General features: G+C 73.1%; 41 protein-coding genes. 19 read left to right on the top strand and 22 right to left on the bottom strand.

Annotated features, from left to right (window positions below; all coding sequences use genetic code 11):
* Positions 1 to 198 precede the first annotated feature (198 nt).
* On the top strand, positions 199 to 1,665 hold the full coding sequence (locus ACZ7GX_RS37595) for a glycoside hydrolase family 62 protein (RefSeq protein ID WP_498784119.1): 1,467 nt from the start codon (positions 199 to 201) through the stop codon (positions 1,663 to 1,665).
* Between the two features lie 93 nt (positions 1,666 to 1,758).
* Here ACZ7GX_RS37595 and ACZ7GX_RS37590 read toward each other — a convergent pair whose 3' ends face one another.
* Positions 1,759 to 2,109 (bottom strand): DUF1036 domain-containing protein, encoded by a 351-nt coding sequence (locus tag ACZ7GX_RS37590; protein ID WP_498784117.1) that lies wholly within the window; start codon positions 2,107 to 2,109, stop codon positions 1,759 to 1,761.
* A gap of 1 nt (position 2,110) precedes the next feature.
* Positions 2,111 to 2,353, bottom strand: a complete 243-nt coding sequence (locus tag ACZ7GX_RS37585) for a hypothetical protein (protein WP_498784115.1) — start codon at positions 2,351 to 2,353, stop codon at positions 2,111 to 2,113.
* Between the two features lie 338 nt (positions 2,354 to 2,691).
* On the opposite strand from ACZ7GX_RS37585, the gene ACZ7GX_RS37580 reads away from it, so the two are divergent.
* Positions 2,692 to 5,001: a M4 family metallopeptidase gene (locus ACZ7GX_RS37580; RefSeq protein WP_498784113.1), complete on the top strand. Its 2,310-nt coding sequence runs from the start codon at positions 2,692 to 2,694 to the stop codon at positions 4,999 to 5,001.
* 33 nt (positions 5,002 to 5,034) lie between these two features.
* On the opposite strand, the gene ACZ7GX_RS37575 is transcribed toward ACZ7GX_RS37580, so the two are convergent.
* On the bottom strand, positions 5,035 to 6,192 hold the full coding sequence (locus tag ACZ7GX_RS37575) for a trans-sulfuration enzyme family protein (RefSeq protein ID WP_498784111.1): 1,158 nt from the start codon (positions 6,190 to 6,192) through the stop codon (positions 5,035 to 5,037).
* A gap of 63 nt (positions 6,193 to 6,255) precedes the next feature.
* On the opposite strand from ACZ7GX_RS37575, the gene ACZ7GX_RS37570 reads away from it, so the two are divergent.
* Positions 6,256 to 7,653 (top strand): aminotransferase-like domain-containing protein, encoded by a 1,398-nt coding sequence (locus ACZ7GX_RS37570; protein WP_498784109.1) that lies wholly within the window; start codon positions 6,256 to 6,258, stop codon positions 7,651 to 7,653.
* Positions 7,654 to 7,881: 228 nt separating this feature from the next.
* Here the strand turns inward: ACZ7GX_RS37570 and ACZ7GX_RS37565 are convergent, their stop codons facing one another.
* The 4 genes from ACZ7GX_RS37565 to ACZ7GX_RS37550 form a co-directional block, all read right to left on the bottom strand.
* Positions 7,882 to 9,114: a sialidase family protein gene (locus ACZ7GX_RS37565; RefSeq protein WP_498784108.1), complete on the bottom strand. Its 1,233-nt coding sequence runs from the start codon at positions 9,112 to 9,114 to the stop codon at positions 7,882 to 7,884.
* Between the two features lie 191 nt (positions 9,115 to 9,305).
* Positions 9,306 to 10,559: an SGNH/GDSL hydrolase family protein gene (locus ACZ7GX_RS37560; protein WP_498784107.1), complete on the bottom strand. Its 1,254-nt coding sequence runs from the start codon at positions 10,557 to 10,559 to the stop codon at positions 9,306 to 9,308.
* Between the two features lie 11 nt (positions 10,560 to 10,570).
* The gene (locus tag ACZ7GX_RS37555; RefSeq protein WP_498784105.1) at positions 10,571 to 11,239 is read right to left on the bottom strand and encodes a polysaccharide deacetylase family protein; all 669 of its coding nucleotides are present in this window, start codon (positions 11,237 to 11,239) and stop codon (positions 10,571 to 10,573) included.
* 121 nt (positions 11,240 to 11,360) lie between these two features.
* Positions 11,361 to 12,038: a GNAT family N-acetyltransferase gene (locus tag ACZ7GX_RS37550; RefSeq protein WP_498784103.1), complete on the bottom strand. Its 678-nt coding sequence runs from the start codon at positions 12,036 to 12,038 to the stop codon at positions 11,361 to 11,363.
* A gap of 148 nt (positions 12,039 to 12,186) precedes the next feature.
* On the opposite strand from ACZ7GX_RS37550, the gene ACZ7GX_RS37545 reads away from it, so the two are divergent.
* Both ACZ7GX_RS37545 and ACZ7GX_RS37540 read left to right on the top strand, forming a co-directional pair.
* Positions 12,187 to 14,865 (top strand): RICIN domain-containing protein, encoded by a 2,679-nt coding sequence (locus ACZ7GX_RS37545; RefSeq protein ID WP_498784101.1) that lies wholly within the window; start codon positions 12,187 to 12,189, stop codon positions 14,863 to 14,865.
* A 12-nt stretch (positions 14,866 to 14,877) separates the two neighbouring features.
* Complete coding sequence (locus ACZ7GX_RS37540) at positions 14,878 to 15,369, top strand: hypothetical protein (RefSeq protein ID WP_498784099.1); 492 nt, start codon at positions 14,878 to 14,880, stop codon at positions 15,367 to 15,369.
* A 10-nt stretch (positions 15,370 to 15,379) separates the two neighbouring features.
* Here ACZ7GX_RS37540 and ACZ7GX_RS37535 read toward each other — a convergent pair whose 3' ends face one another.
* Positions 15,380 to 16,159 carry an endonuclease/exonuclease/phosphatase family protein gene (locus tag ACZ7GX_RS37535; RefSeq protein ID WP_498784097.1) on the bottom strand — a complete coding sequence of 260 codons (780 nt, stop codon included), beginning with the start codon at positions 16,157 to 16,159 and terminating at the stop codon, positions 15,380 to 15,382.
* A 55-nt stretch (positions 16,160 to 16,214) separates the two neighbouring features.
* On the opposite strand from ACZ7GX_RS37535, the gene ACZ7GX_RS37530 reads away from it, so the two are divergent.
* The 4 genes from ACZ7GX_RS37530 (at position 16,215) to ACZ7GX_RS37515 (ending at position 20,196) form a co-directional block, all read left to right on the top strand.
* A complete protein-coding gene (locus ACZ7GX_RS37530; protein ID WP_498784095.1) occupies positions 16,215 to 17,108 on the top strand; it encodes a LysR substrate-binding domain-containing protein in 894 nt (297 codons plus the stop codon).
* A gap of 71 nt (positions 17,109 to 17,179) precedes the next feature.
* Positions 17,180 to 18,088 (top strand): 5-dehydro-4-deoxyglucarate dehydratase, encoded by a 909-nt coding sequence (gene kdgD, locus ACZ7GX_RS37525; protein WP_498784093.1) that lies wholly within the window; start codon positions 17,180 to 17,182, stop codon positions 18,086 to 18,088.
* 28 nt (positions 18,089 to 18,116) lie between these two features.
* Positions 18,117 to 19,253: an L-talarate/galactarate dehydratase gene (locus ACZ7GX_RS37520; RefSeq protein ID WP_498784091.1), complete on the top strand. Its 1,137-nt coding sequence runs from the start codon at positions 18,117 to 18,119 to the stop codon at positions 19,251 to 19,253.
* A gap of 13 nt (positions 19,254 to 19,266) precedes the next feature.
* Positions 19,267 to 20,196: an AEC family transporter gene (locus ACZ7GX_RS37515; protein ID WP_498784089.1), complete on the top strand. Its 930-nt coding sequence runs from the start codon at positions 19,267 to 19,269 to the stop codon at positions 20,194 to 20,196.
* Positions 20,197 to 20,199: 3 nt separating this feature from the next.
* Here ACZ7GX_RS37515 and ACZ7GX_RS37510 read toward each other — a convergent pair whose 3' ends face one another.
* The 3 genes from ACZ7GX_RS37510 to ACZ7GX_RS37500 all read right to left on the bottom strand — a co-directional run bounded on the left by ACZ7GX_RS37510 (position 20,200) and on the right by ACZ7GX_RS37500 (position 25,256).
* Complete coding sequence (locus ACZ7GX_RS37510; RefSeq protein WP_498784087.1) at positions 20,200 to 22,779, bottom strand: carbohydrate-binding protein; 2,580 nt, start codon at positions 22,777 to 22,779, stop codon at positions 20,200 to 20,202.
* Positions 22,780 to 22,894: 115 nt separating this feature from the next.
* Positions 22,895 to 23,059, bottom strand: a complete 165-nt coding sequence (locus ACZ7GX_RS37505) for a hypothetical protein (RefSeq protein ID WP_498784084.1) — start codon at positions 23,057 to 23,059, stop codon at positions 22,895 to 22,897.
* A 46-nt stretch (positions 23,060 to 23,105) separates the two neighbouring features.
* Positions 23,106 to 25,256, bottom strand: a complete 2,151-nt coding sequence (locus tag ACZ7GX_RS37500; RefSeq protein WP_498784082.1) for a glycoside hydrolase family 36 protein — start codon at positions 25,254 to 25,256, stop codon at positions 23,106 to 23,108.
* Between the two features lie 62 nt (positions 25,257 to 25,318).
* On the opposite strand from ACZ7GX_RS37500, the gene ACZ7GX_RS37495 reads away from it, so the two are divergent.
* Positions 25,319 to 25,528 (top strand): hypothetical protein, encoded by a 210-nt coding sequence (locus ACZ7GX_RS37495; protein ID WP_498784080.1) that lies wholly within the window; start codon positions 25,319 to 25,321, stop codon positions 25,526 to 25,528.
* Positions 25,529 to 25,636: 108 nt separating this feature from the next.
* Here ACZ7GX_RS37495 and ACZ7GX_RS37490 read toward each other — a convergent pair whose 3' ends face one another.
* From ACZ7GX_RS37490 to ACZ7GX_RS37480, 3 genes are all read right to left on the bottom strand, one after another.
* Positions 25,637 to 26,689 (bottom strand): LacI family DNA-binding transcriptional regulator, encoded by a 1,053-nt coding sequence (locus ACZ7GX_RS37490; RefSeq protein WP_498784079.1) that lies wholly within the window; start codon positions 26,687 to 26,689, stop codon positions 25,637 to 25,639.
* A gap of 73 nt (positions 26,690 to 26,762) precedes the next feature.
* On the bottom strand, positions 26,763 to 27,638 hold the full coding sequence (locus ACZ7GX_RS37485; protein WP_498784077.1) for an alpha/beta fold hydrolase: 876 nt from the start codon (positions 27,636 to 27,638) through the stop codon (positions 26,763 to 26,765).
* 10 nt (positions 27,639 to 27,648) lie between these two features.
* Complete coding sequence (locus ACZ7GX_RS37480; RefSeq protein WP_498784075.1) at positions 27,649 to 29,139, bottom strand: alpha/beta fold hydrolase; 1,491 nt, start codon at positions 29,137 to 29,139, stop codon at positions 27,649 to 27,651.
* A 220-nt stretch (positions 29,140 to 29,359) separates the two neighbouring features.
* On the opposite strand from ACZ7GX_RS37480, the gene ACZ7GX_RS37475 reads away from it, so the two are divergent.
* From ACZ7GX_RS37475 to ACZ7GX_RS37465, 3 genes are all read left to right on the top strand, one after another.
* Positions 29,360 to 30,079 (top strand): alpha/beta fold hydrolase, encoded by a 720-nt coding sequence (locus ACZ7GX_RS37475; protein WP_498784073.1) that lies wholly within the window; start codon positions 29,360 to 29,362, stop codon positions 30,077 to 30,079.
* Positions 30,080 to 30,244: 165 nt separating this feature from the next.
* Positions 30,245 to 30,916: a response regulator transcription factor gene (locus ACZ7GX_RS37470; protein ID WP_498784071.1), complete on the top strand. Its 672-nt coding sequence runs from the start codon at positions 30,245 to 30,247 to the stop codon at positions 30,914 to 30,916.
* Positions 30,913 to 32,271 carry an ATP-binding protein gene (locus tag ACZ7GX_RS37465; protein WP_498784069.1) on the top strand — a complete coding sequence of 453 codons (1,359 nt, stop codon included), beginning with the start codon at positions 30,913 to 30,915 and terminating at the stop codon, positions 32,269 to 32,271. The genes ACZ7GX_RS37470 and ACZ7GX_RS37465 overlap by 4 nt, the downstream gene beginning before the upstream one ends.
* Before the next feature lie 41 nt (positions 32,272 to 32,312).
* Here the strand turns inward: ACZ7GX_RS37465 and ACZ7GX_RS37460 are convergent, their stop codons facing one another.
* The 3 genes from ACZ7GX_RS37460 to ACZ7GX_RS37450 all read right to left on the bottom strand — a co-directional run bounded on the left by ACZ7GX_RS37460 (position 32,313) and on the right by ACZ7GX_RS37450 (position 35,675).
* The gene (locus ACZ7GX_RS37460) at positions 32,313 to 32,819 is read right to left on the bottom strand and encodes an SgcJ/EcaC family oxidoreductase (protein ID WP_498784067.1); all 507 of its coding nucleotides are present in this window, start codon (positions 32,817 to 32,819) and stop codon (positions 32,313 to 32,315) included.
* A gap of 144 nt (positions 32,820 to 32,963) precedes the next feature.
* On the bottom strand, positions 32,964 to 34,559 hold the full coding sequence (locus ACZ7GX_RS37455) for a pectate lyase family protein (protein ID WP_498784065.1): 1,596 nt from the start codon (positions 34,557 to 34,559) through the stop codon (positions 32,964 to 32,966).
* 267 nt (positions 34,560 to 34,826) lie between these two features.
* Positions 34,827 to 35,675, bottom strand: a complete 849-nt coding sequence (locus tag ACZ7GX_RS37450) for a PaaX family transcriptional regulator (protein WP_498784063.1) — start codon at positions 35,673 to 35,675, stop codon at positions 34,827 to 34,829.
* Between the two features lie 103 nt (positions 35,676 to 35,778).
* Between ACZ7GX_RS37450 and ACZ7GX_RS37445 the strand changes: the two genes are divergently transcribed.
* Both ACZ7GX_RS37445 and ACZ7GX_RS37440 read left to right on the top strand, forming a co-directional pair.
* A complete protein-coding gene (locus ACZ7GX_RS37445) occupies positions 35,779 to 37,620 on the top strand; it encodes a cellulase family glycosylhydrolase (RefSeq protein ID WP_498784061.1) in 1,842 nt (613 codons plus the stop codon).
* 374 nt (positions 37,621 to 37,994) lie between these two features.
* Positions 37,995 to 39,149 (top strand): hypothetical protein, encoded by a 1,155-nt coding sequence (locus ACZ7GX_RS37440; RefSeq protein WP_498784059.1) that lies wholly within the window; start codon positions 37,995 to 37,997, stop codon positions 39,147 to 39,149.
* Here ACZ7GX_RS37440 and ACZ7GX_RS37435 read toward each other — a convergent pair.
* From ACZ7GX_RS37435 to ACZ7GX_RS37425, 3 genes are read right to left on the bottom strand one after another with little or no spacing between them, the layout of a single operon-like run.
* Positions 39,125 to 40,033 (bottom strand): bifunctional methylenetetrahydrofolate dehydrogenase/methenyltetrahydrofolate cyclohydrolase, encoded by a 909-nt coding sequence (locus ACZ7GX_RS37435; protein ID WP_498784057.1) that lies wholly within the window; start codon positions 40,031 to 40,033, stop codon positions 39,125 to 39,127. The genes ACZ7GX_RS37440 and ACZ7GX_RS37435 overlap by 25 nt on opposite strands.
* Positions 40,030 to 40,638 carry a cyclodeaminase/cyclohydrolase family protein gene (locus ACZ7GX_RS37430; RefSeq protein ID WP_498784055.1) on the bottom strand — a complete coding sequence of 203 codons (609 nt, stop codon included), beginning with the start codon at positions 40,636 to 40,638 and terminating at the stop codon, positions 40,030 to 40,032. The genes ACZ7GX_RS37435 and ACZ7GX_RS37430 overlap by 4 nt, the downstream gene beginning before the upstream one ends.
* 46 nt (positions 40,639 to 40,684) lie before the next feature.
* Complete coding sequence (locus tag ACZ7GX_RS37425; protein ID WP_498784053.1) at positions 40,685 to 42,112, bottom strand: serine hydrolase domain-containing protein; 1,428 nt, start codon at positions 42,110 to 42,112, stop codon at positions 40,685 to 40,687.
* 85 nt (positions 42,113 to 42,197) lie between these two features.
* Here ACZ7GX_RS37425 and ACZ7GX_RS37420 point away from each other — a divergent pair, with 85 nt between their 5' ends.
* Positions 42,198 to 43,322, top strand: coding sequence for a sensor histidine kinase (locus tag ACZ7GX_RS37420; protein WP_498784051.1), 1,125 nt, complete (start codon positions 42,198 to 42,200; stop codon positions 43,320 to 43,322).
* On the top strand, positions 43,315 to 43,971 hold the full coding sequence (locus ACZ7GX_RS37415; RefSeq protein WP_498784049.1) for a response regulator: 657 nt from the start codon (positions 43,315 to 43,317) through the stop codon (positions 43,969 to 43,971). The genes ACZ7GX_RS37420 and ACZ7GX_RS37415 overlap by 8 nt, the downstream gene beginning before the upstream one ends.
* A 10-nt stretch (positions 43,972 to 43,981) precedes the next feature.
* On the opposite strand, the gene ACZ7GX_RS37410 is transcribed toward ACZ7GX_RS37415, so the two are convergent.
* Positions 43,982 to 45,142, bottom strand: coding sequence for an MFS transporter (locus ACZ7GX_RS37410; protein ID WP_498784047.1), 1,161 nt, complete (start codon positions 45,140 to 45,142; stop codon positions 43,982 to 43,984).
* Between the two features lie 139 nt (positions 45,143 to 45,281).
* Positions 45,282 to 46,496 (bottom strand): YncE family protein, encoded by a 1,215-nt coding sequence (locus ACZ7GX_RS37405; RefSeq protein WP_498784121.1) that lies wholly within the window; start codon positions 46,494 to 46,496, stop codon positions 45,282 to 45,284.
* Positions 46,497 to 46,790: 294 nt separating this feature from the next.
* Between ACZ7GX_RS37405 and ACZ7GX_RS37400 the strand changes: the two genes are divergently transcribed.
* Together ACZ7GX_RS37400 and ACZ7GX_RS37395 are read left to right on the top strand one after the other, a co-directional pair.
* Complete coding sequence (locus ACZ7GX_RS37400) at positions 46,791 to 47,957, top strand: PucR family transcriptional regulator (RefSeq protein ID WP_498784046.1); 1,167 nt, start codon at positions 46,791 to 46,793, stop codon at positions 47,955 to 47,957.
* 69 nt (positions 47,958 to 48,026) lie between these two features.
* On the top strand, positions 48,027 to 48,740 hold the full coding sequence (locus ACZ7GX_RS37395) for a TetR/AcrR family transcriptional regulator (RefSeq protein WP_498784044.1): 714 nt from the start codon (positions 48,027 to 48,029) through the stop codon (positions 48,738 to 48,740).
* The last annotated feature ends 167 nt before the right edge of the window (positions 48,741 to 48,907 follow it).

Genomic DNA, 48,907 nt, shown 5'->3' with positions numbered 1-48,907 from the left:
CATCGCCCGCGAGGTCTACTCGGTCCTCTGCCCCGCTACGCCTACCCCAACCGATCTTGAAACCGCAGCTTGACATCCATAGGAGCATCCCCCGCCTGAGCCCGTGCCCCGCGATCCGAGGGCCGGCGGTTCGGCGTGGCTTCGATTGTTAGCGCTAACACGACGCGCAGCCCCTCACTCACTGGAGAGGAGTCCGGGATGCGGCATCCCGCACGACTTCGCACCCACCTGTCCGCCCTCGCCATCGCCGGCTTGGCCCTGACCGGAACGACCGTCGCGCTGTCCGCGCAAGCCGCCGAGGCGGCGGGCTGCTCGGTCGAGTACTCGGTGACCTCGCAGTGGTCCGGCGGGTTCGGCGCGAACGTCTCCGTCACCAACCTCGGAGACCCCGTCTCCGGGTGGACGCTGACCTGGTCCTACCCGGCCGGCCAGACCGTCACGCAGGCGTGGAACGCCACCGTGTCGCAGAGCGGCGCCCAGGTCAGCGCCAGGAACGTGAGCTACAACGGCGGCATCGCCACCGGCGCGAGCGTCGCGTTCGGGTTCAACGGCTCGTGGACCGGCAGCAACCCCGCGCCGACCGCGTTCTCCTTGAACGGCACCGCCTGCACCGGGAACGTCGGCCCCACGACGACCACGCCCACGAGCACGACCACCGGCACCACGACCACCGGTCCCACCACGACGACCACGGCTCCCACCGGCAGCCTGCCGTCGAGCTTCCGCTGGTCCTCCAGCGGGATCCTGATCAGCCCGAAGCCGGACGCGACGCACGCCAACGTGGCGGTCAAGGACCCGAGCGTGGTCTACCACGACGGCAAGTGGCACGTGTTCGCCTCGACCTACACCACCGGCTACAACCTGATGTACACCAGCTTCACCGACTGGTCGCAGGCGTCCTCGGCGCCGCACACCTACCTGGACCGGACCGCGATCGGCACCGGGTACAAGGCGGCGCCGCACGTGTTCTTCTTCGCGCCGCAGAAGCTGTGGTACCTCGTCTACCAGACCGGCGACAACGCGTCGTACTCCACCACGACCGACATCGCCGACCCGCAGTCTTGGAGCGCGCCCAAGAAGTTCTACGCCAACGGGATGCCGCAGATCATCCGGGACAACATCGGCAACGGCTACTGGGTCGACTTCTGGGTCATCTGCGACACCGCCAAGTGCTACCTGTTCTCCTCCGACGACAACGGCCACCTGTACCGGTCGGAGACCACGGTCGCCAACTACCCCAACGGGTTCACCAACACCGTGATCGCCCTGCAGGACTCGGACCGGAACCGGCTGTTCGAGGCGGCCAACGTCTACAAGGTCGCGGGCAGGAACCAGTACCTGTTGGTGCACGAGGCGATCGGCTCGGACGGCAGGCGCTACTTCCGCTCCTGGACCGCGCCCGCCATCACCGGGCCGTGGACGTCGCTGGCCGACACCGAGGCCAACCCGTTCGCCCGCGCCAACAACGTCACCTTCCCGAACGGCGCCTGGACCCGTGACATCAGCCACGGCGAGATGCTGCGCTCCGGCTCCGACCAGATCATGGAGATCAGCCCGTGCGACCTGCGCTACCTGTACCAGGGCATGGATCCCAACGCCGGCGGTGACTACAACCGGCTGCCCTGGCGGCTCGGCCTGCTGACCCAGACCAACTCCACCTGCTGATCCCGAGCGGGGGGCGCGGGACGTCGACCCGGCGTTCCGCGCCCGGTCGGCGTGACCGCGCCGGCCGTGACGACGAGCGGCGGACGAGGACTGTCAGCCGAGTCCGATCGTGTAGTCCATGAACTCCCAGGAGATCTCCAGCTTGCGCATGCCCAGCGTCCGCCCGTCGGTGCTGGCCGTGGTCCAGCACCAGTCGAACGAGTTCCAGGGCAGGTGGGTGAAGAACTGCTGACTGGACCACCGCGGACTGAGGTCGTCGGCCTCGGCGAACCAGAAGAACTTCTCCCCGCCGACCCAGCCGGTGTAGACCTTGACGGTGCCGCCGGGATCGACCTGGTACCACCCCTTCTTCGCCCAGTCGACGCCGCCCTCGCACCCGGGGGCGTGGTAGGCGTACGCCACCCAGAGCCGCTCGTTGCTCCGGTTCTTGAAGTACAGGCCCATGTCACACCGCCTCCGGCGAATCGGGCCGCGACGGCGGATCCGGCCGCGCGGGGCGCTCCGGGCTGAGGCGGTCCTCCTGGTAGTCCTCGTCGCCGGGTCGGTGCTCGGCCCCGCCCGCCGCGCGACCGGAGACCAAGGGTCTGCGGTGGGTCGTCCGGGCCTCGGGGAGGTCCTCGACGGAGTCCTTCGCCTCCGTCGCCACTTCTTCCGGCGTCCACTCCCGGGAAAGTCGTTCGAATGCCATGGATACCTCCGCAAACGACGCCCGCGCTCGCGCCCCGCACCGCGCGGAATGGCGCACTTGGGCGGTTCAGGACGCTCAGTATCCCGCCGGGACCCGTGCGGGTGAAGCCGCACGATGTCACTCGATGGAGTTAATCCCGGTGCTCGCCAACGGTCGTTCGACCGCGCGGACGGCGGCATAGCGAAAAAGGGATGGCGGAAACGTTATGACGCAAGCGGATCAGCCGAATTCCCCTGGCAACGGTCAAGCCTCGAAGGAAATGCCACCGAGGCGCTAGACACTGTGTTGTCCATCGAGGCCGCCACTCGGGATCTCCCTGCATTGCCTGAGGAGTTGGCGTGAAACGCAGAATCGGCGCATACCTCGCCGTGTGCCTGACAGCCCTGTCCGTCGAGGCGGCCACCGCACGAGCGACGCCGGCGGCACCGCCGAGCCCGCTGACGCTCGCGGTGCGATCGGCCGACCAGGCCGCCGCGTCCGGGCTCGACGCGCTGGCCAAGGGGCCGCACGAGCAGTTCCGGCGGCGGGCGGTCTACCAGGGCGGCGTACCCGGCCGGAAGGACCTGTTCTACGTCTCCTACGACCGCACCTACGACGGGTTGCCGGTCATCGGCGGCGACGCCGTGGTGGCCACCGACGCGGCGGGCCACGTGCTGGAGACCGTCGCCGCTCCCCTGGGCGGCCTCGCGGTCGACACCACACCGACCATCACCCCCGCACGAGCGGCGGAGGTCGCCGGAGCTCAACTGTCCACGGTGGACGATATCGGGAGCACCACGCTGTCGGTGCTCGCCGGAGGGCACGGCACGCTTGTCTACGAGACCGTCGTCTCCGGCCGCAAGGACGGCGTGCCGAGCCGCCTGCACGTCTACGTCGACGCCCGCACCGGCGCTGTCGCGGGCAGTCAGGACGACGCCAGGGCGGGCACCGGCACGAGCCAGTGGAACGGCCCCAACCCGTTGTCCATCGACACGAGCAACAACAGCACGGTGGACGACACGCGACCCGGCGTGCGCTGCGTGGACTACGCGACCAACGCGCCGTTCAGCAAGGCAAGCGACTCCTTCGGCAACGGCAACGCGACCAGCAAGGAGACCGGCTGCGTCGACGTGCTGTGGTCGACCCAGAAGCAGTGGGAGATGATGCGGACCTGGTTGGGCCGCAACGGGATCGACGGCAACGGCCGCGGGGTCACGGTCAAGGTCGGCCTCAACGCGGTCAACGCGTACTGGACCGGGCAGCACATCGAGATCGGCCGCAACAACGCCAACCAGTGGATCGCCTCGATGGACGTGGTCGCGCACGAGCACGGGCACGCCATCGACCAGCACACGCCCGGCGGCGCGGCCCGCGAGGCCGGTCTCGGCGAGGCCACCGGCGACATCTTCGGCGCGCTGACCGAGGCCTACGCCGCGGAGCCCGCGCCGTTCGACACGCCGGACTACCTGGTCGGCGAGTCGGTGAACCTGGTCGGCCGCGGTCCCATCCGGAACATGGCGAACCCGTCGGCCGTCGGCGGTCACCCGAACTGCTGGTCCAGCGCCATCCCCGGCACCGAGGTGCACGCCGCGGCCGGTCCGCTCAACCACTGGTTCCACCTGCTGGCCGAGGGTTCCGCGGCCAGTCCGACGTGCGACGGCTCGACCGTGACCGGCATCGGCATCCAGGCCGCGGGCCGGGTGTTCTACAACGCCATGCTGCTCAAGACCTCCGGCATGACGCACTTCCGCTACCGCGTCGCGACGCTCACCGCGGCGAAGAACCTCGACCCGACCTGCCGGCAGTTCCAGGCCGTCAAGGCGGCCTGGAACGCGATCAACCTGCCCGCCCAGCCCGGCGAGCCGACGTGCGCGACCGTGCCGGACGACGACTTCACGCTCGCGCTCGACCCCGCGTCGGGCACCGTGGAGCCGGGAGAGAAGACGCAGTCGACCATCCGCACGACCACCACGTCCGGCGACCCGCAGACCGTGGCGTTCAGCGCCACCGGCCAGCCTGCCGGCGTGACGGTGCACTTCGCACCGTCCTCGGTGACCTCGGGCGAGTCCTCGACCCTCACCGCGGCCACGACGGCGGACGTCGCGCCCGGCACGTACCCGATCACCGTGCGGGCCGCGGGTTCCACCAGCCACACCGTGACCTACCACCTCACGGTCGGCGGCGAGCCGCCCGCGGACGACTTCGCCATCGCGCTCGATCCCACCGGCGGCAGCGCCGAACCCGGCGGCGCGGTGAGCACCACGGTCGGCACCACGACCACGTCGGGCGAGTCCCAGAAGGTGGGGCTGTCCGCGTCGGGCCTGCCGGCCGGCGCCACGGCGACGTTCGACCCGGCCACGGTCGCGTCCGGCGAGTCGTCCCGGCTGACGATCGCCACGTCGCCGGGCACCCCGGCGGGCACTCACCAGGTGACGGTCACCGGCGCGGGACCGGCGGTGTCGCACTCCGTCACGTTCACGTTGACCGTCGAGGAGGGCACGCCGGGCGGCTGCGCCGGACTGCCGGCGTGGAGCGCGACCCGGGCCTACGTGCCGGACGACGTGGTCTCGCACAACGCGCACAAGTGGACGTCGACCTGGTACTCCACCGGCGCCGAGCCCGGGGCGCCCGGCTCGTGGGCCGTGTGGCGGGACACGGGCGCCTGCTGAACCCACGCTGACGGGGTGGCCCCGGCCGCCCCGTCAGCGGTCCAGCGCCCGGGCGATGTCCCGCCACAGGTCGTCGGCGTCCTCGATGCCCACCGACAGCCGGATCGTGCCGCCGGTGATGCCGCTCGCCTTCAGCCGGTCCTCGTCCAACTGGCGGTGCGAGGTGCTCGCGGGGTGCAGCACCAACGTCTCCGTGCCGCCGAGCGACGGCGCGAGCCGGACCAGCTCGACGCCGGTGACGAACTTCCGGCCCGCCTCCACGTCGGCCACGTCGAACGAGAACGAGCTGCCGAAGCCATCCAGGAACCGGGTCGCGACGGCGTGGCTGGGGTGCGCGTCGAGGCCGGGCCAGTGCACCACGCGCACCGCCGGGTGCTCGGCCAGGCGGCGGGCCAGGACGGCGGCGTTCTCCTCGTGCTTGCGGACGCGCAGCGCCAGGGTCCGCAGGCCGCGGATGGTGAGCCAGGCCGCGAACGGGTCCGGGGTCACGCCCAGCTCGACCGAGTGCCGCCAGGTCGAGCGGTAGCGGGCGTCGTCGGCGAACACCGCCACGCCGCCGGTCACGTCGCTGTGCCCGCCGAGGTACTTGGTGGTCGAGTGGACGACCACGTCCGCGCCGTGCTCGATCGGGCGGCACAGCAGCGGTGAGGCGAACGTGTTGTCCACGACCACGAGGACGTCGTCCGGCACGGCGACGGCGAGCGCGGGCAGGTCGCTGACGTGACCGGTGGGGTTGGCGATGGTCTCCAGGTAGAGCACCTTGGTCTCGGGCCGGACCGCCGCGCGCACCTCGTCCGGGTCGTGGCCGCCGACGTAGGTGACCGCGACGCCCCAGCGCTCCTCCAGGTCGCGCAGCAGGGCGAGCGTGCCGCCGTAGAGCGCGTGCTGGGCGATCAGGTGGTCGCCGGACCGGAGGTTCGCGAGCAGCACCGCGTTGATCGCGCCCATCCCCGACGCGGTGGCCAGCGCCGCCGTGCCGCCTTCGAGCGAGGCCACGGCGCCCTCCAGGGCCCGGACGGTCGGGTTGCCGAACCTCGTGTAGACGAACGCGCCGTCCGGCCTGGTCATCGCGTCGGCGAGGGCGTCGAGGTCGTCGAACGCGAAGCTGGAGGTCTGGTAGAGCGGCACGGACAGGGGCGTGCTGGTCAACGCGGGGACCGAGGTGCGGGCAACGCGGGTGTCGGCATGCATGGGACGAGCATGGTTCAGGAAGTGGTATGTCTTTAGAGCCAATTCGCCTAGATTGGTCTCATCATGAAGCCAATCTCCGTGGACGACCTGGCGGGCCGGCTCGGGCGCTGGTCCGCCGGCCGGGGCTCGCTGTACCTGCTGCTGGCGGCGCGCCTGCGCGAGCTGGTCGACGAGGGCCTGCTGCCGCCGGGGACCGTGCTGCCGCCGGACCGGTCGCTGGCGTCGGGTCTCGCGGTCGGGCGGACGACCGTGATCGCGGCGTACGACCTGCTGCGGGAGGAAGGCCGGTTGACCCGGCGGCGCGGCAGCGGCACGTGGGTGTCGTCGGGTGGTCGTGCGGCGGCCCGCGAGGAGACCGCGAACCCGATGTTCGTGAACCTGCTGGAGCCGCCCGACGGCGTGCTCCAGTTCGCCTGCGCCGGGCCGATGGCGCCGCCCGACCGGCTGGTGCGGGCCCAGCGGCGGGCGGTGGAGCGGTTGGCCGGCGAGGACCTGGGCTACCACCCGTCCGGGCTCCCGGCGCTGCGCGCGGCGCTGGCCGACCGGTACCGCGACCTCGGCGTGCCGACGACCGCGGGTCAGATCCTGGTGACGACGGGGGCGCAGCAGGCGTTGGCGCTGCTGACGCGCGCTCTCGTGCGGCCGGGTGACGAGGTGCTGGTGGAGGCGCCGACCTACCCCGGCGCGCTGGACCTGTTCCGGGAGGTCGGCGCGGTCGTCCGCGCGGACGACGACCTCGCGGGCGCGCTCGCGCGTTTCACACCGGCGTTGGTGTACGCGATGCCCGCGTTCCGCAATCCCACCGGCTCGTCCCTGAGCCCGTTGGCACGCGCGCGCCTCACGAGGGCGGCCGGCGACGTGCCGCTGGTGTTCGACGAGGTGCTGGCCGACCTGGACCTGAGCGGCGCGCCGGCGTCGCCGCCCACTCCCGGCGCGATCACGGTGGGGTCGCTGAGCAAGGTGGTGTGGGGCGGGTTGCGGGTCGGCTGGGTGCGGGCCGACGCGGCGCTCGTCGCCCGGCTGGCCCGGTTCAAGGCGGTGCACGACCTGGGCAGCGCGGTGCTGGACCAGTGGGCGGCGGTGGAGCTGCTGGCGGACTTCGCGGCGGTGCGGTCGGAGCGCGTCACGGCGTTGCGGCGGCAGCACGACCACCTGTGCGCGCGGGTGCGCGAGGAGCTGCCGGAGTGGGAGTTCACGCCCGCCGAGGGCGGCCAGACGCTGTGGGTGCGGCTGCCCGACGCGGACGCCGCCTCGTACGCCCAGGTGGCGTTGCGGCACGGGGTCGCCGTGCTGCCCGGGGGTTCGCTGGACCCGACGGGCGGCAGCGCCGACCGGCTGCGGCTGCCGTTCACCGCCGAACCGCCGGTGATCAGCGCCGCCGTCGCCGCGTTGGCCGCCGCGTGGCGCGCCTTCGCCGCCGAGTCGACCCGCCGGCCGCTCGTGCCGTCCATGTCGGTGTAGGAACGGCCGGCGCCACCGTGGCCGCGGCGGCGCCGGCCAAGCCTCGTCGGACCTCGTCGGACGTGCGGCTCGAGCCTACGGCCGGCGCCCCGGCCGGGACCTCTCGCGGATTGCCCGTTCGGTCAGGACCCCGCGTCGAGGCGGTTGCGCCCCCCCCCGACCTCGCCGACGCGTGGTGGACCGGGTGCTCGTCGCCGCGCGACGAGCGCTGTCGGGCGCTCCCCGTCGTCAGGAGATGCCGCCGTCGCAGCCCTCGTCCCGGACACCGCCCTGGATCCAGGGCAGGTTCACCTTCCGGAACGCGATCGAGCGGTGCGAGGACGCGCTCGCCGAGGTGTTCTCGTTGACCTCGATCAACGCGCCGACGTGGTAGTCGGCGGTCTTGACGATGCTGGAGTAGCCGCCCTCGCGGTAGCTGCCGCCCTCGTCGGGCAGCGGCGCGTCGGAGAACGGTCGGCTGTAGGCCCACGTGCGGCCCTCGTCCTCGCTCATCCGGATCCGCATCTTGGTGCGGGTCTCGGTGCTGGCGGAGTTCACGAACGCGAGCCGGGCGGGCGCGTCGGCGTTGTAGCGCATGGTCGAGCCCTCGTTCACCGGGTCGAGCAGGCAGCTCGCCGCGGCGAACGGCCGGAAGCCGTTCTCGATCGTCCCTCGGGTGACCCAGCGCCGTTCCTGGATCTCCGCGGTCGCGGAGGTCGGCCGGTCGTTGCGGTACAGCTCGCCGTTGGCCAGCTCCAGCACGGTGGACTCGCCGGTCTGCTCCATCGACGCGCCCACCGTGGTGCGCAGCGGCGCGGACTTCCACGTCACACCGTGGTCGTCGCTGTAGAAGTTGCGGTGCTGCGCGGGGATCACCAGGCGGCCGGCGTCGCGGTAGGTGGTCTGGATGCCGACGCCGGGGCCGACCGCGTCCCAGTTCCAGCTCCGGCCGTCGGCCAGGGTCCGGGGCTTGAGGGTGGCGGACATGTTCGTCGGTGACGCCCAGGTGTTGCCGTTGTCGGTGCTGGAGGTCAGCCACACCTGCCGGTCGTCCCACGAGTCGACGGGCGAGTGTCCCTCGGGCTGGTGGTTGAGGAACAGCCAGATCCTGTTGTTGCCGCGGTCGACCACGGCGGTCGGGTTGCCCCACGTGCCCTGGCCGGCGCCCACCACCTCGCGCAGGTTCGACCAGGTCGCGCCGTTGTCGTCGGACACCTTGTAGACCAGGTTGATGTTGCCGAAGTCGGCGTTGCCCGCCGCACGCCCCTCGACGAACGCGATGAGCCGGTTGGTGTTCGTGCGGATCAACGACGGGATGCGGAACGAGTGGTACCTGATCCCGTTGAGCACGTCGTCGCCACCGCCGTCGAAGATGACCTTCTCGGAGTGCGACTGCGCGGCCGCGGCCTGGTGGCCCGACACGGGCGCCGCGGTGGCGACCAGCAAGGCGACGACGACACCGCAGATCCGCAACAGCGACACCCTGGCACTCCCCCGGCTCGGACGAAACTTCCGACCCAACATAGCCACGGTTACGAAAAATCGTAACCACGCGAGGTTGGCCACGACGTGAACGGCGCGTGACGACGCCGGCCGCCCGCCACGGGTGGGCGAGCGGCCGGCGTCGGACGCGGGGTGCGGGGCCGCCCGGTGTCGTAGGCGGCCCCGCGGCATCACCGGAACAGGCGCAGTGGCACGGCCTCCGCCATCGCGGCCATGCCGGCGTCGTTCGGGTGGAGGTGGTCGCCGCTGTCGTAGGCGGGCAGCAGGCGGTCGGGTTGCCCGGGGTCGCGCAGGGCCCGGTCGAAGTCGATCACGCCGTCGTACTCGCCGCCGGTGCGGATCCAGTGGTTGACGGTCTGCCGCGCGGCCTCGTTCTCCGGGCTGAAGAAGCCGAACGTGTCGTCGCGGAACGGCGTGATGGTGCCGCCGTGGATGCGCAGGCCCTGCGCGTGGGCACGGGCGATGAGCTGTCGGTGCGCGCCGATGATGTCCTGCGCGGTCACCTTCTCCGACAGCGGCGCGCTCGTGCCGGGGTGGCCGAGGTCGTTGACGCCGAGCAGCACGACGACGTGCCCGACACCGGGCTGGGCCAGCACGTCCCGGTCGAAGCGGCGCAGCGCTGCCTGCCCGAAGTACGCCGCGTAGCCCTCCGCCGGGTGCCCGACCGGCGGGTTGGGGTCGTGCAGCAGCCGGTTGCCGCTGATGCCCGCGTTCACCACGCCGAGGTGCCGCAGGCTTCGCTCGGCGGAGAACCGGCGGGCGAGGACGTCGGGCCAACGGCGGTTCGCGCCACGCGTGGTCTCCGCGCCGTCGGTGATCGAGTCGCCGAAGGCCACCACGGTCGAGCCGCGCTTGCCGCCCGTGACGCTGACGCCGGTGAGGAAGTGCCACTTGCCGAGCACGGCGGTCGGCGTGATCTCCGTGCGGCCGGTGACGTTGCCCGCCGCGACGTACCCGTCCTGGTACGGGAACGCGTGCACGGTGTTGCCCGCCGTGCGCCGCGGCAGGTGGATGCTGACCACGAGGTCGGAGTCGGCCGCGACGGGCAGCGCCACCGGGTCGCTGAGCAGCGGCGTGCCGGGCGGCAGGGTCGCGGACGGGCGCCCGCCGAACGTCAGCCGCCGGTCGCTGCCGGGCTCGATCGCCGAACCCCCGCCGGCCCGCCGTGCGACGTGCGCCTCGCCGATCACCAGCGGTTCGGCGCCGAACTCGTTGGACAGCCGCACGCGGACCGTGCCGCCGCCGACGCTCAGGTGCACGACCTGGCGCAGCGTCTGGTCCTCGAACGACGTCGTGTCGGAGGCGGGCACGGTGGTGGGCGAGGTCGCCCACGCCCCGACCCAGGTCGGCCGCGGTGACGCGGCGGCCGCGGTCGGCAGCAGGAGCAGCAGGGCGGTCAACGCCGCCGTCGTGGTGCGCTTCACGGTCGACCCCTTCAGCGGCGCGCGGGCCGGTCGAAGCGCCAGCCGTCGGCGCGCAGTTCGGGGATCAGCCTGGCCACCGCGTCCACGGTCTGGCCGCGCTCGTTCGGGCCGTCGTGCATCAGGACGACGGCGCCGTCGGTGAGGCCGTCCTTCACCCGGCGCACCAGCTCGTCCACGCCCGGCGGCTCCCAGTCGCCGATGGCGAGCTTCCAGCCGAGCGAGGTCATGCCGAGCTTGGCCGCGACCTGCGGGCTCTGCCCCCAGCTGCCGTAGGGCGCGCGGAAGTAGCGGATGGGCGCGCCCGGCGCGGCGCGGTGGATCGCGGCGCTGGTCTGCCTCAGGTCGGCCTCGATCTGCTCGGGCGTCCACTCGCCCATGTTGTCGTGGTGCATGCTGTGGTTGCAGAGGATGTGCCCGCCCGCGACGATCTTGCGCACCAGCTGCGGGTTCGCCTCGACGTAGTCGCCCCAGAGGCAGAACACGGCCTTGACGTGGTGGCGGCGCAGCACTTCCAGCAGGCGCGGCGTGTCGGCCGGGTTGGGGCCGTCGTCGAAGGTGAACGCGACCGTGCGGCCACCGTGCTTGGTGGAGTCGACGATCACCGGTTCGGCCGCGCTCGCCGGCGCCGAGCTCAGGCCGAGCACCAGGCCAGTGGTCAACAGCACCGTTCTCCACCGCATCGCGAAACCCCTTCCGTCGGACGAGCGCTGTCACTATCAGGTCGGGATCAACCCACCTACCAGACGTTTCGCGGAAGTTTCGAGTCTCAACTGGCTTGCGCCGCAACGGGAATCCGGCGGCTCAGCCGGGCTGGTTGGTGGCGATCACCACCGCGGCCCGCGTGTCCCAACCCAGGGACGCGTAGAGCGCCTGCCCCGCCACGCCGGCGAGCAGGATGCCGTGGTGCGCGCCGCGGGCGACCGCCTCCTCGGCCAGGGTGGCCATCACCACGCTGCCCAGGCCCCGGCGGCGGTGGGCCGAGGCGGTCTCGATCCGGTCGAAGACGGCGTCCCGGTCGGTGACGGCCACCTGACCGCTCGCGGCCTGCTCGTCGGACTCGTGCCGGACGTCGGCCACGACGACTTCCGCCTCCGACGTGGCGATCCGGTAGTGCGCCGGGACCGTGCGGCGCGGGTGGTCGGCCAGCGAACGGGTCATCAGCCACTCGCGCGCGGTCTTGAGGTGCAGACCGGCGTGGCGCAGCACCTCTTCGACCTCGTCGGGCCGCGTGGTGGGGACGGTCAGCCAGGTCGCCTCCTCGGCGGCGACGGCCTCGTCGGCCAGGGCGCGCAGGCCGGTGACGTCGTCCGGGCGCAGGGCGATGATCTCCCGGTGGCGGCCGGGGCGGTGCTGGAGCAGGTGCAGGGCGTCGCCGGTGTCCCGTGGCGCGGCCCAGCCGCGGCTCACGCTCCACCCCTTCTCCCAGCGGCGGACCAGGTCGGTGAGGCTCGTGCCCGTGGCGGTCGAACTCGTCGTCATTGTTGCCACGTTATGGCAATAGTCCGGGCGACCGCGCCCGATTTCGGCGGAGGGCGTCGAACGACGGCCGGGTGGCGGATTTACATCGTTGATACAACGTTGAAAAACTGGGTCCGCCGCCCAAGTCGACGACGACCGGGAGCCGACCATGTCCATGCGACGTCGCACGTTCCTCACCGCCGGCGCCGTGACGGCCCTCGGCGCGGCAGTGCGGCCGGCCGAGGCCGCCGCGCAGGCCGGCCCGTGGTACCCGCCTCACCGCGCGCCGCTGCGGCCGGCCGCTTTCCTCCGGCTGCCGCCGGGCGCGGTGCGTCCGCGCGGCTGGTTGGCGACCCAGCTGGACAAGCAGCTCGACGGCCTGAACGGGCGCCTCCAGGAGGTCTCGCACTTCCTGCGCTTCGACGCCACCGGGTGGGTGCGCCCCGAGCTGGGCGGCTGGGAGGAAGTGCCGTACTGGCTGCGGGGCTACGGCGACCTCGGCTACGTCACCGGGGACGCGCGCGTCCTGCGCGACGCGGAGCGGTGGATCGAGGCGGTGCTCGCGACGCAGGCGGCGGACGGGTTCTTCGGCCCGTCGGCGCTGCGCGGCTCGCTCAACGGCCACGCCGACCTGTGGCCGCACATGCCGATGCTGCACGCCCTGCGGTCGTGGGCGGAGTTCCACGAGGACACCAGGGTCGACCGGGCGCTGACCCGGTTCTTCGCCTTCACCGCGCGACAGCCCGACGCCGTGTTCGCCGACGGTTGGGGCGCCACGCGCTGGGGTGACGCGATGGACGTGGTGCTGTGGCTCTACAACCGCACCGGCGACGCCTCGCTGCTCGACCTGACCCGGCGCGTCCACCGGCACTCGGCGGACTGGGTCGGCGGCCTGCCGACCCTGCACAACGTGAACATCGCCCAGGGGTTCCGCGAGCCGGCGCAGTTCTCCGTGCTCTCCGGCGACGACGGCGACCGCGCGGCGGCCTACCGCAACTACGACACCGTGATGCGCCGGTACGGGCAGTTCCCGGGCGGCGGGTTCGCGGGCGACGAGAACGCCCGCCCCGGCTACGGCGACCCCAGGCAGGGCTTCGAGACCTGCGGCGTGGTCGAGTACATGGGCAGCCACGAGCTGCTCACCCGGTTGACCGGCGACGCGGTGTGGGCCGACCGCACCGAGGACCTGGCGTTCAACCTCCTGCCCGCCTCGCTCGACCCGTCCGGGCGGGTGGCGCACTACGTCACGCCCGCCAACGTCGTGCGGCTGGACGACGTGCCCAAGCGCCGCCGCCAGTTCCAGAACGGCTTCGCGATGCTGGCCTACAAACCGGGCGTCGACCAGTACCGCTGCTGCCCCCACAACTACGGCCAGGGCTGGCCGTACTTCGTGGAGGAGATGTGGCTGGCCACCGGCGACGGCGGGGTGGCGGCGGCGTTGTACGGGCCCTCGACGGTCACGGTGAAGGTCGCCGACGGCACCCCGGTCACGATCACGGAGGACACCGCCTACCCGTTCGGCGACACCATCACCTTCCGGGTCGCCACGCCCCGCCCGCTCGCGTTCGGGTTCACCGTGCGGATCCCGGGGTGGTGCTCCTCCCCCGTGCTGACGGTCGACGGCTCGCCGGTGGCCGTCCAGGGCGGTCCCCGCTTCGCCACCGTCCGCCGGACGTGGTCCGACGGCGACGTGCTCGTGCTGCGGCTGCCGATGGCCCCGCGCACGCGGACGTGGCCGGACAACCACGGCGCGGTCTCCGTCGAGTACGGCGCGCTGACGTTCTCGCTGCGCGTCGACGAGCGCTGGACCCGCTACGGCGGCACGGACGCGTGGCCCGAGTACGCGGTCGAGGCGGCCTCGGCCTGGAACGTCGGCCTGGTGCCCGGCCAGCCCGTCTCGGTGGCGACCGGTGGCGGCGACGTCGACGATCCCTTCACCGTCGCGAACGCGCCCGTCAGGCTCACCGCGAAGGCGCAGGAGATCACCGACTGGACCGCGGACGGCGAGCACGTCGTCGGCACGTTGAGCGACAGCCCCGTGGCGACGACCGCGCCGGTCCGCGACGTCACGCTGATCCCCGCCGGCGCGGCGCGTCTCCGGATCACCTCGTTCCCGCAGACCGGCGGGTCACGAGGCTGGGGCACGCCGGGCGTGGTGCTGCGCGTGCAGAACAAGCACAGCGGCAAGGTGCTCGCGGTGGCCGGCGCGTCGACCGCGAACTCGGCCGGGGTCGTGCAGTTCGCCGACACCGGCGCCGCCGACCACCGCTGGCGTCTGGTGGACCAGGGCAACGGCCTGGTGAAGGTGCGCAACGAGCACTCGGGCAAGGTGCTCGGCGTCGACGGCATGTCCACCGCGAACTCCGCGCGGGTGGTGCAGTACGACGACAACGGCACCGCCGACCACCTGTGGCGGGTCGTCCCCGAAGGCACGGTGAAGATCCAGAACCTCAACTCGACCAAGGTCCTCGCCGTGGACGGGATGTCGACCGCGGACTCCGCGCGCGTCGTGCAGTTCGCCGACACCGGCACCGCCGACCACCGCTGGCAGTTCCTGCCCGACGCCGACGGCTGCTTCCGCATCCGCAACGCCCACTCCGGCAAGGTGCTGGGCGTGGACCGGATGTCGACCGCCGACTCGGCGATCGTGGTGCAGTTCGCCGACAACGGCACGGCCGACCACCTGTGGCGGCTCCGGGCGAGCACGGACGGGCTGTGGCGGATCCGGAACGAGCACTCGGGCAAGGTGCTCGGGGTCGACCGCATGTCCTACGACGATTCGGCCCAGGTGGTCCAGTTCGGCGACACGGGCACCCCCGACCACCTGTGGCGGCTGCTGCCGGCGTGATGCAATCTCCGCGTGACGACGATCGACCGGCTGCGCAAGACCGCGCGGTCTCTGCCCGAGGTGGCCGCGGACGGCCGGGCGTTCACCGTGCGGGGCACGCGGTTCGCCTCGGTGGACGAGCACGACCGCGTCCACCTCCACCTGCCCGCCGCGGACGTGGACGCGGTCCTGGCGGCGCACCCGACCGCCGAGCGCCTGGCCGGCGGCGTGCGCGTCCCGCTCGGTGACGTCGACGGGCAGCGGCTCGACCACTGGGTGCGGCGGGCGTGGCTGTCGCGGGCCCCGGAGGATCTCGCCGCGCGGGCCGCCGGGGCCGAGACCGCCGAGCCGGGCGAGGTCGGCGACCTGCCCAAGGGCATCGGACGACCCGCCACGCGGGCGCTCACCGCCATCGGCGTCACCACGCTCGCCCAGGTCGCCGGCCTGAGCGACGCCGAGCTGCTGGCCGTGCACGGCGTCGGCCCGAAGGCCGTCCGGGTGCTCCGCGAAGCGCTCGACCGCTGAACGGCCTGCATCAGAACGTGTAGTTCACCACGAACGCCGGGTGGTCGGTGCGGTACATGGCGTACTCCTGCGTCGACACGAACGTCAGCGTGCGGGCGATGACGTGCTGCACGTCGCCGTCGCCCTTGCGGAACCAGCCCGACGGCACGCAGTTCTGCGCGTTGGTCGCCGAACCCGGGCTGTACTTGAGGTTCAGGTCGCCCAGGACCACGTGCCTGGTCGTGGCGGAGCCGGTCGGGTCGTAGCCCAGCACGATCGCGGGCACGAGTTCCTTGCACTGCGCCAGCGCCACGGTGCCGGTCGTGCTCAGGTGCGTGGTGCAGGCGGTGAACGCGCGCACCTCGCTCAGCGCGCACGCCCAGGCCCGGACCTCGGTGCCGCTGTCCTGCGCGGTGTACACGCCGTGGCCGCTGGTCCGGATGCCTTCCTTGACGATGATCCCGCTGCCGTAGGCGCCCCGGCCGTCGGTGCACTCGATGTTCGCGCCCGTGGTCTTCCGGCGCGCGAACGCGAACTGGTACTCGGCGCTCGCGCCCACGGCGGCGGTCAGCCGGGGCAGGTCGGACAGGCACACCTCGTTCACCGACACCACGTCCGGCACGCGGCGCTGGATCATCGTCACGGCCTCGCCCACGGCCAGCCCGTCCTGGTAGCACCCGGCGACGCCGCTGTTGCACAGGTTCAGCTGCAAGACCTTGAACGCGGTCGCGGCGGTGGCGGGCGCCGTCACCAGCCCGCAGAGCAGGAACACGGCCAGGACGAGGCCGGCGGTGCGGCGTGGGAGGCCCATGTCGACCATGCTCACACGGCAAACGCGCCGTGACCAGGGTTGATACCTTCCTCGCATGGCGTTCACGCTGGAGCAGCTACGGGGCTTCGTAGCCGTCGCCGAGGAGTTGCACTTCAGCCGTGCCGCCGCCCGGCTGGCGATGACGCAGCCGCCGCTGAGCAGGCAGATCCAGAAGCTGGAGCGGTCGGTCGGCGCGCGGCTGCTGATCCGCGACAACCGGCGGGTCACGCTCACCGCGGCGGGCGAGGTGTTCCTGGTCGAGGCGCGGCGGCTGCTGTCGCTGGCCGAGACCGCGCCGGAGCTGGCCCGGCGGGTGTCGTCGGGGTCGAGCGGCGTGGTGCGGGTCGGGTTCACCGCGGCGGCCACCTACGGCATCCTCGGCCGGCTGCTGGACGACATCGCCGCGCAGCTGCCGGACGTGGACGTGGAGCTGGTCGAGCTGGTCACCCGGGAGCAGGTGTCCGCGCTGGTGAACGAGGAGATCGACCTCGGGCTCGGCCGGCCGCCGTTCGACGACTCGACCTTCGGCTCACGGCTGCTGCACCGGGAAGGGCTGCTGGTCGCCGTGCCCGCCGGCCACCCCCTGGCGGCGCTGGGACGTGACGCGACGGCCGCCGACGTGGTCCGCGAGCCGGTCGTCATGCACTCGCCCACCGACGCGCGCTACTTCTACGACCTGGTCGTGCGCACGGTGCCGATCGCGTCGGAGAACACGGTGCACACGGTCAGCCAGGTGCTCACCATGCTGTGGCTGGTCGCGGCCGGCCGGGGTGTCGCGTTCGTGCCGGAGTCGGCGGCGCGGCTGCGCATCGACGGCGTCGAGTTCGCCCGGCTGGCGACCGCGGTGCCCGAGCCGGTGGAACTGCACCTGCTGTGGTTGAAGGCTTCGGCCAACCCGGCGCTGTGGCGGACGTTGAGCGTCCTGGAGGGCCGCACGCCGTTCGAGTGATGCCCTCCGGGTATTGCGCAATGCTAAATAACTCTTGGACAAGCATCACTCCTGGTCCATACGGTGGAGCCGTGACGAACCCCGCCGCTCTCGCCGACCGACTCGCCTCCGGGCTGCTGTCCTTCCCGGTCACCCACTTCGACGCCGACCTGCGGTTCGACGAGCACCGCTACCGCGAGCACCTGGCCTGGCAGGCGAGCTTCGACGTGGCGGGCCTGTTCGCCGCGGGCGGCACGGGCGAGGGGTTCTCGCTGACGCCCGCCGAGCTGGACCAGGTGGTCCGCGTCGCCGTGGACGAGGTGGGCGGCAAGGTGCCCGTCGTGGCGCCGGCGACCGGCGCCACCGCCGTGTCGGTGGCGCAGGCGCGTGCCGCCGAGGCCGCGGGCGCCTCCGGCGTGCTGCTGTTCCCGCCCTACCTCACCGAGGCCGGTCAACGCGGCCTGGTCGAGCACGTCTCCGCGGTGTGCCGGGCCACCGGGCTCGGCGTGATCGTCTACAGCCGGGCCAACGCCGTGCTGACCGACGCGACGGTCGCCGAGCTGGCCGACCGCAACCCCAACCTGATCGGGCTCAAGGACGGCGTCGGCGACGTCGAGCAGCTGACCCGCACCTACGCCCGCGTCGGCGACCGGCTGATCTACATCGGCGGCCTGCCGACCGCGGAGACGTTCGCCCTGCCGCTGCTGCAGCTCGGCGTCACCACGTACTCCTCCGCGCTGTTCAACTTCGTGCCCGAGTTCGCCCTCGAGTTCTACGCCGCCGTCCGCGCTCAGGACCGGACCGCCTTGTACGGGATGCTGCGCGACTTCGTGATCCCCTACCTGGACCTGCGCGACCGGGAGCGCGGGTACGCGGTGTCGATCGTCAAGGCCGGGCTGACCGCCGTGGGCCGCGACGGCGGCCCGGTGCGCCCGCCGTTGACCGACCTGACCGACGACGAGCGCGCCCGCCTCACCGCCCTGGTCCGGCAGCTCGCCTGATCGCCCGCGCCCGAGGAGAAGGAGCCCGATGTCCCCCAGTCCCGACCGGATCACGTCGATCACGCTGTCCTCGGTGACCCTGCCGCTGCCGACCGCGATCAGCGACGCCAAGGTGTTCACCGGCAGGCAGCGGCCGATGACCGAGGTCGCGATGCTCTTCGCCGAGATCCGCACCGAGGCCGGGCTGGAGGGCGTCGGGTTCGGCTACAGCAAGCGCGCCGGCGGGCCCGCCCAGTTCGCGCACGCCCGCGAGGTCGCGCCCGACCTGGTCGGCGAGGACCCCAACGACATCGGCCGGCTGTGGACCAAGCTGGTCTGGGCCGGCGCGTCGGTCGGGCGCAGCGGCGCGGCCACCCAGGCGCTGGCCGCGTTCGACATCGCGCTGTGGGACCTCAAGGCCAAGCGCGCGAACCTGCCGCTGGCCAAGCTGCTCGGCGCGCACCGCGACTCCGTCCGTTGCTACAACACCTCCGGCGGGTTCCTGCACGAGACCGTCGAGCAGATCAAGGACAACGCGACCCGCACGCTGGAGTCCGGCGTCGGCGGCATCAAGATCAAGGTGGGCCTGCCGGACCGGGCGGAGGACCTGCGCCGGGTCGCCGCCGTCCGCGAGCACCTCGGCGACGGCGTGCCGCTGATGGTCGACGCCAACCAGCAGTGGGACCGGCCCACCGCGATGCGGGTCGGCCGGGCGCTGGAGGAGTTCGACCTGGTGTGGATCGAGGAGCCGCTGGACGCCTACGACGTCGAGGGGCACGCGGAGCTGGCCCGGTCGCTGACCACGGCCGTCGCCTCCGGCGAGATGCTCACCAGCGTCGCCGAGCACTACGAGCTGATCCGGGCCGGCGCGGTCGACATCCTGCAACCGGACGCGCCGCGCGTCGGCGGGATCACCCAGTTCCTCAAGCTCGCCACGCTCGCCGACCACCACCACCTCCAGCTCGCGCCCCACTTCGCCATGGAGATCCACGTCCACCTCGCCGCCGCCTACCCGCGCGAGCCGTGGGTCGAGCACTTCGACTGGCTGCACCCGCTGTTCGACGAACGGCTGGAGATCCGGGACGGCCGGATGCACCTGTCCGACCGGCCAGGCCTAGGCATCACCCTCAGCGACCAGGCCCGCGCCTGGACCGTCGAGACCGCGAAGGTCGGCTCGCCCCGGTGACGGGCGCCCGCGGGTGAACGCGGTCCTGTCGGGTTTCGCCACCCTCGTCGCGGTGATCGCGGTCGGCTGGATCGCCGGCCGCGCCCGCGTGCTCGGCGAGGGCGCGGCCGGCGTGCTGTCCCGGCTGTCGTACTTCATCGCCACGCCGGCGTTGCTGCTGCTGACCCTCGCCGACGCGGACCCGTCCGTGATGCTGTCCCCCACCTTGGTGGCCACCGCGGGCAGCGCGGTGATGTGCGCGCTGGTCTACCTCGTCGTCGCGTGGTGGCGCTGGCGGCCGCGCGCCGGCCACCTGGCCACCGGCGCGCTCGCCACGTCCTACGTCAACGCGGGCAACCTCGGCATCGCCATCGCGGTGTACGTGCTCGGCGACGCCTCCCTGGTGGCGCCGGTGCTGCTGTTCCAGGTGCTGGTGCTGGCGCCGATCGGGCTGACGGTGCTGGCCGCGTCACGCGACGCGGGCCCTGGCGGGCCGTCGCGGGCCCACCTGCTGACGCAGCCGTTCCGCACGCCGCTGGTGATCGGCTGCGCCCTGGGCCTGGCGCTGTCCGCGCTCGACTGGATGCCGCCCGCCCCGGTGCTGCGGCCGGTCGAGCTGCTCGCCGACCTCGCCGTCCCGGCCGCCCTGCTCGCCTACGGCGCGAGCCTGCACGGCGCGCCGCGCCCGGCCTCCGGCGGCACGGCGGGCCAGGTGTGGCTGGTGGTCGCGCTGAAGACCGCGGCGCAGCCCGTGCTGGCCTACGCCCTCGGCCGCTGGGTGCTCCACCTGGACGACCCGGCGCTGCTGGCCGTCACCATCGCCTCGGCGCTGCCCACCGCGCAGAACGTGTTCGTCTACGCCACGGCCTACGACCGGGGCACCGAACTGGCCCGGGACGCCGTGCTGATCACCACCGTCCTCTCGGTGCCGGTCCTCGCCGGGATCGCCGTCGCGCTCGGCTGAGCCTCACCGCCGTGGCGTGACCGAGGACGCCACGACGAGCGGTGCGAGCTGGACCCAGTCGACGTTCGGGCCCCAGGCGGCCGGGTTGCCGAACGTGAGCGCGCCGTCGTCGGTGACCAGGTCGAGCGGCGAGGTCTCCGGCCAGAAGCCGTCCCAGGTGTAGTTGTGGCGGTACGGCGCGCTCGTGGCGTGGCCGCCTTCCTCGGTGGCGACGAGCGTCCGGGTGATGGTGTCGGTGTTGTACGGGTGGCCGGTGTTCTTCTCGGCCTGCGCGTAGGCGACGGTCAGGTTGTACTGGCCGGCCCCGAACCCGGCCGGGCGCGGGATGGTCAGCGTGCCGCCGTGGCCCAGCCGGCCGACGTACGAGCCGCCGGAGGCCCACGGCCCGGAGGTCACCACCGCTCCCCCGTCGAGCCGACCGGACTCGGCCTCCACGCGGACCGCACGAGCGTCGGACGCCGCGTCGCGGACGGAGGTCAGCGTGCCGAGCACGAGCGGTGCGCGGCTCTCGTTCGACAGGACGACCTCGGTGACGCCGGCCTTGAGGTGGGCCGTGACGCGGCCGGTCCACGCGCCGGGCCGGTCGGCGGTCAGGTCGCGCACCCGTCGTCCGGACAGGGCGAGGCCGAGCGCGCTGCGGCCGGAGCCGAGCCACGTGGTGGACAGCTCGTGGTAGCCGTCCTCGGCGGCGGACACGTACGTGGTCACGGTGTCGCCGGGGCCGAGGACGACCGCGCCGGGTGCGGCGACCTGGAGCGCACGGGGGCCGCGGTCGACCGTGCCGCCGGACCGGCGCGACTCGGTGAGCGGGTAGACCGTCCTCTCGGGACCGGTGACCTCGGTCAGGTCGAACCGGTCCAGCGTGATGTCGGACGGGCCGTCGAGGAAGCCGCCGGGACCGCTGGTGCGCAAGGAGATCCGGTGCCGACCGGCGGTGAGCGTGATCGGCGTGTCGAGTCGGCCGCGGTAGACCCGGTTCAGCGTCGCCGGGAAGGTCAGGTCGCGCACGTGCGCGTCGTCCACGTACAGCGCCTGCCTGCCGACGAACCCGTCGGTGCCGTAGAACACCCCGAGCCGGTACGCGCCGTCCCGCGGCACGTCCACGTCGACCGTGACGCGCGAGGCGGGGTCCTTCATGAAGCCGACGTCCTTGTGGCCGGACGTGGTGTAGCGCTGGGCCATCTCGTCCGAGCCGGAGCCGTCGTCCTGGGTGACGACCACGGCGTGCTCCACCGCGCCCGACTCGGCCTCGTGGCTCGCCTGCCACGGCGCGTCGGCGACCGGCGGCGCGCCGAGGCCCGCCCGGGTGACGACGACCTGGTAGGCGGCCAGCGGGTCGCCGCCGGGCACCGCGATCGTCGCCTTGCCGCCGACCACGCGGACCCTGGCCGCCGCGACCACGGGCGGCTGCCCGGCGTCACCCTCGTAGCCCGACCAGGTGGTCTTGGCGACCCGCACGTCGACCCGGTCGCCGAAGACCCGCCGGTCCAGGCCCGTCACGACGACGTCCACCGCGTTCGCCGTGCCGCCGAGCAGGACGGTCGCCTTGGCGTCGCCCCGGTCGTAGGCGGCCAGGCCCTGCACCGTGTCCCGGGTGCTGGGCCGCGGCGGCGTGACGCGGACGGTGTCGCCGGACAGGTCGGCGTACCACTTCGTCAGCCACCAGCCGCCGTTGGCGCGGCCGGTCCGCACGGCGTGGTCGCTGAGGTTGCCCGCCATCGTCCAGAACGCCAGCTGGCCGTCGACCTTGGTCTCCTCCAGCATGGCGATCCACTGGACCAGCTGACCGGGCACGGAGGTGTCACGCCGGTTGGAGTACTCGTTGATGTTGATCGGCCGCGGCGCGATGCCGAGTTCCTGTTCGAGCGCCCGGTAGTCCTCGTAGTGCTCGCGGTAGGTGGTCAGGGAGTCGGGGCCGAGCTCGTGCCAGGTGACGACGTCGGGCAGCACGTCGTGGGCCTTGGCGTGGGTGAGCAGGTCGCGCAGGTGGTCCGGGCGGTACCGGGTCTCGCCCGGGCCGGTGATGCGGGCGTCGGGCAGCACGGACCTCACCAGCCGGTAGACCCTGGTCCAGTCGGCCAGGAACCGGTCCTTGTCCGCCGCCCAGTCGCCGTACCAGATCCAGTCCGGCTCGTTGAAGATCGTCCACACGAACCGGTCGCGGTCCGGCCGTGCGGCGACCTTCTCCAGCTGGGGCCGCAACCGCGCGATGTAGTCGTCGATGCCCAGGTCCTGGTAGGGCCAGGCGCTGTAGACGTCCTGCGCGTAGAGGTGCACGTCGGTGCCGCCGGCCGCGAAGTACCCGTCCGCGACCCGCAGCGCGTCGCCGCTCGGGTGCTGCTCGCCGTCCGGCGCCTTCTGCGAGACCGTGCGGGGGCGCATGCCGGCGACGAGGTCGTGCGACGGGACGCCGGGGTCGCCGAGGCCGTAGAGGATGCCGGTGGCGCCGCCGTGGAACGCGCCGGTGGGCGAGTCGAGGTCGACGCGCAGCGTCTCGGTCGACGACTTCCGCGCCGAGACCGCGGTCGAGGTCCCCAGGGCCATCGCGGCGGCGATCGTGCCCGCCAGGAAGGGGTGTCGCATCAACGCTCCTTTTGTCACTTGACGGCGCCGCTGGTGATGCCGGCGAGGATCCGTCGCCGGACGGGCGCCAGGACGGCGACCAGCGGCAGGCTCATCAAGATCACGTAGGCGAAGGTCAGGTGCCGGTTTCGGCAGCACGACGCGTCGGAACACCGTGACCGGGCCCGCGCCGTCGAGCCCGGGCCGCGCTGCCCGCCAGGCCGAGCCGGCGCAGCAGCAGCACCACCGTGACGACCGCCGGCGGCAGCACGATCCCGCTGATCCCCAACGCGTGCAGCACCCCGTTGAGCCGGGTGGCGCGGCGGAGGCGACGGGGATCCGTCGGTTCACCGTGCTGTTCCCCCGGTCGGTGGGGTGGCCGGTCCTCGCTCTCCGCCGGGGGCGATCCGGAAGAGCCGCGCGGAGGCGGTGTCCTGGTGGGCGGGCGCCAGGGTCAGCGAGCCGGTGCCCCGGTCCCAGGAGTGGCTCCACGCGGGCAGGTCGCGCGGGTAGAGCACCTCGACGTCGACCGATCGGCCGCGCAGGTGCGGCAGGGACAGCGCCACGTCCGCGCCCGCGCCGTCACGCCGCCACACGGCCACGTGCGTGACGTCACCGGACCGGAGCCCGAGGCTGAGCCACGGATCGCGCCACCCGGGCAGCTCCAGCGGCCACACCGGCGCCGACACCGCCAGGTCCGCGCGGATCTCCCGGAACACCCGCACCGCTTCGCGCACGGACCGCAGCTGGTCGGCGCCCATGAGGTCCAGCCGCCCCGACAGGTAGAGCCGGCCGAGCATCCCCGTGCACACGGTGAAGGCGAACAGCTCGTCCGCCATGTCCGGTTGCGGGTAGGCCCAGCTCGCCGACTGCTCCGGCAGGACCGACATCGGCGCCGACACCGCGATCGGCGGGTAGCGCAAAGGGTCCTGCTGGTCGCTGGTGGACTGCAACTGCATCCGGGACAGCAGCGCGTAGTCCATGCGCATCGCGCCGGACGCGCAGTTCTCCAGGATCAGGTCGGGGTGCCGGTCCAGGAGCCGGTCCAGCCACTCCAGGTGGGCCCGGTTGTGCGCGAGCAGGCCCGCGCCCGCGCTGTCGGCGGCGAAGTCCGTGCCCGGTCCCGGGTCGACGTTGTAGTCGAGCTTGAGGTAGCCGACGCCGAGGTCCTCGACCAGCCGGTCGACCACGTCGTCCAGGTGCGCGATCGCGCGCGGGTGGCGCAGGTCGAGCACGTACCGGTCGTGCTCGACCAGCCGGACGCCGCCGCGTTGGAGGAACGCGGCGGCCGGGAGCTCGTCGGCCAGCGGGCTGCGCACCCCGATCACCTCCGGCTCCAGCCAGAGGCCGGGCACCATGCCCCGCTCCCGGATGCGGGTGAGCACCTCGGCGATGCCGCGCGGGAACCTGGTCTCGGACGGCCGCCACTCGCCGACGGCGTCCCACCAGCTCGTGCCGTTGTCGTACCAGCCGGCGTCGACGCAGAACACCTCCGCGCCGACGTCGGCGGCGGCGTCGACCAGGGGCAGCAGCTTCGCCGTGGTCGGATCGCCCATGAGCGTGTTCATGTAGTCGTTGAACACCACCGGCAGGGCGGACCGGTCGCGGTGAGGGCGGACGAGTTCGCGCCGGTGGGCGGTCAGCGCGGCGATCGCACCGTCCACACCGGACTCGGACACGGCCACCGACGCGGGCACGGTGGTGAACGCCTCGCCGGGCAGCAGGCAGTGCTGCCACTGGTGGTCGACGTCCGTCGGCCCGAGCAACGCCGCGTACGCGCCGTCCAGCCGTTCGCCGACCTCCCACCGCCACGCGCCGTTGTGCTCCACCTGCCACAGCCACGCCTGACCGGTCCGGCGGTCCGCCAGCCCGGCGGTGGGCAGGTGCGTGCCGGTGGACCACGTGCCCGTGCTCACGGCCGCGAACCGACCCCGACCGTGCTGACCGTGCAGCGGGAGGTTGAGGTCGGGGGTCACGCCGTCGCGCAGCGGGTGGCGCGTCCACCGGCCCTCGCCCAGCCACTCGCTCTCGCCGCGCAGCAGGTCGACGTCCCCGACCAGGGCGCCGGGGAAGCCCGCGGCGAACGACGTGACGCCGTGCAGCACCACCGGGACGTCGCCCCGGTTGGTCACGGTGGTGCGGACCTGGCAGGCCGCGACGCCGTCGACCGACCGGAACGACGTCCGCGCGAGCAGCCCGGTCCGCTCGTCGCGCACGTCCACGTGCAGCTCGCTCCACTTGCCGTCACGCGTGCGGGTGGAGCCGGCGTAGACCATGCGCCTGCCGAGCGCCGTGTCGGAGAACCGGTGCGAGGCGCGGGCCCGGCCCTCACCGGCCACCAGCAGCTCCACCAGCGGTTGCGCGGCCCTGGGGTGGTCGGACCGCGGACGGGCGGCCAGCGTGCGGACGCCGACCGGGCCGTCCGGGGACACGTCCACGACGAGTGCCAACGCCGAGTGGCCCCAGACCACGCTCGTGGCGGACTCCGATGAGATCACGGCGCTCCTGTCGTGCGTTCCGACGCGGGTTCCCCGGCTGGTCGAGGGACGCGGCGATCCGGATGAGGTCGATGTCGGGCGCGTCGCCGCTGGAGGGGTTGGCGAACGCGATCGCGTTGACGCCCGCCGTGCCCGAGGCCGTGCAGGCCGCCGACGCGACCACCGCCGCGCACCAGGCGGGTCTCGCCCTCGTCGATCCGATCACCGTCGTCACCTCCAAGTCGCAGGTCGAACTGGTTCATGGAGCGGCGACAGGCCAGCGTTCGTGCTGATCACAGCCATGTGACCGGTCACATCACGACCCCGAGTGTGACCGGTCACACGGACAAGTGAAAAGACCGCGTTACCTTGTTGTGACCAACACTGCGGTGGACAGGTCCTCAACGACCGCGCGGCGGGGCGGTCGACTCGCGCACCACGAGGGACGGCGCGGCGAGGTCGAGGGCGGGCCGCGGCTGGCCCGCCACCTCGGCCACCAGCGCCGTCAGGCACGCGCGGCCCAGCGCCACGAAGTCCATCCGCACCGTGGTGAGCGCGGGCGTCCAGTAGGCCGCGCCGGGCACGTCGTCGAAGCCGATGATGCTGACCTCGCCCGGGACGTCGCGGCCGGATTCGTGCAGGGCGCGGCGGACCGCCATGGCTGTGTCGTCGTTGCCGCACAGGATCGCGGTGACGTCCGGGTCGGCCGCCAGCCGCCGTCCCGCGAGGTAGGCCGACCGCACGTCCCACCCGACGGGCACGACCGGCGGCACCGGCGCGCCCACCTCCCGCAGCGCGTCGCGCCACCCCGTCTGGCGGGCGCTCGTGCCGGTCTCCGACGGGATCGCGACGTGGTGCACCGTGCGGTGGCCCAAGGACAACAGGTACCCGGTCGCGTCGGCGGCGGCCTGCCGTTCGTCGAGGTAGATCATGGCCCGCCCGGTGCCGGCCAGACCTCCCGCCTCGGTCGCCGCCACGGCGGGCACGGCGGCCGGCAGCGCGCGCAGGACGCCCGCGCCGGCGGCGTCGAAGGCGATCACGACGATGCCGCCGGCGTTGGGGTCGCTCACGTACTCGACCGCGTGCCGGACGTCGGCGGGGCGGTCCGACTCGACCACCCGGACGCCGAGCGCGAGCCCTTGCAGGCGCGCGGCCTCCTCGATGCCCCGCAACGTGGCGGCGTACCCGTAGAGCGTGGTGTCGGCGATGACCACCGTGACCGCGCCGGCCCGGCCCGAGCCCAGCGCCCGGGCGGCCCGGTTGGGCCGGTACCCGAGCCGCTCGATCACGTCGAGCACCTGCCGGCGGGTGTCGGGGTTGACGTTGGGCGACTCGTTGAGCACGCGTGACACGGTCTGGTACGAGACACCCGCGGCGGCCGCCACGTCACGGATGCTGGGCGCGGCCTCCCGCCCGCGCTTCCGGGCGGGCAAGCCGGGAGAACGTCCTGTCACCCCGTCATCGTGATCGCCGGCGACGACCACGTCAAAACCACCTCGGGCGGCACACGCTCGTGGTGATCGCGGCTCAGGAGTCGCGGCCGAACCAGTCCAGCACGAGCCTCGCCACCTCGTCCGGCCGGTCGAGGTGCATGAAGTGGCCGGCGTCGGCCACGACCCGCACCGAGGAGCCGTCGGCGAGACCGGTCCGGGCGTCGGCGAAGTGCTCCGGCCCGATGCAGCCGTCGTCCTCGCCGGCGAGCACGAGCATCGGGACGGTGGCCGTCGCCTCGGTCGTGGCGGCCAGTGCGGCGAGGTCCAGGTCGTGCAGCGACCGGTCGAAGTTGCCGCGGTAGATCCGCAGGACGTTGCGCAGCACGGCCGGGTCGCCGTACATCGCGTGCACGCGGGCGCGGTGTTCGCCCGGGTCGAGACCGGGCGACCAGGTCGACCACAGGTAGTCCACCAGGCCGCGGTCGGCCTCCAGCACGGACTCCGCGACACCGGGCACCTGGAACAGCCACAGGTAGAAGAACCGTTGCTGCTGCGCGGGATCGCGGAGCACCGGGCCCAGCGTCCTCGGCGGCGGCACGGCCATGGTGACCGCGTGCCGCACCCGTTCCGGCCACGCCGCCGCCAGCCGGCCCACCACGCCCGCGCCGATGTCGTGCCCGATCAGGTCGATCCCGGCGTCCGGGGACAGGGCCCGCGCGACCGCCTCGGCGTCGGCGGCGAGCGTGATGCCGTCGGCGTAGGTCATCCGGTCCGCGGTCGTCGGGTGGTGGCCGCGCAGGAACGGCGCCACCACCCGGCGGCCGGCGGCGACCAGGTGCTCGGCGAGCGGCCCGAACGTGGCCGGGTGGTCGGGGAACCCGTGCCAGCACACGACCACCGGCCCGTCGCCCGCCGCGAGCGCCGGGAAGTCGAGCCGATCGGTCTCGATCACGATCTCGTCGAAGTCCACGACCTCGAACCTAGCCGCGGACGGGCAGGTTCACGGTGACGTCGCGCAGCACCATCGCGCTCGGCGTGCGGCTGCCGTGCAGGAGGAACATGTCCGAGATCGGGGTGACGGTGAGGTACAGCGACTGGCCGGCCGGGATCGAGGCGGCGACCGCGGGCAGTTCGACGGTGCGGCGGGTGCCCAGGTTCAGGCTGTGCTCGCGGTGTGGGAGCACGTTGTTCTGGATCACCTTGGCGGTCAACGGCGACGTGCCCGCGCTGAGGGCGAAGAACGCGCGGCTGTCGAGGCCGAGGGTGCTGACGAGGGCGTCGAGCGTCGGCGACCCGGCGATGGTGAGGGGGCCGTCCGCGATCTTGATCGACTGGGGCAGGCCGACGCCGGCGGTGGTCACGATGTCGGGCAGGGCGGTGGTCCTGGTCGGCGCGACGCTGTCCACGGTGACGCAGCCGCCCTCGGCGGTCATGAGCTGGTAGCGGCCGTGGCCGGTGATCGCGCGCGGCGCGCCGTGCAGGTTCTCGGCCAGGAACCGCAGTTCGAGCTCGTCGTAGCCGCCGTGCCGCGCCGAGCACGCGTCACCCGCGACGGCGTACCCGACGGGGATGGCGTTGGGCAGCGCGTGGCCGCCGTTGTAGCCGATGAGCAGGCTGTTCGCCCGGGCGCGCGGGGTCAGGGCGCGGTCGAAGTTGTCGATCGCCTGGTCGAGCGGGAACAGGTTGTCGCTGATGCCCTGGTGCAGCAGCACCGGGACGTCCAGCCGGCGGCCGGCGGCGACGTGGTGCGCGGGGCCGTTGTCGCGGAAGAACTCCTCCATCGTGGTGGGCCAGTCGCCGGTGAGCAGGCCTTCGGCGTAGCCGGCGTGCAGCGTCGAGGTGTGCGCGTCGAGGGCGGCGGCGTACAGGGCGGTGACCCACGTGGTGCGGACGACCTCGCGCGGGGCGAGGCTGTCGTTCAGCGAGTGCCACGTGATCTGCGGCGCGAGCGCGTCGAACCGGGTGCGGCCGGTCTTCATGATCTCGGTGAACGCGCCGGCGAACTGGAAGCCACCGCCGTAGGAACCGCCGACCGCGCCGAGCACCGGGTCGTTCGGACCGTTGCGGCGCACCCAGTCCAGCGAGGCGACGTGGTCGATCACCCGGATCACGTCCTCGCCCTCGAACGCCGGGTCCTCCACGTGCGCCTTGCCGCCGCTCTCGCCGAAACCGCGCTGGTCGATGCTGACCACGCCGAAACCCGCGTCCAGGTACCGCTGGAACGAGCCGGGCGCGGACGTGCGGCTGCCGCCCCAGCCGTGGCTGTGCAGCAGCACCGGCACCCGGTTGTCGCGGGAGGCGGCAGCGGGCTTGAACACGCTGACGCAGATGCTCACCGGCCCCGGCTCCAGCGGATCGGTCTCCGGCACGCTCGCGACGCAGACGTGCTCCGGCGCGGGGTGATCGGCGCTCGCGGCGGCGGCGGGGGTCACGGCGACGGCCGCGACGACGAGTGCGATCACCAGGCGCATCGGGTTCCTCCGGTCGATCAGGGCGGGTTGATCAGGGCGGGTTGATCAGGGCGGGTTGATCAGGGCGGGTTGATCAGGGCGGGTTGATCAGGGCGCGTGGATCGCGCAGTGGGTCCAACGAGCGACCGTGAAGATCGTCACGTCGGATATACCTTGTGCGCAACTTAATCGGGCACTAGCTTTATGGCATCACCCCGCAAGACGAACCGAGGAGCACACGATGACCGGCCACAACCCCACCGTCGTCCTGGTACACGGCGCGTTCGCCGACGGGTCCAGCTGGGCCGAGGTGATCGGACTGCTGCGGGCGCGCGGCGTGGAGGCGCTCGCGGTGAGCAACCCGCTGCGCGGGCTGGCGCACGACGGCGACTACGTGGCGAGCGTCGCCGGGCAGGTCGACGGGCCGGTCGTGCTGGTCGGCCACTCGTACGGCGGCCCGGTCATCACGCACGCCGCCGCGAAGACGCCGAACGCCAAGGCGCTGGTGTACGTGGCGTCGTTCGGCGTCGACAAGGGCGAGAGCGCGTTGAGCTCGGTCGAGGGCTTCGCGCCGGTGGAGCTCAACACGTCCTTGGTGCCGCAGCAGTTCCCGGACGGCGACGGCAGCGACACGGAGTTCACGATCCGCCGTGACGCGTTCGCGAGCGTGTTCGCCGCCGACCTGCCGGACTCGGTCACCGCCACCGCCGCGGTCAGCCAGCGCCCGATCGCGGCCCGCGCCCTCGGAGAGCCGCTGTCCGTGGAGCCCGCGTGGAAGACCCTGCCGTCGTGGTTCGTGGTGGCGACGGCGGACAACGCCATCAACCCGGACTCGCAGCGCGCCGCCGCGGCCCGGCTCGGCTCGGCCACCGTCGAGGTGGACGCCTCGCACGCCATCGCCCTCTCCCGCCCGACCGAGGTCGCCGACCAGATCCTCGCCGCCGTCACCGCCGTCTCCTGACCCACCCGCGTGTCGAACCTCCAGGACCCCCGAGTTCCCCGTCGCCCCGCACCGCTCGGCCGCGAGGTGGAATTCGGGGGTCCTGAGTGGACGACACGCGGGCCCGAGCGTTCGACACGCGGGACCTGAGCGTTCGACTCGCGCGGTGGTGGAAGGATTTCGGGTATGCGGGTGCTGTTGGTGGAGGACGACGAGCCGATCGCCGAGTCCCTCACGCGGGGGTTGGGCCGGTACGGCTTCGACGTCGTGTGGGTGCGCACGGGGGCCGAGGCGCTGGCGGCGGAGCCGGCCGACATCGTGCTGGTCGACCTCGGCCTGCCCGACGTGGACGGGCTGGACGTGTGCCGGGAGCTGCGCGCCCGCGGCGACGTGCCGATCATCGTGATCAGCGCGCGGGCCGACGAGACCGACCGCGTGGTCGGCCTGGAGATCGGCGCGGACGACTACGTGTCCAAGCCGTTCGGCGTCCGCGAGGTGATCGCCCGGATGCGCGCGGTGCTGCGGCGGGTCCGGCCCGCGCTGCCCCAACCCGACGCCACCCGGTCGGCGGACGCCCGGCCGACCAGGCTCACGATCGACCGCCGGGCACGACGGGTGCACGTCGACGGCATCGAGGTCGTCCTGACGCCCAAGGAGTACGACCTGCTGGCGTTCCTCGCCGAAGCGCCCGGCGCGGTGTTCACCCGCGAGCAGATCATGGAGGCGGTGTGGGACGCCAACTGGTTCGGCCCGACCAAGACCCTCGACGTGCACGTGGGCGCGCTGCGCCGCAAGCTCGGTGACGCGGTCGCCGTGGAGACCGTGCGCGGGGTCGGGTTCCGGTTGGTGCTGACGTGATCCGCCAGCTGGTCGCGAGCTACGTGCTGCTGGTGCTGGTGGCGATCGCCGCGTTCACCGTGCCGGTGGCGTTCACGCTCACCGACCAGCTCTACCGCGACGAGGAGAACTCCGCCCGCCGGGAGGCGGCGACGGCCGCGCTGCTCCTGGCGCCCGACGACGCGCCGTCCCGCCAGGCGCTGGCCCGCCTGGTCGAGGCCTACCAGCGGCAGACGCCGGGCCGGTTGGACGTGCTGACCGCCGCACGCACCGCCGTCGACCCGCTGCCGCTGCCCGCCGCCACGGACGACCCCGCGTTCACCGAGGCGTTGCAGGGCCGCGAGTCGCTGCGGTGGGGCGACGCCGAGGCGCTGGGCGCGGAAGGTCTCGTGCTGGCCGTGCCCGCCAGGTCTGCGGACGGCGCGGTCGTCGGCGCGGTCCGGATCAGCTACCCGTCGGGTCCGCTGAGCACCCGGCTGTGGCAGATCTGGGGTTTCCGCGCGGCCCTGGCCGTCACGGTGCTGATCGCGGCGGCCGTGGTCGGCTTCCTGCTCGCCCGCCGGCTGACGCGCCCGCTGCGCGAGCTCAACCGGATGGCGGGCAGGCTGCGCGACGGCGACCTCACCGCGCGGGTCGAGGAGACCGGCCCGCCGGAGACCCGGACCCTCGCCGGCACCCTCAACACCGCGACGGAGACCATCGGCACCCTCGTCGGCTCCCAGCGCGCGTTCATCGGCGACGCCTCCCACCAGCTCCGCACCCCGCTGACCGCGCTGCGCCTGTCGCTGGACAACATCGCCGACGGCGTGGACGACCCCTACGTGCGCGAGGACGTCGACCACGCCACCGCCGAGGTGGTGCGGATGAGCAGGCTGGTCAACGGCCTGCTCACGCTCGCCAGGGCCGAGTCCACCGTGGCCACGCCGGAGCCCGTCCGCATCGGCGACGTGGTGGCCGGCCGGTTCGACACCTGGCGCGCCGCCGCCGAGGAGCGCGGCATCCGGCTGCGGCACGACGCCGCCGACCCCGACCTGCGCGCCCTGGCCGGGCACGGTCACCTGGAGCAGGTGCTGGACAACGTGCTGTCCAACGCGCTCGCCGTCTCGCCGGACGACGCCGTGATCACCGTGGCGAGCAGGCGGGAAGCCCGCAAGGCGGTGATCGAGGTGGTCGACCGCGGTCCGGGCCTGCCCGCCGCCGACCGGGAGCGCGCGTTCGACCGGTTCTGGCGCGGTCCGGGGCTGACGGGCCGGTCCGGCTCGGGTCTCGGGCTCGCGATCGTCAAGCAGCTGGTGTCCGACGACGGCGGGTCGGCGAGCCTGCACGAGGGCGAGCACGGCGGCCTGCGCGTGCGGATCGTGCTGCGGGCCGCGTGAGACCGGTGTGCCCGGCCAGCCAGCCCGGTCAGCCGGCCCGGTCAGTGCGCTTCGGGCATGGCGGACGAGTGGTGGTTGACGATCAGCCACTTGCCGTCGACGCGCTCGTAGGCGAACGTGTAGCGGGCGTCGACCCGGGTGCCGTTCGCGGCCAGGGTGAAGCGGTAGACGCCCGCGTCGATCGCTGTCTCCGGGCCGAGCACCGCCACGTGCGACTCCAGGATCTCGCCGCTGGGCTTGTTGGCCAGGAAGTGCTCGAAGTAGTCCACGATCTCGGCGCGATCGGAGCGGACGTTGTCCGACAACGTCGGCAGCAGCACGGCGTGCGGCGCATAGAGGTCGGCGACCTGCTGTGCGTCGCCGGTGGCCAGCGCGCGGTTCCAGGTGTCGAACAGCGCCTCGACCTCCTGCGCGGACGGCTCGGCCGCGGTGGTGGCGACCGCGGTGGTCGGTTGCTCGTTGCCGGCGGCCGTGCCGCACGCGGTCAGCGTGACGGCCAGGGCCACCGCGGTGATCGCTCCGGAACGAGTGCGACCGACGTTGCTCATGGTGATCTCCTGCGGGTGGTGCGGATGTCGCTTTCCACTTTCGTGTGACGTGGGGAAGCGACAGCACAGGAGGAGGACAACGCCGGGTAAGGGTTCCACCAAGAAACGGCGTGGCCGACCCGGGAGCCGGCCACGCCGTCCCGGTCAGCCGACCTTGCCGACGCCCGCGCCGGCCATGACGGCGGCCTTCACGGTGTTCGGGTCGTCGAGGGTGTAGGAGTAGTAGTCGCGGGGCTCCTGCACGCTGCCGCTGCAGTCGGGCTGACCCGACTCACCGACGAACACGTTGTTCCGCGCCACGCACCGCCCGCCGGGACCGGCGTAGTTGTTGCTCACCGGCTCCTCGACGTCCTCGAAGTGGTTGCCCTCGACGACGCAGCCCGAGTCCGCCTGGCACGCCACGCCGACGTCGGTGTTGTAGAGGTAGTAGTTGTTGAACACGTGCACCGGCTCGCCGAAGCGGACGCGCGGGTTGCGCTGCGGCGTCCGGTCGAACCAGTTGTGGTGGTAGGTCACCTTCAGCCGGCCGACGTCCTGCGCGCCGTTGCCGTCGTCGTGGCCCAGCAGCATGTTCTTGCTGTGGTTGTGGGTGTGGTTCCACGAGACGGTGACGTAGCTGGAGCCGCGCTTGATGTCGATAGCGCCGTCGTAGCCGTGGGACAGGTCGTTGTGGTCGATCCACACGTGGTGGGAGAACATCTGCACGTTGATCGCGTCGTCGGCCCAGTCGCGGAAGACGAGGTTGCGCACGATGACGTTGCGCACGGCGTCGGCGGGCGGCGAGGTGACGTTCGAGACCGGCAGGCCGATGTTCAGCCCGCCGCCGGTGAAGCCCGAGGCGGAGCCGATGCCGACGATCGTCTTGTCGGACGTGACGTCGTGCATGGGGCCGGGCAGCGCGATCATGCCGCGCACGCAGATGTTCAGCGGTCCGGGCTGGGCGATCGCGGCCAGGAACTCCGCGGCCGTGTCGACCTCGATCGTGGGACCGCCCGCGCCGCCGGTCGTGCCGTTCTGGCCCGACGCGGTGACGGAGGCGAACCCCTGAGGGCGCCCGGACGTGGCGCAGGTGCCGGGTTGCTGCGTGGTGGTGGTCGTGGTGGTGGTGCTCGTCGGCCCGCCCGGTCCGGCCACGTCGGTCACCAGCACGTCGTCGAACGTCGCCGCCGCGTAGTAGGTCGCCACGCCGATCCGGCCGCTGCCGAACGTGGCGTCGGTCGCGGTGACGACCTGCGCGCCGTCCACGAAACCGCGCAGCGTGCCGCCGAACGCCTCCAGCCGCACGGTGCGCCAGGCGCCGACGGCCACGGCGACCGGTGCGGTGGCCAGGGCGGTGTGCCCGCCGCCGACCCGCTTGCCGAGCACGGCGGTGCCGGCGTTGGACAGGGCCAGGTAGTAGTAGTTGCCGGTGTTCTGCACCCGGGCGGTCACGGCGACGTGCCGGTTCGAGCCGTTGAACGCGGTCGGCTTGACCCGGGCCTGCACCGACTGGCCGGACCACACCGCGCCGGCGGTCGCCCTGGCGTCGGCGCTGGTGCCGGACTGGCGCCAGGCGCGCGACCCGTCGGCGACCACCGTCCAGCTGCCGCCGCTCGAGCTCCAGCCGGTCGCGTTGCCGTCCTCGAAGTCGTCGTCGAACAACGTCGCGGCCGATGCCGAAGGCACCAGCAATACCGCCATCGCGACGACGAACGCGCTCGCCACGGCGGCGAGCGACGCTGATCTGCCGTGCTTGCTCAAGGGAGCCTCCTGTGCTGAACCGGGCGTTCTGCGCCCGATTCCGCCGACCCTTCGGCGTTCACGGTGGTGAATGCGTTCACGCTGGTGAACGCGGGTGTGCACGCGTTCGGGCGACGGTTGCCGACAAACGGAGGCGGCGGTTGGCGGCACGCTCTCGACAGTGCTTGGAATCCTTGCGGCGAAGGTAGGGCTTCGTTTCCGGGACGTCAACGCCACGTCACGCGGCGGGTTCGGAAACCGGTCCGGGAATCGATCCGGAACGGGTTTTCAGGGGCCGTCGACCACGATCGTGTCGAGGACCGACGCGGCGATCGACGCGGCCGGTTCGGCGTACGCGCCGGCGAGGGCGTGGAACACCTGCTCGGCGCGGATCGCGGGCCAGTCCTCGGGCAGGTGCTCGGCGGGCAGCCGGGGGTCCTGGCGGACCAGCTGCAGCCACTCGGTGTGCAGCAGCAGCTGCCTGGCCAGGTCGTCCGGCGCGTCGGCCAGCGGGCGGTCGTGGTCCCAGCGGCGCAGGAACACCTGGTAGCGCTCGGCGATCGCGGGCACGTCGAACGCGGTGTGGGCGATCTGCTCGGCCTCGGTCGGCTTGGCCGTGTGCGCGGTGAACACCTTGAGGTGGTCGTCCAGGTCGAGGTCGTCGACCAGGGCGGGCACGTCGACCACGCCGGGCGCGACCCACAGGCCGTTCTGCAGCGGGCCGAACCCGCCCCAGATCAGCCGCGAGCGCAGGTCGTGCCGCTGGCTGCGCCAGGACTCCGGCACGGAGAAGCCCACCACCGTCCAGGCGCCGTCCCAGTCGCTGTTGACCGCGCCGCTGCGCCAGACCCGGTGCTCGCCGTCCTCCAGCACGGCCGCCGAACGCGCGGTCAGCCCGAAGTACGTGCGCCTGCCGACGCGGTGCCGCGCCAGCAGGTCCCGCTTGACCATGCGGGTCAACGTCGAGCGCACCGCCTCCTCCGACACCCCGACCCGGGCGAAGACGTCGATGACGCTGCCGGAGAAGACCGCGACGCCCCGGTTGAGCACGTGGATGCCGAGGAAGCTGAGCATCAGCGACTGCGGCCGGACCGATGTCTCCTGCTCACGGGCCTGCGGGTCGTCGTGCGGGATCACCGGGCGAGCGTAACCCCGGCTCCGCGACCTTGTGCGACCCGGCCGATCCGCTACCCTCAACGTGAAACGCCTTCATCTTCGGGTCGAGTGAAGGGCGGTCGCGGTGAAGCGGATCGCGTTCCTGCTGGCGCTGGTGCTGACCACCTCCGCGGCCACCGGCGTCGCCGCGCCGGACGTGCCCTGGTTCGACGGCTCCCCCGTGACCGTCGCCGACGGCGCGTTCCGCGACCAGCACGGCCGCGAGGTGGTGTTGCGCGGGTTCAACGTGTCCGGCACGGCCAAGCTCGCCGAGCACCGGGGCCTGCCGTTCGCGAGCACGGCCGACGCGCGGTCGTCCGCGGCGGCGATGCGGCGGATGACCGGCGCGAACGCGGTGCGCTTCCTGCTCACCTGGGCGTGGGTCGAGCCGGAGCCGCGCCGGATCGACCACGGCTACCTCGACCGGGTGGCCGAGCAGATCGGCGCGTTCACCGACCAGGGCATCCGGGTCTACCTCGACTTCCACCAGGACCTCTACTCGCGCCACCTCTTCAACCGCGACAGCTGGTACACCGGCGACGGCGCGCCGGAGTGGGTCGTGCGCGCGGGCGGCTACCCCAAGGAGTCGTGCGGGATCTGCGTGCACTGGGGCCAGAACATGAAGAGCAACAACGCGGTCACCGCCGCGACGCACGACTTCTGGCACAACCGGGAGGTCGCCACGTCCGCCGGGCCGATCCGGATCCGCGACGAGTTCCTGCACCAGGCGGGCGAGGCGATGCGCCGGCTGAAGTCGACGCTGTCGGCCGAGGCGTTCCGGCTCGTGCTCGGCGTCGACCCGCTCAACGAGCCCTACGCCGGGCGGTACGACCAGGGTCAGGACGGCGTGGCCTGGGAACGCGAGCTGCTCGTGCCGTTCTACCGGCAGTTCCGGCAGCGGATGGACGACGCCGGGTGGGCCGACAAGCCCGCGTTCGTCGAGCCGCTGGTGTTCTGGAACCAGAACGTCGAGTTCTTCGCCGAGCCGGGCGGGTTCCCGGCGGTGCCGGCGCTCGGCGACCGGTTCGTGTTCAACGCGCACTTCTACGACGGCCAGGCGCAGTCCGGGCTGCTCAAGCCGGGCAAGGCCGCCGACGGCGAGTACACCGCGGACTTCAACCTGATCCGGGACCGGGCGCGGGCGCTCGGGACGGCCGGGATCGTGTCGGAGTTCGGGCACCCGGTCGCCGGTTTCACCTCCGACAAGAACCCGACCGTGCTGAAGGCGATGTACCAGGCGCTGGACTCGCGGCTGCCCGGGGCGCGGTGGTGGTCGGGCGCGGCGGGGTCCGGGCCGGTGCTGTCGGGCAGCCAGTGGCACTGGGACGTCAACTACGGCCGGCACCGCGAGTTGATGAACGACAACCCGGACAAGGTCCGCACCGAGGGTGACGCGATGAACGACGAGCACTTCTCCGCGGTGCGCGTCGACGACGGCGGCAACCACGTGCTGACGGTGGAGGGCCGGGTGGTCGACCGGCTGTTCCCGCGCGCCGTGGCGGGCCGGACGGCGGCGTTCACCTACGAGGACCGCGCCCGCGACGGCGGCGCGGTCCTGTCGTGGAACCGGGTCCCCGACACGATGCCCGCGGTGCGCGCCCTCGTCGGCAGCGGGCAGTTCGGCGTGCTCGTGTGGCGTGGCAACGGTGTCGCCGCGCCGACGGAGCTGCACCTGCCGTCGTCGTTCCCGCCCGCGTCGACCACGGTGGTGAGCGACCTCGGTTCCCTCACCGGGCCGCCCGCGCACACCGGCGCCGAACCGGTGTCCGTCGCGCCGGAACCGGGCGTGCCCGGGGTGAACCGGCTACTGCTGTCCACAAAGGACAACGGAACGCACTTCGCGCTCGTGACGAACAACCCGCCCGCCGGATCGGTGATCGCCGCACGGGCGGAACTGGCCGCGTGGGTGGCCGCCACCTTCGGCTGACCCGCCTCGACGCCCGCCGTCCCGATCGGAAACCGGGTGTCCGCGCCGTCACCGTACAACTTCGACCCCACCAACGTGATCACCCAGCTGGAGAACCTCTACACCGTGGGGCCTGTCGAACCTGGAGGCGTGGGGCTCGGCGGTACCCGCACGAGTTCCGGGTCTCCCGCGCAACGCCGTCGGGCCCGGCGCACGGCACGTTCCCGACGGCCGAGCCGGCGCTCGGCTGACCGGTGGGGCGGACGCCGCGACGGCGTCCGCCCCGCTTGGCGCGCAAGGGTTTCGCGGGCGGTTGCGCTGTCCGGCCGACGCCGCGGCGGGCGGCGGCGGGTTACCGTTCGATCGATCCAGGACATCGTCGCAACGGAGCGGTCATGCCCGAGCTACGCGCGTCGCTGGCCGCCTTGGCGCTCGCGACCGCCCTGCCGTTCGTCGCCGTGCCGTCGGCGGTCGCCGAGACCACGATGGTGGTCACCGAGCTGGGCCGGCTGACGAGTCACCCCGACCACTACGTCACCGGGATCAACGACCTCGGCCAGGTGGTCGGCAGCGCGCAGGGCCACGGGCTGCCGGCGCACGTCGTGCTGTGGTCGCCGCGCGGCGGGGCGAGCGACCTCGGTCCGGGTCTGGCGGTGGGCATCAACCGGCGCGGCCAGGTGCTCGGGTTGGAGACCCGCGCCGCCGTCGCGCCGTACCGGCACAAGCCGTGGATCTGGTCGGACGGCGCGCGGACGACCGTGATGCAGGCCTACGCGGCGTGGGCGACCGCGCCGGCGATCAACGGCAACGGCGTCGTGCCGGTGAACTACTCGACGTCCCTGATGCGCCGGGACCACAACCGCGCCGCCGTCTGGCAGGCCGGTCGGCACACCGAGCTGTCGCTGTCCGGGCCCGACCTGTGGGTGTACGGGATCAACGACGCCGGCGCCGTGGCGGGCAGCTACGCCTCCGCCGCGGACCAGGACTTCGCCGCCGTCCGCTGCGTCGACGGCGCCTGCACCCGGCTGGGCGGCTCGTCGGGCTACGGCCCGTACATCCCGGAGGCGATCAACGAGGCCGGGGTCGTCGTGGGCAACCGCGGCACGGTCGCGTTGCGCTGGGAGGGCGACGAGGCGACCGAGCTGTCGGAGAACGGCCGGGTCGCGCACGGCGAGCAGTCGCTCAACCAGCGCGGTGACGCGGTCGGGTGGGCGGCCGGGGAGGACGGCGTCCCCCACGCGGTGCTGTGGCCCGCCGGCGGCAAGCAGGTGGAGCTCGCCGTGCCCGCGCCGGCCGAGGCGGTGGGGATCAACGAACGCGGCGACGTCATCGGGTGGACCGCGGCCAACGAGTGGTCCTCGCCCCGCGGGTTCCTCTGGCGCGACGGCCGGGTCACCTACCTGGACCCGCCGACCGGCCACTACAGCCTGCCGGTCGCGATCAACGACCACGGCGTCGTCGTCGGCCACACCACCGGCACGGACAGCACGAACCGGCCCGTGGTCTGGACGCCGGTGCCCACGACTCACGACCGGTGGGCGTTGTGGTAGAGCCGGACGGCGTTGCGCATCGCCATGGTCACGGTCATCGAGCCGACCCGGGGCACGAAGACCGAGGCGCGCTCCACCACGTCGTCGGCGAAGTTCTTCATCGTGGAGAAGTTCAGGCACACCGCGCCCGGTTTGATCTCGTCGGCCCGGACCAGCGGGAAGTCGCGTGACGGCACACCGGTGACCACCACGTCGGCCTCGGCGAGGGCGGTGGCCCGGTCGGTGGCCACGACGTCCACGTGGTGGCCCTGGATGCCGGCCGCGTGCCGGAACGCCAGCGAGCCCGAGAGGTCGAACGACGTGACGTCCGCGCCGTCGTTGGCCAGCATGGCGGCCAGCGGGCGTCCGACGATCTCGCTGCGGTTGAACACGCAGGCCTTCACCGACGCCAGCGGGGTGTCGCCGTCGCCGCGGAACGCGCCCGCCTCGCCCAGCAGCTTCATCACGGCCAGCGGGGTGCAGGGCAGGACGGCCCGGCGGGTGCCGGCGTCGTCGACGAACCGCCGGTTCTCGTAGAGGCAGCGGCTCCAGAACGAGTGCAGGCCCTCGACGTCCTTGCGCGGGTCGACCAGCTCGCGCAGCCAGCGGTCGCGTTCGGGGTCGCGGACCGGGTAGTAGACGAACACGCCGTGCACGCCGTCGTCCGCGCCGGCGTCGCGGACGGCGGCCTCGACGTCGTCGGCGCGCGGCGTGCGGAGGTCGAAGTCGATGCCCACCTCGGCGCACGCGCGCCGGGTGTACTCGGCGTAGGTGCGGGCCGGCCGGTCGCCGTCGACCAGGAAGCCGACGACGGTGAGGCGTTCCGGGATCGCCGCCAGGTCGGCGCGGATCCCGTCGCGGATGGACTCGGCGAGGTCGGCCGGGTCGATGGTGCGGGCGGTCATCGGGACTCCTCCTGGGTGTTCTCGATGCGGGTGTGCGCGGCCACGGCGGCGCGGCGCACGGCGTCCAGTCGTGCGGTGAACGCCGCCGCGTCGTCCCCGAGCGAGGCCAGGTTGGCCTCGGCTCCGCGCAAGGTGGCCAGGACGGACCCGAGCAGCAGGTCGGCGCCCGCGCGGACGTCGCTCACGACCGCGCCGGTGACGACGGGCAGCACCGAGAACGCCCACTCCAAGGCTTCCACCGCGTCCGACGCGGCGGTCAGCGGGCCTTCCGTCGCGGCCGCCGAGGCCGCCGCGACCGCGGCCTCCCGGGCGGCCCGTTCCCCGTCCGTGGCACGCGGCAGCCGCCGTGCCCGCAGGTAGTCCTCGAACAGCTCCACGTCGCGGTCGGCGGCGGAGCCGAGGCGGTCGAGCAGGGACTTGCCCGCCGTGATCGCGTCGCCGACCGACGGGTCGCGCCGGGCGGTGATCTCCAAGGCCATGAGCACCAGCGCGCAGCCGAACGCGGCCGTCACCGCGGCCACCGACCCGCCGCCGGGCGTCGGGCTCGCGCTCGCCGTCCGCGCGCGCAGCTCGGCCAGGCTCAGGTCCCACAGACCGTCCGTCACGCGAAGATCATCGCTCGCCCGAGCCCCGGCTGCCACCCATCGCGGATCAGCCCGGCCCCGTGCGGCCGGCCAGCGCGACGACCCTGGCCGCGAGCAGGGCGACGCAGCCCAGTGCCGTCACCGCGAGCGCGACCATGAACGTCGGGTACAGGTACGGCACCTGGAGCCACGCCACATCACGTCCCCGGTACAGGTAGCCGACGACCCGGTGGACCGTGGCCGTGAGCAGCAGCGGCAGCGCCAGCGGGACCAGGCGAGCCACCGCCCACCCGGTCGACCGCCGGCGGGCGGCCCACCGCCGGGACCGGGCCACGCCGCGACCGGTCAGCGCCGCGCTCGCCAGGGCGAGGGCGAGCAACACCGCGTCCACGGCGACGGACGGGTCGTCCACGGGCGCGGGTTGCCTGCCTTCGACCAGGGCGACCAGGCGTGCGCCGATCGCCTGGGCGTCGCCGTGCAGCATCCCGGTGTTGGCCAGGACGGCGATGCCGTAGCCGGACCCGGGCAGCAGCGCCTGGTACGCCGTGGAGGTGAACAGGTCGCCGCCGTGGTCGACCAGCGACGCGCCGGACGCCGTGACGCCCACGAACCAGCCGAGGCCGTACGACTGCGAAGCGGCGGTCGGCGTGTGCGTCTCCGTGATGCTCTCGGGCGTGGCGATCGACGTGCCGTCGGGCCCGCGGCCGCCGTTGTTCTGCGCGATCAGCCACGCCGCCAGGTCGTGGGCGGAGGTGAGCACGCCGCCGGAGCCGTTGCCGAACGCGGGTGGTTCGGGCAGCGCCACGGGCAGGCCGAGGACCTTGACGTGCCCCTCCGCGCTCGGCGGCAGGTCGCGCGCGGTGTCGGCGGTGCGGCTGTCGGCCATGCCGAGCGGGTCGAACACGTGACGGCGCAGGTGGTCGGCGAACGGCACGCCGCCAACGACCTCGACCAGCCGGGCGGCCACCTGGAAGTTCGGGTTGTGGTACTCCCAGCGGGCGCCCGGTGCGGCGGCCAGCGTCGAGTCGCGCATCGCCGCCACCGCCTCCGCCAGCGTGTGCACCGGCGGCCCGCTGAACGACCGGTGGGTCGTGTCCGACAGGCCGGAGGTCTGGTCGAGCAGGTGGCGCACGGTGATGTCGGCGGCGCGGGGATCGGCCATCGTGAACTCGGGCAGGTGCGCGCGCACCGGGTCGTCGAGCCGGATCCGGCCGCTCTCCACGAGCCGCATCACCGCCAGCGCCGTGAAGGACTTGCTCACCGACGCCGCGGCCATGGTGGTGTGCTCGGTCACGGCGTCGCCGTCGGGCGTGTGGCCGTACCCGGCGGTGTGCACGACGGTGGCGCCCCGCGTGACGGCGACCGCGACACCGGGCAGCGCGGTCTGCTCCCGGTACTGCCTGACGACCGCGTCGATGGCGGCGGCGTCGACGGTGGGCGGAGCGGTGAGGGACGTGGCGGAGATGAGCAAGGCGGGCAGGATCGAGGTGAACACGGCAGGCAGTCTCGGGGCGTCGCGGTCGCGTGCCATCGGACCGTGGTCCGAGTTCCGCCGGTCGCCGCCCGGCTACGGTGCCACCATGGTGCGACTCGGCCCGAAAGGGCTGCTGGTGGTGGACGTGGTGACCGCGGGCGTGGTCGTGGCGTGGGCGGTGCTGCGCGCGCCGGCGGTCGACGTGCTCGCCGTGGTCTGCGCCGTCGCGCTCGGCGTGCCGCTCGCCGTCCGCCGGGTCCGGCCCACCGCCGTGCTGGCCACCGTGCTGCCGGTCGGCGCGGCGGCGATCGTCATCGGCACCGGGAACGAGTCGACGCTGGCCGCCGTCGCGGTGGCGCTCTACCCGGTCGTGCTGTCGTCGTCCCGGTCGGGTGCGGTGGGCGCGGTCGCCGCGCTGGCGTGCGTGGTGACGGCGGGTGTCGCGGTGGCGACCGTGCCGGGCCTGCCGCTCGTCCCGGCGCCGGCGGGCACGGAGTCGTTCGCCACGAACCCCTTGTCCACCCTGCTGTTCAGCGCGGTCGTCGTGACCGGGGCCTGGGCGGTCGCCGCCGCCGTCCGCACGCGCCGGCGGCACGCGGCGGAGCTGGCCGAGTCGCGCACCGCGCGGGCGGTGGCCGAGGAACGGCTGCGCATCGCCCGCGACATCCACGACGTGGTCGGGCACAACCTCAGCCTGATCGCCATGAAGGCCGCCGTCGCCAACCACGTGGCGGGCACGCGCCCCGACGAGAGGGAGGCGGCGCTCAGGGGCATCGAACAGGTCAGCCGGTCGGCCCTCGCGGACGTCCGGACGGTCCTCGGCGGGCTGCGCGAGCCGTCGGCCCCGGCCGGCCCCGCCGGGCTGGACCGGCTGGTCGACGACGCGCGGTCGGCCGGCGTCACGGTGACCGCCGAGCAGGCCGACCTGTCCGGCGCACCGGCGGCGGTGCGGGTCTCGGCCTACCGGATCGTGCAGGAGGCGTTGACCAACGTGCGGCGTCACGGCCGCCCGCCGCGCTGCCGCCTGGTCACCGCCGTCGAGCCGGGCAGGCTCGTCGTCTCGGTGGTCGACGAGGGCACGGCCGCGCCCGGCGCCGACGGGCACGGGCTGCTGGGCATGCGCGAACGGGTCGCGCTGCACGGCGGCACGCTGCACGCGGGCCCCGCTCCCGGCGGCGGGTTCGCGGTCCGCGCCACGCTCCCGTTCGAGCCCGGTGGCGGCCGTGGCTGAGCCGATCCGCGTGCTGCTGGCCGACGACGAGCCGATGTTCCTCGACACCCTCCGGCTGCTGGTCGACGCGGACCCCGGGGTGGAGGTGGTCGCGCAGGCGCGGACCGGCCGGGAAGCGTGCGACCTGGCCGCCCGGCACCGGCCGGACGTCGCGGTCGTCGACGTCCGGATGCCCGACCTGGACGGCGTCGCCGCCACCCGGCGCATCACCGCGCTGCCGGACCCGCCCAAGGTCCTCATCCTCACCACGTTCGACCTCGACGGCGTCGTGTACGAGACGTTGCGGGCGGGCGCCGGCGGGTTCCTGCTCAAGGACGTCCCGCCGCACCGGCTGCTCGACGCCATCAGGACGGTCGCGGCGGGCGAAGCGCTGCTCGCGCCGACCGTCACCCGCAGGCTCATCGCGGACTTCCTCCGCACCCCCGCGCCGCCCCGCGCCCGACGGCCGCTCGACCGCGTGACCCCTCGGGAACGGGAAGTGCTCCGCCTGATCACGCAAGGGCTGTCCAACACCGAGATCGAGCAGGCCCTGCACCTGAGCCGGCACACGGTCAAGACGCACATCGGCCACCTCATGGCGAAGCTGGCCGCCCGCGACCGGGCACAACTGGTGATCGCGGGCTACGAAGCCGGTCTCGCCGACCCCTGACCCACGCCGGTCACGGCGGCGGGCGTCGTCCGGCCGCGACACCGGCGGCGGTCAGGCTCGCGGCCGTGAGGACGAGGACGCCGGCGGCGCCCGTGCCCGCCGCGAGCAACCCCGCCGCGCTGGGCACGACGACCTGGCCGAGGCGGTTCCCGGTGAGGCGCAACGACATCGCCCGACCGCGCAGCCCCGGCGGCGTCGCCTCCGCCAGCCACGACATCGTCAGCGGTTGGCCGACACCGAGGCCGAGGCCCACCACGAGGACCACCAGGCCGAGCAGCCACACCGGCATCGGCACGGCCGACGCGGCGAGCCCGACCGCGGCCAGCGCCACGCTCCCCGTCAACAGCCGACGCCTGCCCAGCCACGCGGCCAACCGGCCGAGGAGCAGGCGTGAGGTCATCGACGCCGCCGCGCGCACCGCCAGCAGCACACCGACCACACCGGACGGGATGCCGCGCTCGGCGCCCAGCGCGGGCAGGTACACCAACGTGATGTCGACCGCCGCGATCACCACGCAGCTGACCGCGAGCGTCCGCACCAGACCCGGTCGCCGCAGCAGGTCGCGCACGCCCTCCGGCTCGCCGTCCACGGCGGCCGCACGACGGACGGCGGGCGAGCGCAGCGCCACCGTGACGCCGATCAGCACGACGGTGATCACGAACGCCACCACGAACACGGTGTCCGTGCGCGGGATCGTCCGATCGCCGCCGAACAGCAGGATCAGGCCCGGTCCGACCGCCTGCCCCAACGACGCCGCGAACGTGTAGTAGCCGAACGCCGCGTCGTAGCGCGAGGTCTCGGTCGTGTTCGCCACCAGGGCCTGCTGCGCGACCACCGAGCACAGGTGACCGGTGCCGAGCAGCACGCTGCCGACCACCAGCCCCGCCACGCCGCCGCCGACGAACGCGAACGTCGCCGCGGCGGCGCACATCAGCACGGCGCCCGCCAGCATGACCCGTCGTTCGCCCAGCCGGTCGACGGCCTGCCCGGACGGGATCGCCAGCACCAGCGGCGCGATCGCGAACCCCGCCGAGAGCAGGCCGAGCCACCCCGTCGGCACGCCGAGTTCCAGCGCGCGGTAGGTGGACGTGGGCCGCAGCACGAACGTGACGACCTGGACCAGCACGGTGTGCGCGAGCAGCACCGCGAGCAGGTTCCCCCTACCCGGCATGCGGCTCCGCCACGGCCGGCTCGACGCGGTCGCGCATCAGGATCTCCTCGGTTGATAGGTTATAACCTACAACCTCGGTCCGGAGCAGTCGAAAAACGGTGGCCGACAACCCTCGCCGACCACCGCTCCCCTGTTGTCGTCAGCCCGCCGAAGGGCCCGTCCAGCCGGTGGGCACGTGGCCGACGCGCACCCGCTGCGGGTGGTCGCCGACCGGCACCGACACCAGCTTGCGCCCGGTGGCGAAGTCGATCGCCGTGACCTGGTCGGAGCCGCTCTCCGAGATCACGCAGCTGCGCCCGTCACCGCTGACGGTCGCCCAATAGGGCTTGGACGCGGGCACGAGCGCCCCTTCGCGCAGGGTCGCCCGGTCGACGATCACGGCGTAGTCGTCCATCGTCCCGGCGATGCACAGCTTGTCACCCTGAGGGCTCATCGACATGCCGTGGTGGCGCGAGTCGTTGACCCAGGTCGTGCGGTCCTCGCTGGTGTTCGGGTTCTTGGGCAGTTCCTTGAGGCGGGTGACGCGGTCGGCGGCGACGTCGTACTCCAGGAAGCCGTTGAAGAACGACACCTGGAAGTACAGCTTCGACTCGTCGGGCGTGAACGCCACCGGCCGCACCGAGTCGGACAGGTCCGAGCGGCCGAACGCGTCCAGCCGCGGCCTCATGTCGATCACCTTGACCTGCTGGAACGTCGACGCGTCCACCACCGTGACGCGCCGGTCCCCCTTGGTGAAGTCCAGCGCCGGGTCGTCCAGCGCGGTGTTGACCTCGCCGATGGACATGTTCCACAGGTAGCGGCCGTCGTCGGTGAACACGTTCTCGTGCGGCTTGTCGCCGGTCGCGAACGAGCCGACCTGGCGACCGGTCTCGATGTCGAGCACGTGCACGGTGTTGGACGTCGAGGCGGACACCGCGACCCGACGGCCGTCCGGCGAGACGGCCATGTGGTCGGAGCGGAAGCCCGAGACCGGGAAGCGCCAGTTCACCCGCCCGGTGGCCAGGTCGATGGACACCACGTCGGCGAAGCTCGGCCGGGAGGCGACCACGGCGCGACCGTCGGGCGTGGTGTACATGTCGTCGACGAACTGGTCGTGGCCCTCACCCGGGCCGGACCTGATGCCGAGGAAGAACGCCAGCTTGATCGGGTTGAGGTAGATCTCCCACAGCCGCTCCTGGCGGTCGGGGATGATGTTCACCCGGCCGATCTTCGCGAAGTCGCCGCTGGAGGCGATCACGTCGGCGGTGCCGTCCCAGTTGTTCCCGACGAACATCACCTCGCGCAGCGCCGTGCCCGCGGGAGGGGCGGCGACGGCGGACGCGGCGACGGCAGGGGCGGTGGTCGCGGCCAGCACGCAGGCGGCCAGGAGGCCGAGCAGGCGTGTGCGGGGTGCGCGCTCGCGTGCCCCCGACCCGGATTTCTTGTCCACGAGAGCTCCAAACCGGATGCGCGAGTTGTCACATCCGTGCAGGGTTTTCGATTCGTCCACGCCGGTTCCCGGACCCGTGGCCCCGAGTCCGGCCGGACTGTTACCGTTCAGTAGGCAATAGATACCGGCTCGCGGCGGGCCCGCGGTAGGGGCCCGCGCCCAACGAGCCGCGTGCTCGTTATGCCACTGCCACAACGTCGCGGCGGGAGGATGTGGCCGGTGTCGGCAGCACGCGATCGAGGTCGCCTGCTCGGGCAGGTGCTCAGGGGCATGGCGACCGATCGCGGCGTCGTCGAGGAGCTCGTCCGGGCCGCGCGCGGCCAGTCGCCGGAGGTGGCGCGGCTGCCGGAGGCGGAGAACCGCCGGCACGTCGAGGTCCTGCTGGCCACCGGGCTCGACTTCTTCGAGCGGTCCGAGGAGCCGGAGGCGCAGGACTTCGAGGCGGCCGAGGCGCTGGGCGCGGACCGCGCGGCCCAGGGGATCTCCATCGACGGCCTGCTGCGCGGCGTCCAGGCGGGCCGCACCACGGCGATGAACATCGCCATCGCCCGCAGCCGGGCCGCAGGCGTGCCCGACGAAGTGCTGCTGGAGGGGTTGGTCGACCTCGACCGCTACACCGGGGCGTTGGAGCGGCACGTCATCAACGGCTACCACACGGCCGAGCTCGAACTGTCCCGCACGAACCGGGACGCGAACACTCACCTGCTGCGGCGACTGCTCGTGCACGGCGACGGCACGCCGCCGGAACCCGCCGAGCTGCGGCGCGCCGGCCTGTCATCGGACGGGCTCTACCACTGCCTGGTCTCCGACGTGACCCTGCCGGGCGAGGCACGGGCGCTGGAACAGCGGCTGCTGGGGTGCGGCGGCGTCTACGGGTTGGTGGAGGGGCGGCTGACCGGGTTGGCCGTCCGACCGCCGACCGACCTCGGGACCGACGTGCTGCTGGTGGTCGCGCCCGCGACGGGGCTCGCGGTCATGCGCGACCTCCACCCGTTGTGCGTGGCGGCGTTGCGGATCGCCGGTCGGGCGGGGCGGCGCGGGGTGCACGACCTCACCGACCTGGCGGGCGAGGTGGCGCTGGCCGCGCAACCGGTGCTCGCCGACCTGCTGCGCGGCTCGCTCGACGGCCTCGACCACGACGACGACTTCCACCGCGAACTGGTCGGCACCGCCCTGGTCTACCTCGACCACGGCCAACGCCTCGGTCACGCCGCCGCCGCGCTGCACGTGCACCCCAACACCGTCCGGTACCGGCTCGACCGGTTGGCCGAGCTCACCGGCACGCCGTGGGACGACAGCGGCGCGGACGACCCGTCGACCGTCCTGGGCACCCTGCGCCACTGGTGGGCGCTGCGAACCTGGCTCGACCACCGCCCGTCACGGTGACCACCTGGGATTATCGGCGCCAACAGCGAGCTGTTGTCACCGATCGAGCCCTGTGTTATCGTTGCTAACATGGACAACAGATCAGCGATCCTGGCGGCGGCCACCGAGCTGCTGGATAGCTCGCCCAACGGCGACATCTCCACGCGCGGCGTCGGGGAGAAGGCCGGGGTGCAGCAACCGGTGATCTACCGGCTCTTCGGCGACAAGGACAGCCTGCTCGCCGCGGTCGTCGATCACGGGTTCGCGCAGTACCTCGCGGCCAAGCGCGCCGCGGTGCCGACCGAGGACCCCGTCGCGGACCTCCGGCGCGGGTGGGACGGGCACACGCGTTTCGCCCTCGACCACCCGAACGTGTACCGCCTGATGTACACGCCCCGGCTGTCCTCCCCGCCGCAGGCGGTCCGCGAGGCGAACGAGTTACTGCGCGGCGTGCTCGAACGGGTCGCCCGGGTCGGCCGCCTGGCCGTCGAACCCGACCGCGCCGCCGACGTCGTGATGGCCGCCAACACGGGCGTCGCCCTGTCCCTGCTCAACCGCCCGGAGGCGGACCGCGACCCCGAGCTCTCGGTGCGGGTGAGGGAGATCGTGCTGCCGGGAATCCTGACCCCGGAACCCGACGCGAACCCCGCGGACACGCCGGTGACGACGACCCAGGCGGTGGCCCAGGCGGCGACCACCCTCGGCGCGCTGCTGCGCTCGAAGCGGCCGAAGTCCTTCAGCCCGGCGGAGTTCGCCCTCCTCACCGAATGGCTGACCCACCTCGCAACCCCCACCGAGCCTTAAACACCACCACCCCCCACCTCCCGAACCTGCCCGCCACTCCCCCACGGCCGGCCTCACCCGCCACACACCAGCCTTAGAGGTCCTAACAGAATCGCTGGACGTGCCTGTAGCAAATGATGCAGGTGGCGAGGCCGAGGAAGGCTTCGTGGATGTCGGCGCGGCGTTCC

The sequence above is a fragment of the Actinosynnema sp. NPDC037264 genome, assembly GCF_055603705.1.
The sequence above is the reverse complement of the archived record's forward strand: the minus strand, read 5'-3'. Positions and strand labels throughout refer to the sequence as shown.

Coding starts and splice junctions, on each gene's coding strand:
- ACZ7GX_RS37590 (WP_498784117.1), bottom strand. CDS start 2,109: ATGGGCCTGTACTTCAAGAACCGGAGCAACGAGCGGCTCTGGGTGGCG.
- ACZ7GX_RS37410 (WP_498784047.1), bottom strand. CDS start 45,142: ATGCCGGGTAGGGGGAACCTGCTCGCGGTGCTGCTCGCGCACACCGTG.
- ACZ7GX_RS37520 (WP_498784091.1), top strand. CDS start 18,117: ATGTCCCCCAGTCCCGACCGGATCACGTCGATCACGCTGTCCTCGGTG.
- ACZ7GX_RS37475 (WP_498784073.1), top strand. CDS start 29,360: ATGACCGGCCACAACCCCACCGTCGTCCTGGTACACGGCGCGTTCGCC.
- ACZ7GX_RS37420 (WP_498784051.1), top strand. CDS start 42,198: ATGGTGCGACTCGGCCCGAAAGGGCTGCTGGTGGTGGACGTGGTGACC.
- ACZ7GX_RS37395 (WP_498784044.1), top strand. CDS start 48,027: ATGGACAACAGATCAGCGATCCTGGCGGCGGCCACCGAGCTGCTGGAT.
- ACZ7GX_RS37575 (WP_498784111.1), bottom strand. CDS start 6,192: ATGCATGCCGACACCCGCGTTGCCCGCACCTCGGTCCCCGCGTTGACC.
- ACZ7GX_RS37545 (WP_498784101.1), top strand. CDS start 12,187: ATGTCCATGCGACGTCGCACGTTCCTCACCGCCGGCGCCGTGACGGCC.
- ACZ7GX_RS37550 (WP_498784103.1), bottom strand. CDS start 12,038: ATGACGACGAGTTCGACCGCCACGGGCACGAGCCTCACCGACCTGGTC.
- ACZ7GX_RS37510 (WP_498784087.1), bottom strand. CDS start 22,779: ATGCGACACCCCTTCCTGGCGGGCACGATCGCCGCCGCGATGGCCCTG.
- ACZ7GX_RS37440 (WP_498784059.1), top strand. CDS start 37,995: ATGCCCGAGCTACGCGCGTCGCTGGCCGCCTTGGCGCTCGCGACCGCC.
- ACZ7GX_RS37530 (WP_498784095.1), top strand. CDS start 16,215: ATGGCGTTCACGCTGGAGCAGCTACGGGGCTTCGTAGCCGTCGCCGAG.
- ACZ7GX_RS37585 (WP_498784115.1), bottom strand. CDS start 2,353: ATGGCATTCGAACGACTTTCCCGGGAGTGGACGCCGGAAGAAGTGGCG.
- ACZ7GX_RS37470 (WP_498784071.1), top strand. CDS start 30,245: ATGCGGGTGCTGTTGGTGGAGGACGACGAGCCGATCGCCGAGTCCCTC.
- ACZ7GX_RS37460 (WP_498784067.1), bottom strand. CDS start 32,819: ATGAGCAACGTCGGTCGCACTCGTTCCGGAGCGATCACCGCGGTGGCC.
- ACZ7GX_RS37480 (WP_498784075.1), bottom strand. CDS start 29,139: ATGCGCCTGGTGATCGCACTCGTCGTCGCGGCCGTCGCCGTGACCCCC.
- ACZ7GX_RS37555 (WP_498784105.1), bottom strand. CDS start 11,239: ATGCGGTGGAGAACGGTGCTGTTGACCACTGGCCTGGTGCTCGGCCTG.
- ACZ7GX_RS37570 (WP_498784109.1), top strand. CDS start 6,256: ATGAAGCCAATCTCCGTGGACGACCTGGCGGGCCGGCTCGGGCGCTGG.
- ACZ7GX_RS37435 (WP_498784057.1), bottom strand. CDS start 40,033: ATGACCGCCCGCACCATCGACCCGGCCGACCTCGCCGAGTCCATCCGC.
- ACZ7GX_RS37495 (WP_498784080.1), top strand. CDS start 25,319: ATGAGGTCGATGTCGGGCGCGTCGCCGCTGGAGGGGTTGGCGAACGCG.
- ACZ7GX_RS37535 (WP_498784097.1), bottom strand. CDS start 16,159: ATGGGCCTCCCACGCCGCACCGCCGGCCTCGTCCTGGCCGTGTTCCTG.
- ACZ7GX_RS37595 (WP_498784119.1), top strand. CDS start 199: ATGCGGCATCCCGCACGACTTCGCACCCACCTGTCCGCCCTCGCCATC.